Genomic DNA, 57,671 nt, shown 5'->3' on the forward strand with positions numbered 1-57,671 from the left:
TGCTGAGCCAGCCCTGGCCGGAGGGCGCCCGATGACAAAACTCCACGGCTCTCTTGAGACTTATCTCCTGACAAAGCGAGCGCTGGGCTTCAAACTAAATGATGAAGGCAAACTCCGCAACTTCGTCGCTTTCATGGATAGGCGGGGAGCGACGGTCGTCACAGGCAAACTGGCAATAGAATGGGCTGGAAGCTCGGCTGGCCCGGCAACGTGGGCGATCCGGCTCTCGGCGGTTCGAACATTCGCCCGGTATCTCGCCGACACCGCGCCACTCACCGAGATCCCCCCAACCGGGGTGTTTCCGCAGCATCACCGGCCACAACCTCACATTTATACCGCGGAGGAGATCGAAGCCCTTCTCTCGGAGATAAAGCGATGGCGCTCCAGGAATGGCTTCGGGCAATGGACCTTCCATTGCTGCATTGGTCTGCTGGCAGTGACCGGAATGCGGCTTGGAGAAGCTATCCGTCTCAAGCGTTCAGATGTAGATCTCGATGCCGGCGTTATTTCCGTCGAAGAGTCGAAGTTCGGCAAATCGCGGATCGTTCCGGTCCATCAGACGACCGTCGCGGTGCTTCGGGATTATTGTGAACGGCGGGATGCCAGCCCGCCAAGGCGGCTGAGCGATCACTTTTTCGTCGGCGAACGTGGCAAAGGACTGCATATCCAGCGCGTCGAGTTGGTCTTCATAACGAGTATTCGGCGCGCCGGCCTTCGCGGAGCTGTCGGGACACGCGGCCCGAGGATCCACGACCTTCGGCACACCTATGCCGTCAACACACTGTTGCGATGGTACGAGTCCGGGGACGACGTCGACCGGATGCTTCCGGTCTTGTCCACCTATCTCGGACACACCCACACCCGCGACACGTATTGGTATCTATCGGCGTGCCCGGAACTGATGCGCCATGCCGCCGATCGTTTGGAAAGAAGATGGGGGGCGACGCCATGACTCTGACGATCCTTCCGTCCTTGATCGAGCGTTTCTTCACTCAGCGGCTGATGCAACAGCGGAATGTCAGCGCCAACACGATTGCCTCCTATAGGGATACGTTTCGGCTGCTTCTTCGTTTCGCGTCGAAGCAAGTTGGTCGACTGCCGTCACAGCTGGACCTCGCCGACCTGGACGCCCCGCTGATCGCCGGCTTCCTTGAGCACTTGGAGGTTGAGCGGAGCATCGGAGCACGGTCACGCAATCTGCGGCTGACGTCCATCAGGACGTTCTTTCGTTTCGTTGCGTTCGAAGAACCGGCATATAGCTTGCAGATTCAACGTGTCCTCGCGATCCCTCCAAAACGCGTTGCGCGTCGAGAAGTCGAATTCCTCGGACGAACCGAGATAGAGGCAATTCTCGCCGTTCCCGATAAGATGACCTGGGCTGGCCGCCGCGACTACACGCTGTTGCTCGTGGCGGTACAGACCGGCTTGAGACTCTCCGAGATTACTGGCCTTAATCGCGATGCCATTCAGCTCGGCGCTGGCGCGCATATTCGATGCGTCGGAAAGGGGCGAAAGGAGAGAAGTACCCCGCTAACCAAACTGGCACGGGAGGCCGTCAAGAAGTGGCTCACTGAACCACCGCGTCACCGATCGACAGCGCTTTTTCCAACCGTCCATGGAGATCGCATGAGTGCCGACGCGGTACAGTTCATGCTGTCTAAATACGTGAGCGTCGCAGCGGAGACCTGTCGCTCCCTGAGGGCAAAACGCGTATCACCGCACACGCTTCGGCACAGCGCCGCCATGGAGCTGCTATTGGCCGGTGTCGATCTGACGGTGATTGCGCTATGGCTTGGTCACGAGTCGAGTCAAACAACGCTGACCTATCTCCATGCGCATATCGCGCTCAAGGAGGCCGCTTTGGCGAGGGTGACGCCGCTGGAGGGACGGAAAGCGAGCCGTTTCGTACCGGATGATAAGCTGCTGTCATTCTTGAACGCGCTCTAATCAGCCGAAGCGAGCGCCGGCCATTGGTCGCCCGGCGCTCGCAACTACCGCTGGCTGTTTTCGCCCGAACAGCGCTCTGCATGCGCTGCTCGGGGTTGCCGTCGCCGATGAGATCTTGCTTGCTTGTCTTCCTACCCAAACTATGCCGAGCCGATGCGGCGTTTCTTACCGGAAATCCCGAGGCTTAGGCAGCCTGATCGGCATAGTCTCGGGCTCGGGATAAGATCCCTTATGCCGAACTCGGCATAAGGGATCGACGATATCCCGCGCCCGTGGCCCCTTCGGAAACCCGCGCGGATCCGGCACCGGCGACCCATGATGAAACTCATCCCCTCGCCCATGCGGCAGCGGAAAGACAGCATCACGATCCCCAACACTTGCCAGCTCCGCCGACAGATCACTCAGCCGATGTGCCACAAGATGCACAACCTCCCCTTCCCGCTGAATGCGGCCATAAACACCGATCATGCCGGCGCCCAGCACGACACGGCGGTATTTCTCGAAGGTCTTTAGCCAGACAACGAGATTGGCGATGCCGCTCTCATCCTCGATGGTGATGAACATCACACCCTTGGCGGAACCCGGCCGCTGGCGAACGAGCACGAGGCCGGCGGCCTCGAGCCATGTGCCATCGCGGGCCTGCATCGCATCGCGGCAGGTGACAATACGGCGCTTCGCCAGATCGGCGCGCAGGAATGAAAGCGGATGGTTGCGCAAGGTCAATCCGACATGGCCGTAGTCCTCGACCACCTCGCCGCCTGATGTCATCGGCCTCAACGTGACCGTCGGCTCATCGAGCTCCGGCACGGTCTCGTTTTCGCGGGCGGATGCGGCCGCAAACAGTGGTAGCGGCTCGTCCCGCAATGCCTTGATCGCCCAGAGCGCCTCGCGCCTGGCAAGTTTCAGCGACGGCTGGAAGGCATCGGCTTCGGCGAGTTCAACCAGCGAGGCTGCCGGCACACCGGCACGGCGCCAGAGATCATCGACCGAGGCAAAAGGTTGGTCGGCCCGCGCCGCGACGATTGCCGCGGCATCGGCATTGGCAAGCCCCTTGACCATCCGCAGACCAAGCCGCACGGCAAACCGCTCTTCGTCACCCGTCGGCTCGAGCGTGCAATCCCAGCGGCTGGCGTTGACGCAGACGGGGCGCACCTCGACGCCGTGATCGCGTGCATCACGAACAATCTGGGCTGGTGCGTAAAAGCCCATCGGCTGGGCATTGAGGAGAGCGGCGCAGAAGACGTCGGGATGCCAGCATTTCAGCCAGGAGGAGGCATAGGCGATCAGGGCGAAGGAGGCCGCATGGCTTTCCGGAAAACCGTAGCTGCCAAACCCTTCGAGCTGCTTGAAGGTCTTTTCGGCAAACCCCTGCTCGTAGCCATTCTCCACCATGCCGGAGATGAGTTTTTGGCCGAACTTGGAAACGCCGCCAGTATGCTTGAACGTTGCCATGGCGCGGCGCAGCTGATCGGCCTCGCCCGGCGTAAAACCGGCGCATTCGATCGCCACCCGCATCGCCTGCTCCTGGAACAGCGGCACGCCGAGCGTCTTGCCGAGCACCTTCTCCAGCTCGGGCTTCGGATAGACGACCTTCTCCTTACCCTCCCGGCGCCTGAGATAGGGATGCACCATGTCGCCCTGGATCGGGCCGGGTCGGACGATCGCCACCTCGATGACGAGATCATAGAAGGTGCGCGGCTTGATGCGCGGCAGCATCGACATCTGCGCCCGGCTTTCGATCTGGAAGGTGCCAAGCGTGTCGGCCTTCCTGATCATCGCATAGGTACGCGGATCCTCGGGCGGGATGGTGGCAAGATCGAGAGTAATGCCCTTGTGCTGGCCAAGAAGATCAAAGCCCCGCTTCATGCAGGAGAGCATGCCGAGCGCCAGGCAATCGACCTTCATGAACTTCAGGATGTCGATATCGTCCTTGTCCCACTCGATCACCTGCCGCTCAGTCATGGCCGCCGGCTCGATCGGCACAAGCTCGTCGAGACGGTCACGGGTGAGCACAAAGCCGCCGGGGTGTTGGGAGAGATGGCGCGGGGCGCCCATCAGCTGCCGGGCAAGTTTTAGCGTCAGGCGTAGGCGCCGATCGCCCAGATTGAGATTGAGCTCCTTGGCGTGCTGTTCGCCAACGTCCTCGCCCCAGCCCCAGACATTGGAGGAAAGCATCTTGGTCATGTCCTCCGGCAGGCCGAGCGCCTTGCCGACATCGCGCACTGCTCCCTTGGAGCGATAGCGAATGACGGTCGAGCATAGTGCTGCGTGATCGCGACCATAGGTCTCGAACACCCATTGCATGACAATCTCGCGCCGCTCGTGCTCGAAATCGACATCGATATCCGGCGGCTCGCGACGCTCCTCGGAAACGAAACGCTCGAACAGCAGGTCGTTGATATCAGGGTCGATCGAAGTGATGCCGAGCACATAGCAGACAGAAGAATTGGCAGCCGATCCCCTGCCCTGACAGAGAATGTCCTTGGATCGGGCAAAGCGGACGATCGAGTTCACCGTCAGGAAGTATGGCGCATATTGCAGCCTCTCGATCAGCCGCAACTCGTGCTCGAGGTTCTTGCGCACCTTGTCCGGCAATCCCTCCGGATAGCGCCAGGTGGCACCCTCCCACGTCAATTGCTCCAATGTCTGCTGCGGCGTCAGTTCCGGATGGGCGCGCTCCTCCGGATATTGATAGGCAAGCTCATCGAGCGAGAAGCGACAGCGCTCCATGATTTCGACGGTGCGAGCAAGCGCTTCCGGATAGCGAGAAAACAGCCGCGCCATTTCTTCCGGCGGCTTCAGATAGCGATCGGCATGCCGTTCCCGCCGAAAACCGGCATCGTCGATGGTGACGGTGTGGCGAATGCAGGTGACGACGTCCTGCAGGATGCGCCGCTCCGGCACATGAAACAGCACGTCGTTGGTGACGACAGTGGCAACACCCATGGCCACCGCCATATTCGACAATTCGTGCAGGCGCATCTGGTCGTTCGGCCGGCGGCGCAGCGTCAGCGCCAGATAGGCGCGGTCGCCAAAAGCCTCGCGCAGGCGACGCAGGTTGAGAGCACAGGTGTCATCTGCCTGGTCGGGGAGGAAGACCGCAATCAGTCCCTCGCCATAGGCAACGAGATCGGTCCAATCGAGCCGGCATTTCGCCTTGCCGCCGCGCTTCTTGCCAAGCGACAGCAGCCGGCAAAGCCTGGCATAGGCGGGCCGGTCCGTGGGATAGACGAGTACGGACATGCCATCCGTCAGATCAAGACGACAGCCGACGATCAGCCGGACGCCGGTGTCCCTGGCGGCCTGATGGGCGCGCACGATGCCGGCGAGACTGTTACGATCGACGATCGCCAAAGCCTCGATGCCAAGCTCGGCTGCTTGCGCGAACAGTTCCTCGCAGGACGAAGCGCCGCGCAGGAAGGAAAAATGCGAGGTCACCTGCAGCTCGGTATATCTCGGGCATGTCATCCGAATATCCCATGCAGGAACCATTGATGATTGCCGGTCTCGCCATGTTCGCCGTCACCAGACCGAAAGATCCAGTAGCGCTCACCGGCATCATCCTCGACCTGAAAATAGTCGCGCACGGCTGCGAGCTCCGCGTCGCGTTTCCACCATTCGCCAAAAACCCGCTCAGGGCCATCGGCGCGCCTCACCCGTCGGCGAATGCCGCGCCAGGTGAAGCTGACAGGTGGATGATCAGGCAACAGCGCCATGGTCTCGATCCGTTCGGGATGCGGCAGCAGCCGCGTCGGCCTTGGCCAATCATCCGGCCAGGTCTCGTCATTATCAGGCGTCATCGGCGCAACGCGGGTGACCGAGCGCTCCGGCACGTCGCTCGCAACAGGCGCGAGACGGTAGAGCCGGCGCTCGCCGATGCGGTTGCCGAGACTATCGATCAGGCCGGAGACGTCGGCTTGCGGTTCCCCGACCAGCGAGGAGATCACCTGGCGTTCGATCAGCGGCTCGGCATGGGTTGCTGTCAGCGACATGATCTCGATGCCAAAGCCGGGATCGATGGTTTCGATCCGATCCGTGAGCAGCCTCGTCAAGCGCTTGAGGTCCCGAACAGGTGTCGCGGTCCCGGCACGGATCGCCTGGTATGAGCTGTCGACACGGTGAAACAGCAGATCGACGCGGCGGGCGCCCAGACCTTTTTCTTCCAGCGCGCGACAGAGCTGGACCACCAGCTTGGCGGTATAGCGCGCAATCGTCTCAGGTGCGGCGATCGGCTCGCCGAAGGAACGACGGACTTCGACCAGTTCCGGCGTGCGGACCGGATCGATCGGCTCGGCGACCTGCCCCATCACTTGGTCGAGACGGCGGCCGAGCTCCGGCCCAAAGCGCAGGGTGAGCGGCGCACGCGGCTGGCTTGCCAGTTCGCCGATCGTGTTGAACCCGAGAACACGGAGACCAGCGACGATAGCGGGATCGAGCCGAAGTGCCGCGATCGGCAGACCGAGGATAGCGTCAGCCTGAGCACCCGTGGGAATGACAAGCGTCGGATCTGCCAGAAACCGGGCGCAGGCATGGGCCGCACCCCAGCTGTCGGCAACCGCTGCCCGCGCGAAAATGCCGGAGGCGAAGAACCGGTTGACCATTCCCGACAGCATCAGCGCCTCGCCGCCATGCAGATGATCGGCGCCGGTCGAGTCGATCACCAGACCATCGGGCGGATCGGCGGCAACGATCGGCGCGTAGCGCTGCAAGGCCCAGAGCGCCAGGCGCTCAAGCGCCTCGGCGTCGGCAGCCGGATCGGCATCCATGACGACGAGGCCGGTCACGAGTGCCTGCGCCTTGGTCGCCGGCATGCCAATGCGCAAGCCGGCTGAAATCGCGGCCGCGTTCGCCGCCAGGACGACGCGCCGGCGCTGCTCGCGGCCGATCAGGACGAGTGGCGTCTCAGGCGGAGGTGCGGCGTCGCCCAGTTTCCGTCTGAGGCGATCCGTGGACCAACTCGGAAGGAAGAGCGATACGACCCTTGGCATCGGGGGCCTCCACTTCAAAATCGGCACTGTCTCCGGCGCGACATCGGATGAGCTCGAGCAGCCAGCGCGGCCGACCGACGCCTGGAACCGGCAAGGGGGAGGATGGCAAGACAGAAACACGCCAGCGGGTGACGGAGGCCGTCGGCTGCCCGAAATCGGATGCCTCGGTCTGTCGGCGCCAGCGGCGAACGGCAATGCCGATGGTGCCGGAACGTTCGGCGGCAAGCTGCAGCCGGCGCGAGGCGGTCATAGACAGTCGCGCCAGCTCGCCGACGACGACACCCAGCCCTCCGTGTCGCAGGCCCTCCTCCATGCAGGAGAGCAATGCCTTTTCGTCGCCGGCCTCGACGTAGATGACACGGCCCGGCAGCAGACCCACCTGGGCCAGCGCCGGCGCGAACAGGTCCGGCCGTGTGACGCACCAGAGCACCTGGCCCTTCGAGCGGGCAGCGATCGCGGCAGTGAACAGGGCTGCGGCAGCACCGTCGATGGCGCCATTGCCACCGCCGGCGACTTCATGCAGGGCTGCAAGCGCCAGCCCTCCCCCGGCAGCCGGCTGTCGATATCCGCTAGCCCAAATGGCAAGACCTCTCGTACACGGCCGCTCGGACCTTCGAGCCGTTGGATGCGGTCTCGAAGCTCGGCGACGACGGAACTGACGGCAGGTTCGGGCATTTTGAACAGCTGGGCTCCTCAAGGCTTTGCAATATTGCTCTTGGCTGATATGTTCTGTATTTGTTCCTTCTTGGGTCATGAGTCAATCGGACTCAAAAAAGAGTGGTCGATGACGGCGATCGGAGAGCGGGCAAGGTTGATGGGAAACCGGCCGCAGAACTAATCGGCAGCATGAAAAGTCAGAGCTTTACGGCAACCTCTGGTCGAACTAAGATAAACACTAGTAGCGAAGTATGATGGTATCCCTATTTTATGGCCGATCAGCGCATTACAACTGGATCTCCGGAGCTGGCACCGCCTACGATGCCCGCAATCCAGCGAACAAACGTTGCACACCGCACCATTCGGAAAGCGGACTGGCGAAATTCTGAGCTTCTCGATTTGAACGCTCTTAAGACGGTATTTGAGGACTGTGATTTTAGCTATTCCGTAGTTGAGAACGGTTATTTTAGAGACGCCGTTTTTAGAAACTGTCGATTTGTGGGTGCCAAATTTTTTGACTGCAACTTCAAAAGCGCGAATTTCTACAAGTGTGACTTCAAGTTTGCCTTGTTTCACAAGTGCCTGCTTGAGGTCCCTGAAATTCTAGCAACTTTACCAGCCGAGCCCAATATTCGGCGTGAGGCTCTCCAGAACCTTAAGGCAAATGCAACGGAGACTGGAGATTTCGCAAGCCTAGGCCTCCTGACCCTCCAGGAAATCGACGCAGCGCGCCGGCATTTCAGCTATGCTCTTCGAGGATACGATACCTATTACAAGAACAAGTATTCCAGTTTTTTTGCGAAGGCGCGAGCTGGAGGAAATCTGTTTGGCTTGTGGCTCGGTGGAGTCATATGGGGCCACGGAGAGAGACCTTGGCGGCTTCTGACGAGCTGCTTTGTGACGCTTTGCGCGTTGGCCCTTCTCAACTTCTGGAGCGTCATGCCAAGGATTGGTTGGGAGCAGGCCGAAAGAGGAGCCAAATCGTTTGAGTACATTATCCGCCTCTTTTTGGATCTATTCCCCGATCAAAAGTTCGCCGGATTCGTCTTCGTCGACTACATCGTAGTTTTAATGCGTTACATTTATATCGGCCTCTTTATTTCCGTCCTATATAAGTCGATATCCCGCAGATGAACGGTGGCGAGCTTATTGGGGCGTACATCTTCGGCTCGGTCGCGCGTGGCAAACAAGACCACCTTAGTGATCTAGACATTTTAGTCGTTGTTAGAAACGGCATGGGCAAAGTTAGCGACGGGGAAGTCTTGTCCAGAGTACCCGAGAAACTCCGCTCGCTCAGGCCGTCAATCTCGTGGTACGGAGCTAACCGAATCGAACAAATGTTCCGCAATGGTGAGCTTTTTGCGTGGCATCTCTTCCAAGAAAACCTTCCGATATTCGATCCAAACAATTTCTTGAAGAATGTCGGGAAGCCTGCCGGTTACCGGGATGCTTTGCTGGATGTTGCGTCTTTCAGGAAGGTGTTGCAGGCAATTCCGCAAGAGGTGAGAGCAAACGAAGGCAATGCTATATATGAGGCAGGGCTTGTCTACGTATGTCTCCGGAATATCGCCATGTCTTCGTCATGGTCGTTATGCAGCCGCCCTGACTTCTCGCGATACTCGGTTTTTAATCTGGAGGGCATTGCTGAATGCCCGATGTCAATAAGCGAATTTGAAAAGACAATGCTCTGCCGAATGGCAGGTCAGAGAGGGACCGAGCCACCAGAGGGCGTTGATAAGGACTTCGTCCTGCGCCTTCATGCGCGCTTGACTCCGTGGTTGGAGGCGTTGCAGGCAACACTTGAGGAGCTGGAAAAACGTGGATAACAAGACGCGCAGAACTCGGTTCGAGACGAGGATAATGTTAGAACGCGAGTTCCTTGCAAAAGTAAATTCGGTCTTCGGGTCTGCCCATCCACTCACGGGAATGACGATGGCTGCGATACGAGAATGGCGAGAGAAACTGCATAGGATTTTTCCAGAGCTCTTTATTCTGGATATCGAGCAGCTTTTGATGGAGGCTTCCGCGCGAGCTGACCTCATGGCAGATGATAGCAAAGAGGTTTTCCAACCTGACCGACGCGAGCTCGACTCCCTTTTTGAGGTAAGATTACTTCTTGACCAGAAGTTGGAGGCGGCATTGCAGAGCCGTGATCGGATACGACTATCCTTGGGCTGCACGACGAGGCGCTGTTAAGTCTGTCTAAAACTCCGCTCGCCGGAAGACTTCTCCTCGGGCTCACCGAAGACACCGCGAGCACAGATCTCGCTCGCATCTTTGGCCGCTTCAAACGGCTTCACGCAAGCGTTGCGGTCCGAACCAAAGTGCGCATGAGCTTGGTTCTCCGCGCCATGCTGGAGCGCGGAGAACTTGATGCCGCAATCGTCCAGGTCTTTAACCCAGGAGCGCCATTGCTCTACATTGGTCGGTGTAGCACTCACATCGGAAATTAATTGCGAATAGTCAGAGACTTGTCCTGGCAATGTAGATTGCGGACGCAAGCCAAAAACAGTGGTCTTGATGGGAATCGAACCACCGACCAGTTAATTCGGATTTCGATTTAGGCTCCATGAAGCACGTTTAGTGCAAAAGAGACATCGAGACGTGCATATTCCAATGCGAAAACACAGCAGACGATGCAGGGATTTTGTTCGCCAGGCAGGTGGCAGCACTTTCTATTCATATTCTGGTCAGTCCGAAATCTGCTCATTTTGCCTCACCCGAAATGTTTAGCCATGGCTATCCATCTGTATCACTTCAGGGCAACACCCAATAGACGCGATTGATAGCTGATGCGATCCCTTGCTTCAGCTAGCTGCCCAAAATCTTTCGGGATGGATCTGGCCCGGTAGCAATTTTGAGGCCACGTCAATGGAATCAAAATGAGCCAATCACAACCACCCAAAACCATCGCGAGACGATCGAGAGGAGCCCGACCACGACGCATATGAACGTGGATACGCGAGTGCGGGCGACGATGACAATTTCACAGAAATAAAAAATAGCTAGTATTTCCGGGCATCAGGTAGTATACAACCACTTGCAACTGATCGGCCCTTCTATTTGGTTGAATCAGAAACTTAGCCAACTTAAGAAATATAAAAAATTTAATGTTGGCGCATGAGATCCATATTTAAGGATTGGATATTTAGTAGTTGTAGACCTACTGAATATACGTTCAACGACATAACATCATTCTGAAATGTAAGCCCTTCTCTCGTTAAGCGATGAGGTCCGGCATGACTGACGATGTCTGGTCAGCGTTAACCCGAGGTGTCCTTGGCTTCGCACATTCGCGCGCAGGCGACCTCACCGGTTCCTCCTTCAAGGACACAGGCTCGCTTCTTGCCTCGCTCTTCGACAATTCTCCAGCCGGCACCACCAAGGCGCGGCTAGGCACGCTCAAGCAGGACATTAACAACCTCAGCCCGCTGGTCCAACAGGTTGCCGATGCGATCAAAAGCAAGGTCGACGACGCCAAGACGGCCGTGACCAACATGGCCAACGAGCTCGGCACCGACCCATTCACCATCGAGGCTGCCGGCCGCGCCGCCACTGAACTTGCCTACGTGCTGATCGCCTTCGACCAGGCACTCGATCTCATAGCAGACAAGCTCGCCGAGCAGGAACCAGCGGGGCCAAACCATGATGCCAATGTCACGGACATCAAGGCCGCGATCAAAGGCATCGACGAGCCCTGGCGGAAACCCTTCCGCAATCTGGCGGGCGATCTCACCAAGACCTTCGATGCCTTGTGTCAAGCGGTGCTCGGTATCGACAAGGCAGGCTCAAAAATCGCGACCCAGATTGCCTGGAGCCGGCCCGACAAGCGCCTTGCCTTCACGCTGCAGAGTACGAGTGCGCGCCAGATCGGCCCGCTCGGCTTCGATGGCGCGTCGGTGGAGGCCTTCTTCGCCTATAAGACCGACGCAACGCTCGGCCTTGCCCTGCGTGCGAAGCTTCAGGCCGGTCTCCGCAACGACAAGCTCCTGGAAAAGATCATACCGGGCGAGGCGAAGACAGCGGACACCAATGCCGTCGCCATCAATCTCGATACGCATGACGGCCTCACCTTCGGTGAAGGCAAAGATAAACGGCTTGTGCTGCCGGTGCGCTTTAACTTCCCCGGCATCGAATTGCGCGAATTCGCCATCGCCCGCCCCCAAGGCAAAGACGAGAACAGCGGCCGCATCGATTTGATGACCACGATCGCCGGTAAGATTGGCGATGTCTTTGGCGTGGTGACCGAAGGCGGCGGTGTCACGATCACCTGGACAGGCGGCGACAGCGCCATCGACGTCAAGCCAAAGCCGCCGCCATCCACCGGCGTGCGCATCAACACCGGCGTTGTCCGCGGCGGCGGTTTCCTGCGCTACAAGGAAGATACCAAAGAATATGGCGGCGTGCTCGACCTGCAATTCATGCGGTTCGGCATCACCGCGATCGGCCTGATCGGCACGGACCCGTTTTCCTTTGTCGTCGTGATAGGCGTGCATTTCCTGCCAAAGATCGAGCTCAGCTTCGGCTTCACCCTCAACGGCCTCGGCGGAATCCTTGCCATCGAGCGAACGCTTGATAGCGACGCCCTGGCAAAGGGCCTTAAGGATGGCGCGGTTGGCCAACTGCTTTTCCCCGAAAATCCTATCGACGCAGCACCCCAGATCCTCGATCGCCTGGCGCAGGTTTTCCCACCGCGCTCGGGCGGTTTCGTCGTAGGGCCGATCGCCGAGCTCGGCTGGGGTTCGCAGGCTGGCTTCCTCAAGGCGCGGCTCGGCATCGTGCTGTCGTTGCCCGACCCCAAGATCGTCATCCTCGGCGCCGTACAGATCGGCGTGCCCTCCGCCGACGTCGACCCGAAGCTACGCGTCGTCGATATCCACGCCGAGTTGCTGGGCGAAATCACCCCCGACTTCTTCCTCATCAGGGTCTCGCTCGCGCCCTCGAAACTGGCCGGGCTGACGCTCAGCGGCGACCTCGGCATTTTGATCCAGTGGTCGGGCGAAGCAGCCTTTGCCATCTCCGTCGGCGGCTTTTTCCCAAAATATACGCCGCCACCGCAGCTCGCCGACCTCAGGCGTGTCGCCATCGAGCTGTCGCCGCCTGTCAAATGGCTGACCGTCCACGCCGAAGCCTATGTGGCGGTGACCTCGAACACCATCCAGTTCGGCGGCAAGATCGTCGTCAGTGCCGATCTCGACGTGGCATCCGCCAAGGCCTGGATCGGACTCGATGCGCTGTTCCAATGGTCGCCGCGCTTTTATTTCATCTTCATCGTCGATGTCGGCATCGAGGTTAAGGCGCTGGGGCATACCATCGCCGGCGTCGCCTTCCACGGCGAACTGCAGGGCACAAAGCCATGGCGGCTAGAGGGCAAGGCCAGTGTCGACATTCTGTTCTGGACCATCGATGTCCCCATCGGACCCGAAGAATGGGGCGAGAAGGACGCTACTGTCGCCGAGACTGTCAATCCGCTGGAAATCGCCCTGGCCGCGTTGACGGCAGATTCGGCATGGACGCCGCAATTGCCGGCGGGTAGCGACATGCTGGTGCGCTTTACCGAGTCGGACCTACCACTTCTCGTGCATCCGCTCGGTTCACTCGAGGTCAAGCAATTAGTGGTGCCGCTGGAAACGGATATCGATCGGATCGGATCGAGCCCGGTTTCGGTCAGACGCATCAACCTGTCTTCGCCGAAGGTTGGCGGGCACGACGCGATGGCGGTGTCGCATTCGCTCGATAATTTTCCGCCGGGTCATTTCATCCAGCAACCCGACGACCAGCAGGCGACGCGACCTGACTTCGAGGCTTTTCCCTGTGGCATGAAGCTGGCGACCACCAAGGTGCCGGACTTCGGCGGTTCGGTCGATGCCGTCTATGAGTGGAACACCGTCTTCCCGCATCAGACATTTGAGAGCAATCGTGATAAATGGATCCTGGACGCAATTGCCCGACCAGTGATGCGCACGAGCGCCGTCGCTGCCGCCCAGCGCCTCCGCGGCAACCCCTATCAGAAAGTCACACGCGCTGCCGATGACACCATCGGCATGGTCGACCCCGGCCTCTGCCAGGTCTGTCTCAAGAGTGATCTCAAACTTGTCGCGGGCCAGCCGCCGGCGATGACCACCACAGCCGCAGCCCAGTTCGTCATGGCCAATGGTGCGATGGAGCAGGCGCTGGAACTCGTCTCATTGGGAGTGGCGGCATGAGCGGCTCGCTGGCGTTTTCCAAGAACTTCGTCGCCGATGCTTTCAAGGTCGGCGCCACCACCTTTTATAAGCCTGAGGACATCGTCCTCGGCGAATACGCCTTCCTGCCGTGGGTGCGAACAGGCCTCGCCGCGGCGATCCAGTCGCCAGCCGGCGCCGATCTTCGTGGCGTGGTCGTGGTGACCGCCGATCTCGTCGCTAGTGACGGCTCACAACCGGCTGCGCCAGTCGAGAAGACGCTCATCCTGCGCGGGCCAGGGGACGTTGTCGGCATAGACCCGAGCCAGATCATCCGCCGGGAGCCGAACGCCAATATCGTCAATGCTGAAGAGACTTTCCTCGCCCATATCGAATTCGACCGGCCCGAGCTGCCTTGGCTGTTTTCCCCTTTTGCCCCGACTGGTGATACTTTGCAGCCATGGCTGGCCCTGGTGGTCTGCAAAGCCGACAAGGTGGTGCTGCTTCCCTCCGCGCCCGGTCGACCCATCCAGCTTGCCACGACGCTTGGCGAATTGCAGCCGCTCTCGGATGCCGCATCCTGGGCGCACGCCCAGGTCATTGGTCGTACGACGGCAAAGACCCCGCTTGCGGACCGGTTGAGCGATGACCATGCGCCGGCCAATCTTTCGCGGATCCTGTGCCCACGCAAGCTGGAGCCACAGACAGACTATATCGCCTGCCTGGTCCCCGCCTTCGATTGCGGCGCGCGAACCGGACTTGGCCAATCCGGCGGTACGCTGGAGCTTGCCTGGAAGCGAGCGCCCGACAATAGCGATGCGGCAACGCAGATCATCCTACCCGTCTATGACAGCTGGACGTTTTCAACCGCGCCGGCCGGAGATTTCAAGACCCTGGCCGAGAAGCTGGAAGGCATCGCCGCGCCCTGGACCATCGGCCGCCGCATCGTCGATACAAGCCGGCCGGAAGGGGGCTTTCGCCCCTGGCGCCCGGTGAGGAAGGCACTGTTCAAATACTCGAATGCGCCCTGGTCTCACCACAGTCACCACCCGCCGATGGCCCGTCCGAGACCAGCACCTGGAGCCCGGCACGACGTGATGACCTGCGCTTGAAGATCGACCAAGCCAACGAGCCAGGACATGAAGATCTGCCGCGCGTCGGCCCGCGACTTTATGCGCGCTTCCAGCGCGGGGCCTCTCAGCTCGGCAAGATCTTCGGGGATCCGCCGTCTGAGACGGTGTCTGCCGACGCCGACTGGTTCTTGCAGCTTAATACCAACCCGCTGAACCGCATCGTCGCCGGTCTCGGTACCCGTGTCGTTGTCAAAGACCAGGAGCAGCTGATGCAGGCGGCCTGGGCGCAGGTCGGCGAGGTGCGCAAGGTTAACGCTTCCCTCATCCGCCACCAACTGGGCCGTTATGTCGGCGCGTCGCTACACCGCATGCATCTATCCAATCTCGAACTGGGGCCGCTGACGCAGGTGATGCGCGGGGTGCAGGCCAAGCTCAAGCTCGATGGCGACGCGCTGACGGTCTACGGCAAGGTGGATCTTAGCCGGACGGCTCCCGTGGCAATGACCGCCGCCTATCGCCGTGCAACCCGGCTGCGGGGGCCTGTGGCCCGTTTTGCGAAGGACGCTGGCCCGGCTGCCCTCAAGGGATTGGTCGCAGGCATGGCCGGTTTCAACGATTTCCGCGTTGCCTATGCCAATCCCGATGGTGTCGGGAAACTGTCGGTAAAGGCGATCAACGCGTTGCCGGTGGACATCGTCGCGCGCAGGCTGGGTGTCGACCCTTCCGTCGCGATCCGGACGCTGACGGAGCGTCTCTCCGTCCTGGAACGCAACCCCACCATCGCCGATCAGGCGTTATCACCGGTCGGCACATGGCGCGTACCGGCCGGCAACATCGACCTCTCCGCCATTCTCGCCGACACAGTGGCAACAAAGGTGGCAACAGTCACGCCGGTTATACCAGAAAAAGATTCCGGGCGGGCTGAAGCGCTCAGCGGCCTGCTTGTCGGGTTGGCAAACTCGGGCATAGCCTCGGTTGCGACCAAAGCGGCCGGTCAAGTGCAATTGTTTGACCAGAAGATTCCTTTCAAGGCGATCAATGTCACGCCCGGTCCGGTGCTGACGCCAAGCCCAGTCACGCGTCCGCTTCTTCCCGGCACGGGAATGGTTACTCCCCTGCCCCACGGCAATGTGCGTATTCAGACGCCGTTGCGCCCACCGGTGGTCAGCCGGTCGGTTGGCAGCATCTCCGATACGGTGACCGCCGGGGCTAGCACGCGCGTTCCGACCTCCCCTGCACCGCTTGTTCGTTTCGAGACGGCGACATCGCGCGCGCTCACCAGTGATCTCAACAAATACCGCGTTACGCCGGCGATGGATATCGCCACGGCGATTTCGACACTCGCTATCGACAATGGTATGACTACGCTGCCCTTGACGCCGGATCGGCCGAGCCTGGCCGTCGCCAGGACATCGCTGCTCCAAGCCGTGACGCCTGCCACCACGATGACGCGCTATGTCACGAACCGCCTGGTCCGGATGCCCTCCTGGCTCCCGCCTGACTGGTTCGCGAACGGCCGTATCGATCCGATCATGGCTGCGCCGCATTTCGACCGGCCAATGTACGAGGCGCTCGATGCCTATGACCGCGACTGGCTCATTCCAGGCATCGGCACCGTCGGCAAAAACGATTTCGTCACCTTGCTCAACACCAATGCCGCCTTCACCGAAAGCTTCCTGATTGGCCTCTCGGACGAGATGGGGCGCGAGCTTCTGTGGCGCGGCTATCCTACCGACCAGCGCGGAACTTATTTCAAGCGCTTCTGGGATGAATCGCAAGATGAGTTGAGCTCCGACATCCATAAATTCCTCCCCAATCAGTCACTGGGAACCCATATCAGCATCGGCGGCAACAATATCGTGCTCGTGGTGCGCGGCGAGATCATCAGACGCTATCCCCATGCAATCGCAGCGGCCGTCCTTGCCCAAGATGACAATAATCAACGCCCGACTTTCGTCGATCATACCGCGCAGATCCTTTTCCAACACTATCTGCCTCCGGATTTCCTGCTCGTCGGTTTTAAACTCACGGAAGCACAGGTCCGGACCGATCCATGGTGGTTCATCATCGCGGAGCATCCGACCGCGCCGCGTTTCGGTTTTGCCACGGGAGCACCCCAGGGCTCGGCGGCGGCAATTGCTGCCGCGCGCCTGAAAGATCCGGTGCGCGCCGCCTTCCGGGGTAAGTTCCTGCTCAACCAGATTCAATCGGCCGGGGGTCCCAATGCCTGATCCCAACCTCACCGCTCTGAAGAACGTCCAGAGGACTGTCAAAGCGCAGCAAGATAAGCGCGACAAGGCCATCGCCGATCTCGCTAATGCGAATGCCGAGATCGCCAACGTGACAGCCGAGGCCGCGCGCCTTGAAGCTGCGGGCGATACCATCGGCGCGCAGCGCAAGCGCGCGGCGATTGATCCGCTGGTGACCAAGCGCCGCAATGCCAATACGGCAATCACCGATACCGTCACTGCCGTGACCGGCGCACTCGACGGCCTGCGCGACCTGGTTGATCCCTGCGATGCCGATCCAGCTTTCCCGTTGCTACTTCTTCCCGTGCGCGTCGAGACGCGCTTCAGCCCGGACGGCAAGACCCTGCGGATCCGCATCATGCCGGATGACGTCCATATCGATCAGTTAGACCATGGTCTCAGCAATGCCGAACGGGATGCTGCGACCGCCTACTGGCACGCTTTGTGGACGGCGGCTGACGATGCCCTCGATCCGCCATGGCAGATCTTAGTTAATGCTGTCGGCAAGCAGCGAGCCGCGTGGACCGCGCTGGCGATGGAACCCTCCAACCTCAACCAGCGCAAGACGGCGGCAGCGCCAGTGTTTCCGGATGTGAGCTCCAGGACCAAGCGCGCGGCCGTCGCCCGCCTGCTGCCGGACCATTTCACCGCTGTGGCTATCCAGGCCGGCAGCCAGAGCCGAAAGACCGGCGCGAGCATCCCGCCGGAGCTTGTGGTCGGCTTGTTCGCCGGCGATGGGTCAGAATACAAGGAAGTAAGCGGACTGCAATTCTTGCCCGGTGCCGAGTGGCTGGCTGACTATGCTGCCGCCGAGAAGAACGGCATGGCAATCACTCTACCGCTTGCCAGTGCTGGCCAGAAGATCGACGATCTCTTCGTTTTCGGCGTACGCCGAAGCATTGATCCCAAGCGCGCACCCGCCGAATTCGAGGATCTCCTTACAGCGCACCTGTGCACCAAGGGACTTGCCTTCGTGCCGCAGGGCGCCCCGAGCAATAACACCGAAACCGATCGCGCCGCCTGGCAGCGCCGACCCGATGTGCGCCAACCACCACGCGATGCCGTCAATCTGGACCCGGGCAGCAACGCGGCAGTATTGAGCGCGGCGCTCGGCGTCAGCACCTCACTGCTGTCCGGGCTCGATTACGCCGGTACCCGCGAACAGGCGCTCGCCAAGGCGATGAACGTCGCGCTGTGGGGGCCAAGCTGGGGCAGCTTCCTCGACCGAGCCAACAATGTCGACGCCTCGGGCTCCACCCTCACGACCGCGACGCGCGAGCAGACGCGCATCTTCCATCGCGATTTCGTGCGCGGCCGCGGACCACTGCCGACCCTGCGCGTTGGTGCCCAGCCCTATGGCGTCCTGCCCGTGTCGAGCATTGCCAGACGCTGGAAGAGCACGCGAGGCGACACATTCGAAAACAACATCGCCGGACTGCTGCAACGTCTGCGTCAGAAATGGCTCAGCTGCGTCGATGATCTGCCGCGGGTTGGCACCGGCGCGATCGACGAGGTGATCAGAAAGCTACTCGGCACCAGCCCCGTTTCGGTATCGTTGCGGGTGCGAACGGTTCTGTCCGCCGAATTGGCCCGGCTTGCCGCCAAGACGGCCGGCGCCTCGCAAGCCGATTTCGATCTCGAATCCCTCATCGAGACCGTGCTGGTCGAAGAGCTGATCGGCAACCTCAATTTCATCCATCCCATGGGCTCTCTGTCGGAGGACTCGCGGCCACTGGCGCTCCCCTATGTTGACGATGCCAGGGACGGGGCCGTTATCGGTCAGATCGTCGCCGGCCAGTCGCCGCAGATATCCAGCGTTTTGCAGGCACTGGTGGCGCTGGCCTGGGACCGCGCAAAGCGTGAAATCGACGACAATAGCGGCCAAGGCCGGCTCAACGACATCATCCAGGCGACAACATCGATGTCGCCACAGATTAAGAACGATGTCGCAACGCTTGTGGCCCGCCCCGACAGTGCCAGCGCTGATCAATATTTTGCCGTTGCCACCACCGTTCTCGCCGCCAATCGAACCGCGACCGTCCCGGATATTGCCGAAGTCCAGCCTGTCGCTGCCTATCGCTCCTCCTTCGCCCAATTGGCATTGGAAAGCACGGCTGATGTTTCGCGCGACTATTTCGGCGTAATCACAGCAGCGGCTTGGGCGTTGGCCTCCGGCCGCCTTGCCGAATTGAAGACAGCACTCACGGAGCTCTCGGCTGCCTTTTCGCCCGATGCGCTTCCCGGCGAGCGGCGGATTCTCGTCGCCGAGACGCTCGATACCGCCTCCCATCGTCTCGATGCCTGGTTGACCGGACTGGTGGAGCGGCGGCGGCAATCCCTGCGCAAGGCCAATCCGGCCGGCCTCACTATCGGCGCCTACGGCTGGGTACAGGAGATCACGCGCACCGCCGATCAAAACAGCGGCACTGGCGGTTATATTGCCGCGCCAAGCCTGGACCATGCCGCCACCGCCGGCATCCTGCGCAGCGCCTATCTCAGTCATAATCCAGATGTCGACGGCAACAACGCCTTCGCAATCGATCTGACCAGCGAGCGCGTACGCACGGCGCTGCACCTTATTGACGGCATCCGCCAGGGCCAGCCGCTCGGCGCATTGCTCGGCTACCGCCTGGAGCGCAAGATTCACGAAGCCGGGTTAGATCGACTGATCCTCTCGCTACGCTCCATCGCACCGCTTACCCAGGGCAAGCTCACCGATCGCAGTGATGATACGGAGATCCCGGCGATCGAGGTGCTGGCCGCGCCAATGTCACCGACGGCCTGCAACTCATCGAGAAATACCAGGGAAAGGTGACCGGTTGGGACCAGCAGAAGGTGTTCGATCGACTGAAAGAACCGCCAAACAACCCCTACCTCATCGGAACGTGGAAGCCGCCCAGCCCGGACGAATGGAGCGCAGTGTCGGCCATTATTTTGGATGCCGGACAAGCTGCGGATGCGGTCGCCGATCTTCTCATGGCCGAATCCGTCCATCAGATGGTCCAGGGGAACATGCCACGCGCTTCGGCGGCGCTGGATGCCGCCAGCACCGGCGACGTGCCGCCGCCCGAACCGGATGTCGTTGCCTCGCGGCTGGAGGGTATTCCACGCGTTCACCGCCTGATGCTCGTCGCCGGAGGCGATGGCGGCTGGAACTCCACCCGTCCACGCTCGGCCGCCGCTCCGCTCCTTGAGGCCTGGTCGGGTGCCCGGCTCGGACCGCCCGCAACCATCCGGATCGGCAGCGATATCCAAGGTACCGTCCTGACGGCCGCCGATACCGGTCTTTCCGCGCTCGACTTCGTCTATATAGCAACCGATCGGCCGAACTTCGAACGCGTCTTGCGCGCCAATCTGCCGGCCCTTGCCCCAGATGCCGCCCTCTTTGCCGAGCCCGCCGACGACTGGCCGGCAGGCCAGCGTGCCATCGGCAACATCTTCGACCTAGCCACTTCGCTGCGCGCGCTTCTGGTGGCCAGCCGCCCTGCAACGGCGGCAGACCTTGCCGTCCCTAACACCCCACCGGTACGCAGTGTCGCTCCGACTGAACTCGATCTGGTGAAGGCGCAGCTTCAAGCGGCAACCGGCATGTTGTCATTGCGCGCGCAGGCGGTCACGGCCCAGCTTTCAGTCAATCCTGTGGTGCACGAATTGCTTGCTTCCGCTCTTGCGGCGCTTGCCGACTTCGGGATCGTCCTTCCCCAACTCCAAGGCGATGCCATTATCAACGCCGGCCATCTTGTGTTGGCGGATGCCAACAAGCGCCTCATGGAGGCCGAACAGGCGCTAGGCGACCCTGCTTCAATCACCGCCGAAAGCCTCGCGACAATTGGCCAGGGCCTCTTCGGCGACGGCTTCTGGGTGACCCCGCGTGTCGGATCGCCTTCCGGGCCGGATGCGTGGGGACGGGCGGTCGGCGCCACGCCGCTGATTACCCAGCCTACGCACTTCGCCATCCAGCGCTACCTCACCGACATGGCTAGTGTGCGCGACAATGTCCGCCGTTATCTCGAGATCCTCATGCTGGGCAAGGCGACGGCTACGCCACCCGCACCCCGCGCTACCCAGATGGCAGGTGTCGGGGACGATCCGCCGACAACCTGGATCGGCGTCACGCTTGATCCCTCACAGCCAACATCCTCGGCCCCACTGGTCAGCACGGTGCTCGACACCGTTGCCGCCTATGATGGCAGCGGGGAGACGCTTGCGCTCATCATCGACGAGTGGACGGAGGTCGTGCCGATGCGCGAACGGCGTAGCAAGGAGCCGGGCGCGCCGGTCGATATCCGGTCGACCGCGGGCATAGCCGTCAATGCCAATGCGCCCGGAGCCCGCGCACCGCAGGCAATGTTGCTCGCCACCTCGCCCGATGGTAGCCGCTGGACGACTGACGCCATGGTTGACCTCCTTGCCGAGACTTTGGAACTGGCCAAGATCCGCGCGGTGACGTTGGAAACCACCAATGGAGCCGCACGCATCTTGCCAGCACTTTACGAGCGCAGCTGGTCGCTGCAGGGAGAAAAGGTCCTCGACCTCCGCTTTATTGCCGAGAGGGCGTACAACAAGGCTGCGGTCGCTGCCTTCGTAAAGGACAAGGGGCCATGAGCAACACGGTGAATGTCATTGCTTCCCGCCCGCTAAGTGGGATCCTCAAGGCAATAGCCTTGGAGCCGCCGGCATGGAGCCGCCTGGAACCGCAATCCGTCACCGGCGATCCCACCCCCGGCATCGAGGCACGCATCCATGATCCCTTATGGCTGATCGCTCGCCAATGGCAGTTCGGCGAGTTCCAGGGCGAGGATGCCGGCACACCTATAGCCATGCATGTCGCCATGACCAGCCGGCGGTTCAGTGCTTGGAAACCCGGTGACCAGAGCTCTGAAACTCCGGTGCGGCCGCTGAGGCCAGACCACTCGATCGAGCCCGAAGTGGAGCGCGAACCTCCACCCAGCCACGGCATCGGCTTGCGGCAACGAGCCGAGGCAGGAGCTCTACTCGTCTCGGCTTTGGCGGAGGCCGGTTTTGACGCCGGCAAGGCTTTGACGGACGCCTTTACGCTGCCCGTCGATGAAGAGCCGCCGACCGACGTGCCCGCGGCTCTCTGGCAGGCCGATCCAATGTGGCGCACGATCGCCCGTGCGAGCCCGGATGGGGAGGCGGTCGCTGCGTCCATCGAAGCGGCCGGCGCCGGCAATCCGGCCTGGCTGATCGGTGCTTCCGCTGATGCCGTTGCGGCATCACGGGAGTGGCTTGTCTGGTATCGCTCCCAGGTCTCCCGACCGGCCGGCAGCAACGATGCCTGGCTGCGCGAGCGCCTCGAGTACCAATTCGCCGTCCGAACTGGCAATCCGGAGAACCAAGCGGTCTTCCGTGCACCTGCCCATGATGGCGGTCCAGTCGACTGGTACAGCTTCGATTATCACCACGGCGAGACCCTGACGGTGGAGGGGGAAGCCGCCGAGGCCGCAGCCGAAGTCGCCAAGACGATGACAATGCTGGCAACGCCTCTACGCTATGCCGGCATGCCTGCGGACCGTCTCTGGCAATTCGAGGATGGCCTCGTCAACTTCGGCCACATAGAGGCCCAGCCGCACGACCTCGCGCGCCTGTGCTTTGTCGAATTCTCAACGATCTACGGCAATGATTGGTACACGATCCCGGTCGACCTGCCGGCCGGCAGCTTCACCCAATTCTCCGAGGTCGCCTTCACCACTACGTTCGGCGAGCGCTTCGTGGTTAACCAAGCGGACGACCGAGGGCGCAGTGGCCATTTCCGCATGTTCGAGCTTAGTGTCTCGGGCGACCCCGTCATACTGCCCGGCCTGCTGATACCGCCGGGTGGCAGGATTTCGCAGGAAGGAAAGGCGCTGGAAGACGTAGTGTTCTTGCGCGACGAAAGCGCCAACATGGCCTGGGCAGTTGAAAAGACGGTGCAAGGCAAGAGCGGCGATCCACGCAGTCGCAGCAGCGAGCCGCAGTTCGTGCCACCCAACGCGCCGCTCGCCGCTGGGGCGGACCTGCGGTATATCCTGGAGACTACGGTGCCGGCCAACTGGATACCGCTCGTGCCGGTACCAACGTCGCCGGCGCAGGGTGGTTTCGAACTGCGCAAGGGCACAATGACCGACAAGGACGAATCGCTCGGCGAAATACTCGATCCAACGCCCTTCACGCTCAAGGAGGAAGAGGTTCCGCGTGAGGGCGTGCGAGTGCGCCGCGTTCCCGCCATTTGCAGGACCGCTGACGGCCAGATGGTGCGCTGGATCGCCCGCCGGGTCAGCGTTGCCCACGGCGAGGGAGCAAGCCGTCTTGCTTTCGACGGCACAACCAATCAGCCCGGAGGATAAGCGGTGAGTATGCAGATGGGGTCTTCGCGAGCTCCATTAGTGCCGCCTGTTTGCAAAGCCGCAGACAAGTTCATCCAGCGTTTCGCTACTCATCGGTAGACTCCATAATCGACTGGCAAGTTCACGGGCAATGGTTGCGTGCCGCTCCTACTCACCTACGAGCGGCCAACATTCCCTGGCCGAAACAGGTATGGGTCGATGCAAAAGGCTTGGCGGGCATCAACTTCGTGCTGCGCACGCCCGAACTCGGTTCGCTACCCGCCAAAACAAACTGTCGAACTGCATCATACCTCAATCGCTGTCGGCTGCCTGACCTTGCGTTCCAGTGCCGCGATTTGCGCCTCATATTCGGCGATCACGCTCGCTTCGGCTTCCTCATCGCTGAGTTCGCGCGATCTGATTGCGTCAGCCACAACTGAATGAGGTTGGCCGAGACACCGTAAGTACGTTGCGCATCACGCCGTCCGATGACGCCGTGTCGAATATCCTGGCAAAGCTGCAACTTGAACGGTGTCGAGTGCCGCCGGTATGGACCTCTGGATTTCATCAGCCTTCTCCATTTAAGGCCCACAGAGCGTATCAGTTTTCTCCTGTCCCGTGGTCCAGCCCGAGGAGTTCACACCAACGCCGGGTCAGATCGTGTCGGAATTCAACATAAAGGGGACGTATTGCATGTGATCACTACGGTGCATTAAATCAACCAATTCAGCTTGGCGATGAGTACTAGTCTTTTCAAAAATTCGAGCAAGATGGGTGCGTCCAGTAGACCTCTTAATTCCTAGGTGATCAGCGGCCGACTGTATGCCGTGCCCTTTCATGAGTTCGACAGCAAACAACGCCTCTGATGCAGTCAATCCGAACTGTTTTTGTAATTGGGAATTGAACGGTTGCACGTTGCGATTGGGTTCAGTTACAAACACTGCAGCTACAGATCGTTCTATCGTAAAAAAGGGAGCTTGTTCAGAGCGAAGTGGAGCTATCAGCAATGATAACGATTTTTTTCCCGGTTCGGAATTAAGATGGAGATGTCCACCTGCTGGACGATCGTTGCCGGGTGGCACGGCACGGGCAATCAGAGAATATAGTAGCCCTGAATTTGCAATCGTATCGGCAAGAAGTCTTCCATTCGATATCCGCAGCGACCCAGATGATCCACAAATGCGTTCAGCCTGCTCATCAGCAAAAATCACTCGGGCGGCTCTGTCTACAATTAGCATACTTCGTCCAAAAGCTTTGATGGACGCTTCACTCTGTATCTGCATTTGTGCAATTTTAATATTTAACTGAACCGCTCGTTTCACATGCGGCACAAGACAACGGAAAAGCTGGATGTCCTCCGGTCCAAACTCTTCCTTTCTATGTACGGCCAGAGCGGTTTGTCGCCCATCCTCTTTCAAAACGACAGCATTGAGAATGGATCCAAGATGCTGCGGCACCAGAAAGTCGTTGTAAAACTCTGTTCGACAAAAATCACGTTTTGACATAACCATTGCGTCAGTCTGCACGGCACCAGCCTGCGAAGCGGTCATTCGATGCCAGATTGGGTTGATCTGATGGTAATGGTTGGCATAACTCTCGAAATATGTTGGATCGCATAGTGGAGCGATGCTCCAGGACTGAGCCGAACGATCGCCTTGCCGCGTCAGAACAACGGCGCGAGCACCGCAGGTTTCAGCGATGAGACGCAACGCATCCGGCCAGCGATTAAAATCCACCGCTGCATCATAGATCGCACTGATTAGGCTACCAACTATAGCTTCATTAAGCGTGTAGTTTCCCATGATTTCCCCTTGGGCACAACTAACACCGTTCTCAACCTGTTATGTATAGAAGTTGACGAGACTTTTGTGATCCTCATCAAAGGCTCTGCTCAATTCGAACTTTGAATTTTTCTAATATATTAAACAGAGAAGATATCAGTACCAACAGGGGATCTCAACGATCGTCACGGTATTATATGAGTATGTTCTTAAAAATTTGTCTGTATAGGCCGAACGGCGGATGTTTGGCATTCAAGCAAACGATACAATTCGCAGAATATGGAGATTATCCAGTTCGCATTTCTTCGCGGAGGATTGGTTATGAGCACATCCAGTACGAAGAATGCGGTTATCGTTGGTTTTATAGCGAGCCTTGGCTGCATTTTGGCTTCGGTCGTGGACAGCACCTCATTAAATGCCGCACCGAACCCGCCCGGCGGCTATCAGCAATCATGCCGTGACATTGCAGCGGATGAGACGTCAGTCGTCGCACAGTGCATGAACTTCAATGGCGATTGGGCATCCAAAACGACGTTAAACTACACCGGCTGTGGCGGTGAAATCTACAATTACGATGGTCAGCTCAAATGCGCGGGCTTACCGCCCCCGCAGGGCACGTATCAGTCGACTTGCAATGAACTCAAAACAGACTCGGATCAAGTTCTTCACGCGAGATGCGAAACGATCAACGGCGGTTGGATTACCACAAGTTTGGTGATCGTCGGGTGCCAGGGGAATATTGCCAACATCGACGGAACCCTTCATTGCAACCGCAGCCCGGTTCCCATTCCATCCGGCTCATATTTGGAGACCTGCTGGGATGTTGCGGCTGACGGCATTCACCTGAGTGCCACCTGCCGAACACTTAGCGGCGATAGCGCGGGTACATCTGCAATTGCTGACTACCCCGCTTGCGCGCGCTCCAATCAGGATATCTTGAACCGCGATGGTGTTTTGACCTGCGCGTCTGTTACCCCTGCCAACTCACCTTGTTCTTGGGGCAATCCAAATCGCGATCCACATTGCGGAGTATCTGTTAATCCGAACCCAGCACCTCCTTGGCCTCCGGGTTCGTCCACCTCGTACCCATTCTCGATGAAACGGAACGTTCCGTTGAACCCATAGGCAACGCCTATCAAACCTGTGAGGCTATCATGACAAACCCCAATGAAACTACCAATCTCGGATGGCACCACAGTGCAGCTTCATCCCTGCAAACTCAGAGAACGAGCTACATTCATGCTGTGTCTCAGCTATTTGAGCCCGGCGATCCCCACTTGAACAGTCAAGCAGCCGTTCACCGCGTCGGCGATACGGTGTCAGTAGCGGCCTCAGGAGCACTGGTTTCGCTTATTTCTCTCCAACAAGCGGTGGATGCCATTACTCAGAAAGCGGCAAGTCTCGGGCTATCCAATGCCAATGTAGAAAGCGCTGTGGAGGGTGTTACGGGTGGCTATATCGGTCGATTTTCGGATATGGATATCTACTATTCCGTCGAAACCGGAGCCCATGAAGTTCATGGCGATATCCGAGCAAAATACAATGTGCTTGGTGGTCCCGGCGGTCTTCTCGGGTTGCCCGTAACCGACGAAGAACCAACACCGGACCTAATCGGACGCTTCAATCACTTTACCGGCGGATCCATCTATTGGACGCAACATACAGGCCCCATGTCAGTTCGTGGCCAGATCAAAGATCTTTGGGCAACGATGGGTTTTGAAAAAAGCGAACTTGGTTACCCCGTCACGGATCAATATCGAATGAAGACTGCGTCACCAAATGACCCAGTCATTGAATGGTGCCAGTTTGAAAACGGAATGATTGCATCCGATCGCACCGAAGCCCGCGTCGCGCCCTTTGCTACAATCGACCCTAATACTCTTCAATCGGTCGTATGGAAGATGATTGATACCAGATTTCATGATTCACCAGATAATGTAGGCCTTCATCCCGATACGAGCATTCAAGGCGTCAGCGAATGGCACTACGGCTTTTGGGTTTCTGTCCCGCGGGCAATTGGCTTTCGTCTACACGGCTTTCGCGATAACGGCGGCGCTCCCGATACTGACTACTTCATAAATCTTTGGCTGCGATTTGAACTTGCATGGAGCACCAACAACTTTGCTGAACCTATCGACAAATCAGTTGTAGCCTCGCTGGATTGGTTGCGAGTGACCTCTGATGGTTTCGATGTGTCCGGCGGCGCTGTGATCAACGGTGTAACACAGGGCTTGCACGATGCATTCTTCTCTGCCCCAGGAAGTGGTGATCATCCTGAAGTGCTTGCCGGGTCACTGTATGTCGGCAACTTGCCGACGCACGCAGAGCCAAGGCGCGGCAATATAGATTTGATTGGAATCGGAGTATCGAAGGCAGGCGAGTTTCAGGTGTTTGTGAATCCATTGCGCCCGACTGACGCGCCAGGCATATCTGATTATGGAATACTGCGCAGCATTGGGGCTCAAACAGAGCTGAATCTTCTAGTCAGTAAACTTCTCGCTTAAATCGAAAAGTCTTTGGGTTTACGGGTGAGGAACCCGGAAAATTCACAGCATCGTCTTTAACTTACTACAGATAAGGGGGTACGTTTCTATGAAGTACAAAATTGCAATATTCATCTTCCTCTTTACAGCTTCCTTTTTTCCGGTAGAACGCGCTTATGCCGTAAACTGCACTGTACCAGCGCCTTCGGTGTCGTTTGTAGAGAATAGACCGCCTTTTGGCGGCGGCCCGATAGTGAATGGGCAGATAATCTGGCGCTATGTTGGCAGGGACACTTGCAGAGATATTTACAATTTGCGCTACGGAATAATTGGCGGCAGCGAAATCCAGATAGAAATACGGGGGCATTCTTGTAAGCCCGGCGCCCCCTGCGCCTTCAACGTATCCCTCAATCGCGACAAACCTTACGTTTTTAAAGTTCAAGCTTGCCACACGGCGTTTGCTCAAAGTTCTTCCTGTTCTCAGTGGGGCCAGACGATCTATCGCCGCTATGGCCCTGACACATGCAAAGATGGATTTGTTTGGCGCGAACTCATTCCCAACGATCATGTGTGCGTAACGCCGCAAACCCGACAGCAGGGACAAAACGATAACGCACAGGCCATGCAGCGACGCAATCCGGCGGGAGGCCCCTATGGTCCCGACACCTGCAAGCAAGGGTTCGTCTGGCGCGAATTGACACCAAATGATCACGTTTGCGTAACGCCCCAAACACGCCAGCAAGGTCGCGATGACAATGCGCAAGCCGCACAGCGGCGGGCCTGAGGCGTTTGGCAAATCGATTGCGCTAGTGTCGCTTGGCACATTGCGATGCCATTTATGGGAGGAGGCCAAGCGCGTTATTCCGATCTGGCTGTCAATCGGCGGAATGTTCCCGTTCAGTCGTATTGTTCGCTTTCGAGACCAATGTCCGAAAGGCTGATGACGGTGGCCACCCAGGATGTCGTTTTGCCTCAGTTCGGCTTGCGGGTATCCAAGACGGCCTGAGGACAAGCTCGCCGCTCAGCGGATGTCAACGAGGAAGGCTGCGACAGATCAGTTTCAATCGTGGGCTCAGGCATGAAGCTTGGCATCATCCGGTCGTCGGAAAGCCCTGCGCTAGATGCCCATACCCGACCGCGTGCCCGCCACGCGTCCAGCTCCTCCGCGTTCAGCCGATGTTCGCCTTCATCGACATAGAAAGCCACATCCCTTCCGAGGCGGTCCCTGCGTTGACTGCCTGGCCTGACCGTCAGAGCGATGGCCTGTCTGATCTGCCAGGGCCTTGAGTCAGGCAAGCCCTTCAGTTGATTTTGGATCGCTTGTTCGATCGCCAAGTGGTCCTTAGAGTTCACGTTGGTGTGCGCCGCGCGATCCTTGAAGAAGCCGTAGTCCATTTCCGTGGGCACCAGGTGATTGGAGGCGTAGGCGTCGTAAAAGGACGCGACTTTCCCACCATCCAGGCTGGCGCTTCTGTAGAGCTTGTCAAACATCTCTCTTGCAGCAGGGATAGCACCAATCTTCGAGAAGCCGATCTTCCATGCCACCCGTCTCTTCGCGTCCATCCAGACTCCACAAAGATAGGTTTCCAAGCTTCGGTCAGGATCTCGGTCCCGAAGTACGAACATGCGGCGGACCGCAGCGGCTTCAGTCCCAAAGGAATCGTCGATGCTATTGGCATCGAGTTTGTCCAGAGCCTGGAGAATGAGCCGCACCTCCTGACCGCCTCCAGCTGTCGCACCGTTCGGACCCCAGGTCAGATAAGACCTTGGATCGTTGGAGTAGCACCGCATTTGCCCATGCTTCGGGTCGTAATGCGGTTTCGACTGGCAGAAATTCCATTCCATCACGGTATAGTCAGTGGCCTCATATGTAAGCATGATCGTGTGGGCACGCTGATCCACAGAAGGTGGCGACACATCCGGCAGCAACGCTTGCCAATAGGCCACAGTCAGTGTCCCAGCGACCGCTTCGGCATCACCGGCAATTTTCGGTGCGATCTCCGGGCAAGCGCTCAGGAGCGTCAGCGCCCATCGAGTTGCTGGCCCGAATTGCCCGTCGATGGTGGGAGAAACGTTTTTTCCACAAGCCTTCAAGGCAGCCACCATTGCGGTCTGCAAATTGGCCACCGGCCCATACCTGCCGTCGTCCAATGGTGCCTCGCGATACTTGTACAGCACGTCCGCGTGGGCGCAGGCCGGCAGAAGTGACATGAAGATGATTGCAAGGAGCGGCAATACAGTCTTTGGCATGTTCCCCCGGGTAAGGTCGATCGAATACAAGTGCGCGCTGGTCAAGGCTTCGGGTGCATGTCTGAGCGAAACTGGAAGACGAAGTAAGGTGGAATGCACACGCCTCGTTTGTCATTCCTCGCCAGCCATGTCGCGTCCGGCTTCGTCTGCCCGTAGTAGTCAGATTTGCTGTAGTTGCGTCCAACCACCTCGTGAAAGAGGGAGCCGCGCGCGAGAAGCTCGGCTCGTTCATTGAACTTTGAGATCGCGCTCGGCCCGCTCTCCGCCATCGGCTTTACGCAGATATAATCGTCTCGGCAGGGCGATGCGACGTCACAGGCTCGCAGTCCTGCGAGCGACGTAAAGGTCGCGAAACATTGAGACAGGGTCGTTCTTCCTTCGCCAGAATTGGCTATTCGCGACACGCAGGTGTTGAAGCCCGTGGACGCGATCATGCCGCATGTCGCCTGATCGGGTAGACCGACACACTCCGAAAGACGAAGCATTCCGGCGGGGAAACCGCCGGTCTGCTGATCTCGAATGTCATCCCTGGATACGGGATTTCTTACACCCTCGTTGTACTCCTGATGCGCACCATAAAACGAATTGCCAGCTGGAGGATCCTTGGGCAGCACCGAAGAAGGAATGACCGTGGGCGCGCCATCGGCCAAGGGCGGCTCGATCCTTTCATAACGGTCTGTAGCAAATCTCGTCGTGACGATCCGGCCAATCTGAAGGGGATCGCCAACCTGCGTCTGCCCGGCATGGGGAACGCACGTACCGACCGCTGGCTCGTTCGTCGTCTTGAAGAGACGGCGGCACTCAAATTGCGGTTGGCAAACCCACTGCCTCTGGGTCGTCGCTAGCGCATCTGGCAATACACATGCCCCTCCCCAGCCGCCAAGAAGCTGAGTGCCTTCGAGTTCCGCGGCGAAACTGTTGAGCGGCCGGGACGAATAGCTGGCGGCGAGCTCGTATTCGGTCAGCCTTGCATCCGGCCGGGACGCCATCAGTGAAACGATCCTGCGCCGTCGCGGTTGATCGCCGTAAAACAACGGAGAACCGGCCAGCGCCACCGCATTTTCATTCGGAGTGTCGGCCCTGTCTTGTCCCGGGAAATGAAACCCGGCGATCGCTCGTGTTTGATGGCATACGGTACAGGTGCTCTCGTTCAGGCGGGTTCTGAAATCGTCGGGCGACTTTATGAAGCTCGTTTTCTGGCCCGTCGCCTTGAACGCCTCGATCGCGGCCTTTATCTCGCCGTCGCTGATGATTTCGTGAGAAGCTGAATTTGCCTTCCAGAACAGTTGGTTCTCGGAGCGAGTGTTGCCTCCGGGGGAAATCGAAGATGCCGAAAAAGCGAGATATTCACTTGGGATGTTCAGCGTCCCCTTGTCGATGGAGGAGACGACGGCCGGACGTTGAAGATAGGTTACCAGCTTTTCCCGAAGGCGCTTCTTGTCAAGACAGGCAACGGTCGCGTCATTTGTCGCGCATAGAAGGCGCGAGCGATCGATTTCGTTGGTGAGCGCAAGCGGCTCAAGGAGCTTGTCTTTGGCAACCCATTGAAACACGCGCATGAGATATTTGGCTTGTGAACCAAAGCCGTGTGCATGGTCTCCGTCACCTGCCGGAAAGCGATAAACCTGGATGTTCAATTCAAGTCGAAGAAGATCCTCACCTCTGATGAGAGCCACGGGGCCGCTTGCCGGATCCAGCAGCATGGCGGGAGTCCATCTTCGGCCTGCCGCCTCGTCTTGCACATAAGCATCCCATCGCTTCGCAACCTCCTGGCAGGTGACCTTCGAACCCGCAGCTCCGGGCAGCGCTGGAAACACCAGATTCATCGTTATCGGCAGACGGGATTTCTGGGCTCCGTTCCTCAGCGTGTAGCCAAATCTATAAATGACAGCAATCTCGCCACATCCCTGCTGAGCAGCCGATAGATCGCTTCCAGAGTCCTTTATGAATTGTCTGTCCATCCTGTTGACTACGCCGACAAGCTCGGCCTTGGAGTCCGGATGTGACAGGAACCGCAAATCCATTTGAGTCCCGTCGTTGGCACCATCGCTTTTCCGCAGTTCGTCGATCTGCTGAGACACGGACTTCAGTACCCGATCTGCGATGCCGAGATTGAATGGATTTGCGGTCTTGTCTGCATGGCCGACTGTTGCTGCCTTGGCATTCATCAGAGAGATGAAATTCAACGGGCCGTCGCAGGAAATCGCTGACTCGCCGCAATCCAGGGTCTGAACAATATCAGCTCTGAATACCGAAGGTCCAATCAGACTATCCGCAGCCGATGCTGAAAAGTCCGTGGCCCGCGCTGAGGCCGACGTTACAATGAGAAAAATTCCTAGGACACCGAGCGTGAGTCCCAACAGCGATCGTTGCTGGCCTGATGGGCGGACAAGATCACAGCACATGCGTAGACGTCGTCGAACATTTTGCACCGGCCTGCTCCCCCACCCCGCACGCAAAATTCGCGTAATGAGAGTAAACAACATCGGATCGTCGTGGTCAATCAACAGTAAATTTGATGGGCGATGCGCTTCGTTGCAATTTAATTTGTGCGTCCCTCACGGCTGGCTTATGCAATACAAAGCAAACGAGAAGGTTAGCGCAGGATTTGGTCTGGTAACAACCGAGCCGCCACTGCTAAATCTCCGAGAAGCTAGCCGGATAAATGTCGATTCCATTTTGAACGCGTAGGTGATCGGATGAGCGAGAGCGAGTTGAAGCGATCCAGGATCTTGATGCGTCCCCGATACCAAAGGTAACGCAAGGAACATACTGACAACTATTTAAACCTGAGATTGATTCTGACTACTCATAGGGGGCAGGACATGCAACTCAAAACATTCGCAGTCATGACAACAGTTTGCCTGCTCGTTGGGTTTCAGGCTCATGCGACAGGACACCGGCTGGATTAAACTTGTTGCTGGATTGCACATAGACGGATTTGAGATCGTCGAAACGGAAGTGCGGGTTCCTGCGCGTCGGAGCTGGCGGACGGACGAGGTGGAGATCGTGAGGTCGCTGAGCAAGATCTACCCCGTCGACGTACCGGCGCTCGATTTCAACGAAGCAGAAAGCGAAATCGCCCTGCTCCTTGACCGTCATTCTCTAGTGACGACCAAAGGGCATCTACGCCAGGCGATACAGAACTTCACGAACGGAAACAGGGCCGTGGTCAACAGCTAGATCCGGACTTTCTTCGAAAGCTACATGATCGAAATCGCACTTCGCATGGGGTATGGCGGAAGGCCTTACGAGACTATTCGTTGCTTCCGTCTCACAGAGCGAACTCGATCACGTTGCTCGCGCCTACGGAAAAATTCGTCTTGGTCTCTTCTTGCACGATGCAGCTGGCGGTAACTAAGGCACTGTTTTATCGTCTATTATAACTGTCGGCAACAATATTGCCGGAACCAATACCACAATGGAGTCAATTGACGAGCGCAAACTAAGCGCGCACATATACATCGCTCGCAGTAATGCATGCCACAGATACGAATTTAACACCGTTAGCGATAGGATTTACTATGCCTAGTGCTATTTCGAGAAGAGCATTCATGGCTTCGACTATTTCCGCGGCCATTGTTGGATCAAATGTCTCTGCTTCTGCAGATGATAATGGCATCGACCTCAGCGATGATCTTTCACGAGGGCAGATATTCAAAGATTTTGTTGTCTTGCCGTGGCTAGCTGAGAACGGAGGGGAAAATCAAACACTATCAATTCCCGCGGTATTTCAGTTCCCGCAAGATGTAACTTATGACTGCACCCTCGACGCACAGAAGGTCTGTAGGACGGACACATCGAAGCCTCGCACAAAGCCGATGCTGTTTGGAGTGGACATAAGCCACTACACTGCCCCCTCTTTTTCATTTAGCGAACTGAGGGACAAGAAGGTTCGGTTCGTGCAAATGAAAGCCAGCCAAGGGCTTAGGTACCGAGATGCTAACTTCGCTGCATTCTGGAAGCGAGCCGCCCAGTTCCAGGGAGACCAGGCAGTTTTCCGGGGGGCTTATCACTTTCTGACGGCAGACGGGGATGGAAAGCAGCAGGCTGAATGGTTTCTTAGCGAACTTGAACGCGCCGGGGGTACGGTAAATGGTGATATGGCGCCAGGTGTCGATCTCGAATGGGATGTCTACAAGAGCACCGGCAAGGCAGATCATTGGGAGGGAAAAGGCGCCAATTTTATCCTCGATACGGTCCATGCGTGTATGGAGCGATTGACAAAAGCCACGGGGAAAAACCCAATCTTGTACACTGGGAAATCCTGGTTCTCCGCAAAAACGGTTCCAATTGATCGCTTCAAGGAGTTGGAAAAATATCCTCTTTGGGTTTTCGATTACAACCCGCAAAGGAAGCTTGACGAGAAACCGCTTCTGCCGGACAATTCCTCGAAGGCAGCCATCTGGCAATTTTCGGATTCAGCACGTGCCTTGGGAGCGTACGACGGAACACTCGATTCGTCGGTATTTTATGGCAGTGAGGGCGACTTCAAAAATGCCTTCGGAATCTCGTAATGAGGGCCAAGGGACACATCATCGCGTTGATAGCTGCCATTGCCCTTTTTTCCTGCTGCAAGGCGGCATGCGCGGATGACTGCTCTAATATTGCGGTGGGTGTGGCAGACCCAAGTTGGTGCCAATATTTGGGTCGCTTTCCCTTCAGTTCCCAGAACGACCCAAATCGGCACGTGGACAATCGCGTGAAGGATGCGATGGGGTTGAACGATACACAAGACTCCAAAATTAGGAGCTACGCTTTCGTTATTTCGGTATGGGATTATAATTTCTCCGATGCGATTACTTCGGAGCTAAAAGGGGTCGAAAACGAGCAATCATCGTTGCTTAGTTTTGTTAAATCTCAAGGCTTTGACGAAGCATTGGTCCTAGAGAATGGTGAGGCGAATGCCCAGACAATTCGAAAAATTTTCACCGAGTATTACCTGCCTAAATTCATATCTGCGTCCCAAAATGGCCAACAGATCCGATTTATGTTTATATTTGATGGCCACGGTTGGCAGCCTCCATCAAGCGAAGCAACTGGCGCTTTGGCGCTAAGCAAGCTAGAAGATGAAGGCGACTTGAATTATGACCACCGCTTCTCGTTAGCAGAACTACGCGGTCTTCTTGCAGACCTTTCTCCCTATACCCGATCGATGGTCGCACTGTTAGGATCATGCTACTCGGGTAGTGTGTTACGGGGACCGGGACTAGCCGACGACTACACCCCAGGACCATCGGCGTGGATCGCAGCGGCCGCGCCTAATCGAACGCAAGCATGGATCCTCCCCAAGGAAAGTGGCACCCTTTTTTTCAAGATTTGATCTCAACAGTCGACCACTGGTCAGCAGCAACTAGTCAGCTACCAGCAGATGATACCGCCTCGGCCGTTGTTAGTTTCGCACAATTCACACCCAAACTTCGCGAAATCATCGACAGAATTAATGAGGAGCATCAATCCGCTCGCAATCCAGAGAAACCTGACGAGCCTTATCCACCATTCGTAATGGATACAGTCTCTTACGAAGGGCAGAGGAAAGCCGCTTTTCGCTTCATAGTTCCGGCCAAAGTCACTGCTGCAAATGGCCTTGATATCGGGAATGTTACCTTGACTGGTAGCGCGGTAGTAGGCCGACCGAACGTCACTGTCGTCCACACGCCAGAGTATTATTCGGTACGGGGCATAGATTTATCCCATGCTTCGGGCGATGTCGATTTTCAGAAACTCAAATCCTCAGGAGTAAAGTTTGCATATCTTAAAGCTACGCAAGGAACAAAATTTAAGGATGCCCGCTTCGGCGGATATTTGAAAGATGCAACAGCAAGTGGGCTACCAGCAGGCGCTTATCACTTTTTTGACTATTGCGAGGGACCGGATCAACAATTTCAAGCAATTATAGAAAACGTACCAAAAAGTATTGATCTTCCTATTGCGGTCGATTTGGAATGGAAGGTCATAGCGGCAGGAGGCTTTGTGGAGCCAACAGACTGTAATAGCAACGAGGTGATCCGGGAAAATTTTCGTAGCCTGCTTCAGAAGCTCACGATATACTACGGAAAGATGCCGGTCATTACTACGGCCTCGGCTTTTGTAAAAGCCTATCCAATCATAGATGATAGTTTCGGAATTTATCCACTGTGGATAATGGACTACAGCAAGAGTAGAGTAGCACAAGGAACACCCTCTCTGCCCATTCATACTCCTTGGACGTTTTGGCAATACACGGACCATGGTACGTTTGATGGTATTCCCGGAAAGACATTCGATGTGAGCGTCTTCTTTGGTTCCGACCAAGAATTTCGTGACTTTGCGTCGGGAACGCAAAATGTTGCCCTCCAAGCAGCTCTACCGTCGTTCTTGCCAGCCGCGAACGCGGCAGTAAAAGCCATCACAGAGCCAGCGGCTGCCGCCATTCACGAGATATTTCACTTTTAGAGATAGCTAGACAAAACATCCGGAGACATATGGTAGTCGGACAGGCGAACCTACATCACGCGGCCATATTCGCAGCGATCCTTTTCAAAGCCCTCTACAGACCAAAGACGGGCCTCGATCGCCTTATCGGGGTCATTTGCGGGAGAGGGCGATATACTACCTTAGGGACGGCCATCGATATTCCCCGGTGAGTGTTATGTGTTCCCATCCAAGCGGTGAGACGTGTGGCAGCAAGCTTGGGTCGATCAGTTCGCCGGCGGCGATTTGCTCGGCCACGATCTCTCCGAGTTTCCAGGTGTTCCAATAGATTATTATGGCGGTCAGCAGATTAAGGTGTCAATCGGCGCGGAATGTTGACCCCTTATCGGCGTCCAATCTTCACCCCCTTATAGACGATCAGCGCTTGGCCTACACGGCAAAGGAGACCAGGCTCTTTGCTCAGCCTGTCAATCTGACACCATGCTTCACGCCGGTTGCCAGCCCGCAGTCCAACGGCGTGTCTGAAGCCTTCGTCAAAACCCTGAAGCGGCACTACATCCGCTATCACCGCTTCCGGACGCCGACACCGCGCTCCGGCAGATCGATGGATGGATCGAGGACTGCAACGAGATCCATCCACATTCCGCGCTCAAGATGGCTTCCCCTCGGCCGCTCATCAGGGCTAAATCAAACTAGCCGACTGTCCGGTGAAACGGGGAGCACTCCACCAGGGTAGCAACGGTCGACTGGAGCATGCAAGCATGAGCAAGACGAGAGAAAAAGGCATCATCGCATATGGAACCGAGGAGGATCGGCGCAATCTGGCAATCCTGGCCGACACTATCGAGTGTCCGGAATCGAGCTTCTAATTAAGATGCTCAGAGAGCGCTTCGAGCAACTTTTCGGCGAAAACGCGTTAAAATAATTACAACGCAGGCTGCCAATCCAATTAAGATCATTGTATGTAGAGGGCTCCCGTTCAGAGTCCTAATCTCAAGAACTACATCTTGAGTGTCATTGGAGAATTATATGTTGAAATATCCATTAGCATTTTTCTTCATGACGCTCTCTTTAACTTTGTCATTCTGTGTAGAGACGGCGTTTGCTCAAAATGCAGCCGATGAAAATGATCCGAAATGGGAATGCTATGCTCCTGCTCCAGGACATCCTACTGATGCTGAACGAGTGGCATTTGTAGACAAGGCGTCCAAAATCGCTGTTGATCTGGAAAAAAGCTATGGCGTTCCAGCACCGGCGATCACTGCGATGGCTGCGGTCGAATCTGGCTACGGTTGGACAAGGATAGCTGTGTTCGCCAACAACTTTTTCGGCTGGAAGGGTGAAGAGGGCGCGGGCAGCGCATATCATCTTAAATGCCAGCCGTTAGACACTGATCCCAACGCGTTTTATGTGAAGTTCAATTCTCTTGAAGCCTCAATGTCCGCCGTTGCCGAACGGTTAGCGAAGGGCAGAAATTACCAGAAAGACACCGCTCGCTATCAGGCGGATCTCAAGGAAGGGATCGATCCGGCTCTCGCAGCCAGACTTTGGATTGACGCAATAGCGCCACGTTACAACGGCAAGCCTTGGCTGTATCGCAGCACGCTTAAACGGGTCATGAATGATCCAATTTCGCCTGCGGATTTCATCAATCCTAAGCTTAACTTGTATCGGCTCGCACCCCCGCCGGTGAAGGGCGAGAATCGTTATGCACATATAGTCGACAGTATCGCGTATAAAACAGTAATTAAACTTGCCAAACGGGATCTTGCTCCTGGCGCGCGCACTATGGACAATTGCATTGATGGTGGTGGAAGCATTCAGAAAGACTACCCCGAGTATGAAGGCTATCCGGTCAAGCGGTGTATTTACCAGATCACAAGCCCCAACGTGCTGAAAGGCCTTGTATACACCCTCCATCCTACGGCAGAACAGGTTGCAGCATGGACAGCTTTTGCATGTATTCGGGCCGATGCTTCAGATCAGTCCGCGTGTGCCACGCGACTTTTTCGAACCGGGAGCTCTGAAACTGAAGGGCTTTATGAAAGTAACAACGCTCAGTTTCCTGTTTCGGGGAACGTGATTGAGATTGGTAGCGCGGGGGGCTGCACCAAAGCGACAGTGAACAACAACATTTTTTTCAGGCATGGTGTTACAGTTAAGCTGAAAGCGCTGCCCTCGGTCTGTTCAACTCAAGCGTTTTCTATTTCTGATCAGGAGCAGTACTCAAAATCGGCGGTGGAAAGATACAGATTCGTCGCACGGGTATCCGCTTTAAAGCTACAAGAATATAGCGATTTCACCGGCAAGTCTCCCACGGGTGATGAATGGGCACGGATCAACCAATTATCTTATCTCACTGGCCTGGACGACGGTGTCAACGCATTGCTCAACATTCAAGCAGAGCGGCTTTTCGGGAGTAAGCGTTGACGTTCTGGTAGCTGGCCACGCAGGCTAGCTACCAGTTCCATAGTAGAACCTTTATCTGTGATGGCAGTGTAGCGGCTATTTAGTAATGCGACAGTCGAGTGACCATGATGCTGACCGAATCGCCCGATTTAGACTTATAGAGAAAGCAGTCCATTCAGATACGTCTCGCGATCAATATTCTCCGCTTGGCTTGACGCAAGATCGACCAAAGCCAAGACAACCGAGCGGGCTAGCCGGCGTGCGCGACGTCGGTCTTCACTCGATATTGGCGCCATCGATCGGCCATGGACATAAGCGCTTCTTAGATCGAAGAGCGATTCATATTCGCCCCGGATTTGGGATCGGCTAGCAGGTTTTGCACTCTCGTCCGCATCACCTGCGTAACTGACATCGCTTTCCGGGGATCGGTCTTCAGCTTTTTCCCATAGTCGGAGTGCAGGCTGTTGATTTCCACTGAGAAGTGACCCGGCGGCACAGGATATTTCCATCGAGAATTGGCTCTGACGCGCTTTTTGCTGATGTTCATCCCCTACGACGCGCCGATCAAACGCGCCTGCAGCAGATCGAGTTTTGCTCTCCCGTACATCTGGCGTTTGATGAGCTTCAGTCGCGTAATCTGACCCTCCGTCTGTCCGTTCGACCAAGGTGAGATGATTGCGTTTCTTACGGCATTGAGGTCTTTTTCAACCCCACCAGCAAACGATCCGACCAGGCTGTTTTTAGCTGCTTCAAGCCATTCATCGAGCTTTCGTGTCGTCTTGGAGCGGATCATGGATTGGAAGTCGCCAATGGTCGTGCGGGCAACGATTAGTTCCGGAACGTTCACTTCGATTGCCGCCACCAGGATAGCCTCGGATTTTGCCAAGTCATCGCGTGCGGTTGTCATCAACCGGGCGATGGCCCGCGCTGACGGTGTTCGCGCAAGCCCGCTCTGGTTGGCCTTCTCCGCAAGACGTCGACGCTGAGCCCATTGCGAGACGACCCCGCTTTGCCCCGGAAAGCCCTTCGCTTTCATCTCGCGCCAGAGTAGGCGTTTCGTGCGCCCTCCTCCCAGCGGCTGTTGAGCCACGGTAACCAGCTATCCAGTGAGCTGGGCCGTGTTCGAAACATATCGAGGCGTTGGCCCCTCAAAACGTCGCGGACAATCTTCCGGCTATGACCGGTTTGCCGAACGATCTGTCGAATTGAGGTTCCTTTCTTCGACAGCTCCCGGATCGCCTCGTTTGTTTCCTGACGGCGCAGATATCCCTCGTACTGCAGTTTCTCAGCGTAGGTCAAAAGCTTGGGATCAATGACATTGCTGCCGACCGCCTGCCTGATCTGGCGCATCGACTTGCCGACAGCATCGAGGAACGCTCGGCTGGAATTCTCCATCAGATGCCAGCGGTCGGCAACCTGCTCAGCATCAGGTAAGGCCTTTGCGATAGCCTCACCATAGCCGCCACCCCGATCGCGAGCGACGATGGAGATCGACTGATGCTCGGCAAGCCACGCTCGAGACGTATCCAATGCTCGATCCGGTAACAGGGTGACGGGCTTCCGCCGCTCCAGATCGCAGACGATCGTCCCATAGGTTTGGCCCCGCCTGAAGGCAAAATCATCAATGCCTATGACGGTGAGTTCATTGTTTTGATCGGCAATACGGCGGCGAACCACCCGCAACAGTGTGTCGTTGCTCACTGGCACCATCAGACGATTGGCAAAGGCCGCCGGTCTGCCGCCGAGTGCCAAGCCAAGGTGGTGGACGATGGTCTCCAACCGCTGGGTGCGCCGACCGTAACGTGCCAACACGCCATTATCGAACTGTTCGCAAAAGATGCGCCGTCCGCATAGCACGGCATCGCACCAGAACCGACGCGCCACGATTGCCAGCTCGACTCGCCGACCGCTGATGGGCAGGTCAGCGGGCCGGCGCAGATATCGGCTTTGAACTCGTCGGCTCTGTCGCCCGCAGGCTGGGCAAATTCCTGATGGAGCGCGCGATCGCAGCCGAACTTGAACGCACTCTGCAACAACCGCCACTTCATCGACTGCAAATCCGGACGGCGCGAGGCTCGCGCGTTGAAATCGTCGTTGCATAGCTGATCCTCCGATGAATCAGCAAAAGCATCATCCGTAACAGCAGCAAATGATGGTGTGGAACGGCCCTTCGCACCGGCATCGAGGATGCCTACTGTGGTGACGCCAATCGCCACAAGATAGAAGGAACCGTTCCATGGAGAAGATTACCACAATCGGACTGGATCTGGCTAAGTCAGTCTTTCAGGTTCATGCCATTACGGAAGATGGACATGTCGCTGTCCGACGTGCTTTGCGGCGATCACAATTGTTGGAGTTCTTCCGCAACACCGAACCATGTCTTGTCGGAATGGAAGCATGCGGGAGTGCCCACTACTGGGCCAACGCGATTGGTGAATTCGGTCATACGGTGCGATTGATGCCTCCGGCCTATGTGAAGCCCTACGTCAAGCGAAACAAGACCGACGCAGCTGATGCTGAGGCAATCTGCGAGGCGGTCACGCGCCCTACAATGCGCTTTGTTCCCGTCAAGTCACCAGAGGAGCAAGCTGCCGGGATAGTTTTGAAGACCCGAGAGTTACTGGTGCGTCAGCGAAGCCAGACGGCCAATGCCATGCGGGGCCACATGGCCGAGCTCGGGATCATCGCTGCAACTGGAATGACAAGCATTGCCAAGCTCATCACCATTTTGCGTGACGATGGAGATGATCGTCTGCCGAACTCGGCTCGGGCCGCGCTGTCAGAGATGGCCGATCAGATCGAAAGGCTCACAGAAAGGGTTGAGGTGCTCGACGGCAAGATTATCGCAGCAGTGAAAGCTGATGATACCGCTCGTCGGCTGACGACGATCCCCGGCGTCGGCCCTATTATTGCAGCAACTGTTCGCGCCGCCGTTCAAGATCCGGCAGCCTTCCGAACCGGGCGGGATCTGGCCGCCTGGATCGGCATCACGCCGAAAGGGGGCAGAACAAGATTAGTGCGAAATCGTACGTTAATCAAATTCGTCCATATTTTCCGTAGTTTGTCGCCTGTACTGAATATGAAGTTTTAGGGTGAAATGCTTTTAGGGCCCAGTTTTGGGAACGAATATCGATCTCGAGCATCACTTCCTCGGCTAAACGTACGATTTCGCACTAATCTTGTTCTGACCCCAAGGAGGATGGCGCAGGATAAGACGCGCCGGCTCCGACGACGAATAGCACGTCACCACGGTCCCGGGCCAGAAGCAGATCCTCGGGTAGGGGCGGAAGTCCCGCCTCGAGATATACTTCAGTCGACATGCTGCCCCAAGCCCCGTCTCATTAGTTGCACACCCTATACACGATACGACTTGCGAACGTAAACATCCCAAACGTGCATCATCGCCTCCAAACCGAGGGAATCTACTCAGCTAATGCCTGCACCAATCCAGGCCTTTGCTCGCGCGGGTCATTATGCAAGCATGACCTTTGATGTGGACGGCGCCATTGCTCAGCGCTTCCGCACTCGATACGGATACCGCTCTCAATTTCGAACTACGAGTTCCGCCACAAATTGCCGTGTCTTTCGCCTTGCTGCTGACCAGGTCGGAATTGAGACAGGGCAATGAAAAATATTGCTTTTCATGCCGGGCGATCGGCTCCGGTAGAATGGCAACCTCGGTGAATTTTGCACGAGATTCAGCTTCCTTTTACCCTTCCAGGGGTGTCCGCCGATGTTCAGCGCGCAAGTTGCAGCGTATATAGCTGTTTGAAAGCGTCGATCTGTTAATCCTGCAGAGATTGGATGTGAGCTGAGGTATGAACCACCAAACGATCCAAACTACAGCCGCCGTTGTATCTTTGATTGTTACCATCTTTGCCGTCGTCATCTCGACGACATTCCAGTCTAGCGGAACTAATATTCCAAAGAAAGTTGAGGTTGAATATACCGGTCCAACCGATCCGCTATCGGACCTGAAAGAGACAAAAGTTGATCTCAATGTCTCGGTGAGCAGCGAAGGGCAAAATGTCGATCGGCTTATTTTCTACCAAACGTCGATTACCAACAGTAGCAACGTTCCGATCCTGCCTTCAGACTTTTTCGGGAACATGAAACTAGTCTCAAAGCAACCTTGGCAAATCGTCGCGATCGGTCGTTCAAAATACGAACTCGCGCATGGTGTCGTGGCTTCATGGGCAAGGCAAAGCGATAACGAGTTCGACTCGCCGCCAATTTTGTTGAATCCAGGCGAAGCTTTGAACGTAACCGTCTATCTGACGGCACCGGAAGCGATAATTTCTGCCCAAAAATTTGACGACCCGGCACCAATCGCCTGGGATATGCACATCGCCAATCTCGCATCTTTGGAGGAAACACCCAATCCCGTCACTCGCTTTAGGACAAGCGTTGGCAACATTCTTGTGACGATTTGGGGTTGGGGAATCTGGACAGTGCTCGGTCTATTCATTTTTCTGCTCGGAACACATCTTCTGCTGCTAACCTGGTCGGGTCTTGTAAATCGTCTTAACCCGCTAGGTGGTGCCCTTGTCGTTTATGTTGCGCTACTAAGTCTCATCGCCGCTGAAACGATTAACACCATGATTTTCGGTGTATCACCGCTTTTCTACGTCCCAGGTGACCTCAGCTCGAGGTTGCCCATCTGCATCTTGAATTTCGTTGTCCTGGCAGCAACTTCCATCTTGAGCTATCGAAGCCGACGCAGACGTGGCAAGGTCCAACGGTCATCCGAATTATAGTCGGCGCCGCTTTTGGAATGTTCTATATTCGTGCGCCCCTCCACTATTTGGTTGGAGGATAATCGCAATTCTCGGGGGGCTGACCTTGCCTGTTGATTATCGCACGAATTTGACCCACTTTTTCGTTTCAGACGAATCCGCCCACACTGCGAGAAAATGTTTTCGATCAACACCATAAATGCAATTGGGTGGTACAACGCAAAATGAAAAATTGGCGCAAATCTAGCTGAAACTCAACAGACATCAGTCTCGATGAAGTTGCGCGCCTTTTCATCTGAAAGGGCTTGTGCGCATCAAGGCGCACGTAGAAATATTTTCCTACGCCTCTTTACTTTACAGCCAAAAGAGAGTATAATGGCAAAATCGACGTCTGTCTATTTGACGGCGTCGTTACCATGGCATCCTGTGCCGAAGCGAGTTAATTCCTAAGCAGTCTTCAACTCGCATATCGGGGCAGTGTTGTCAACACAAAATGTCAACATAAGGAAACCTGACATGGAAGCACGTAATGCCCAGTAATGCCCTCTCGATTGAGTGGGGTGAAGATGCCCTGAATGACGTCAATGAAATGGTGAATTTCATTAGTGAATTTAATCCGCCGGCTGCGAAGGCTCTGGTTGATCAAATTGAGAAAAGCGTCGATCGCCTGCCGACTTTCCCTTTCAGCTACAGGACCGGTCGTGTCGCCGGGACCCGTGAAATGCCGGTTGGGAAGCATATTGTAATCTATTCTGTGAGCGAGACTGAAGTCCTTGTTCTTCGGGTACTGCACTCCGCTCAGCAGTGGCCCTAAAGGTTCAGCTCTGGCGCGTGATCAACGCGCCAGAGCTTTTTTATTTTGTTTTTTCTTCGAGATTGGCTCTGATCGCTGCCATAGCCTTAGCGTGTGGTACTCTTGGACGAGTATCCCCCATGGCTTCTCTGACTTTGCTGCGAAACCACTCATCATAAGCTTCAGGATCGGTCGTTAGGCCTACAGGAAGAGCGCCTTCCTTCTCAATTCGGGTAAGAAGAATCCTTACAGCGTCTGAGATTGTGAGGCCAAAGTTTGCCAGGACCTCTGAAGCATTTTGCTTTAGCCGATCGTCGATACGAACGTGCAGCATTGAAGTTTGAGTGCTCATTTGGTTCTCCTATGACGGCTCTTGTATCTCAAATGAGATACAAGAGCAAGGAGAAAGTGAAATAGCGCCCAAAGGTTCCGGATTAATTCCCGTCGACCTTTCTAAATTGATGCCCGCAAGTTTCCCTATTTCCCTTTTAGCCGGAACGGCAAGACCCTTGCTGAAGAAGAGGTATCATTAAACTCAGTGCTTTCACGCAGCTTGAGCCCAATGACCTCTGCATTCCTGGAAAACCACCCTGGGGGCAGCGCAGTAAGGTTTTCAATGTCACCCTCGTATAAAAGGAAATGGTCGGCGTGCTCACCCTACTATTTTCTAAAATTAAAGATGCGAATTTCATTCGTAAAGAAGGTCAGCTTCGAAGAGGAAATGATTGAGCGCGACTCCAACCAGCGCACAAACTCCTGATTTTCTGTAGTGTTTCCTATTCTCGGCTGCCGCCATCCTGGTTCGATCTCAGAAAATGGCTTCGGTAACTCGTGAAGTGCCGCTTTGACCTGCTCGTCGGACATCAGATTCTGGCATCTATTGAACAATGAGATTTGAACGGTGACTGGTTCGGCATTTATGACCACCGCGTGGGCGGCTTCTGGCGTCAGGTGACTTAAGTCCGCGTTGGAGCGATGGAATACCCGGCCGACAATCGAAGCACGATGTGATAAGCTCGCCAGCGACATCAGGTCCATCTTATCTATGATTTTGAGCTTCTGATCGTCGTTAATGTTTGACGCTAGAAGCTTCTCACGAAAGTTGTCGTCGACCGAGAATTTGTCTTCACTAGCGAGATAGTTGTCAATATTCTTCGCTACGAACAGAACCTGCAGCTCATCGTTGCCCGCCAAAAACGAAAATGCCTTTTCGGAGAACGTGATCGTCGCCACTTCAACAAGCATACGTAATTTGTCCGTGCCCAAATTTTCAGGAAACTGAACGAACTGCTTAGGCAAGGTGCAGAGATAGGCTCGATAGGTATCGGCGTCGAAATCACTGTTGTTGATCAGGAATTGACGCAGCGGAACCGCTTCCTTTCGATCGTCGATAGTGACAGCCGAGAGCACGGACTGCGCTTCAGGATGTTGAAGGTAGGCTGTGAGTGTTTGCGCATCGAAATCGTCACTCGATATGAATGTCAGGCAATTTTCCCACGATGGTTCGATCTTGCGCAATCGAAACACTGTCGATCGAAGCCGAACCGGAACCTGCTCAAGCGCAGGCAGCTCCACTCTTTGCTGCTCCAGGAACTGTTCTAGATATTCTGCCTCGATCTCTTCGTGGTTGAGAACGTTAATGACCGCGGAAACATCCTCCTCAGTGTTGCTCGCTTGGAGGAGAACGTTTTTGAGGTAGCGATCAAAATCGTTATGAACCTTGTCGACCAACGGCGCGTAGTCCGTTCGCAAAACGGTTGAGTAGTGCTTGGTTTGCAGATTCGCTTCGGTGCTGGAGCCCAACACCTCGCGAAATATGAAATCCAAGTTCTCGACGGTGATCTTGTACAGACCGTGATCGCTAAGCAGTCGGGCAACAGCCGGGTAAGGCCCTATCCTGTTCAGGTCTTCCGTCTCGAACTGAAATACGGCCAATCGGCTAGGTTCGAAATCGATCTGAAGAGCCAAAATCTGCGCAAGGTTCACGGCCAAAAAATCGAATAATCCAGGGGCCTTGCGAGGCAGCGATTCAAGCTCCTTCTCAGGTAGATGTGCGATTATCCGCGCGATATTGGTCTGCCCCCTGAAAAATGATCCTTTTTGAAGTATGGCTTGCGAGCCGAAGGAGGATATTGAAATGGCAGGGAGAAGACATAAGGCGGAAGAGATCGTCACGAAGCTTCGTCAGGTCGACGTGCTGACTGGGCAGGGCAAATCAATGGTGGAGGCGATTCGAGCGATAGGTGTAACGGAAGTTACATATTATCGCTGGCGGGCCGAATACGGTGGTCTGAAAGGCGATCAGGTGAAACGCCTGAAGGAGCTGGAGGCTGAGAATAGCCGGCTTCGACGAGCGGTTTCCGATTTGACGCTGGATAAGATAATTTTGGTGGGTGAAGCGAACCAGCAATCGATCCGGTGGATCGATTGCCGCTGAACGCCAAGGGAAACTTCTAAGCCCCGCTCGTCGTCGCGCTTGTGTGGATCATGTCATCGAGGAACTGGGCGTGTCCGAACGACGGGCTTGCCGGGTTCTCGGCCAGCATCGTTCCACCCAACGCAAGATCGCCAAAACACCCGATGATGAGGCAGCCTTGACCGCCGACATCACGGCACTCGCACTCCAGTATGGCCGATATGGCTATCGCCGCATCGCGGCGCTGCTACACCAGGCAGGCTGGATCGTAAACGTAAAGCGAGTTGAGCGGATATGGCGGCGTGAGGGGCTAAAGGTTCCCTATAAGCAACCCAAGCGTGGGCGGCTCTGGCTGAACGACAGCTCATGCATTCGGCTCCGGCCGGAATATCCCAACCATGTCTGGTCCTACGATTTCGTCGAGGACCGAACGCATAATGGAAGGAAATTTCGCATGCTAAACGTGATCGACGAGTTCACACGAGAATGCATCGCTATCAGGGTCGAGAGGAAACTAAAGGCGGTGGATGTCATCGATGTCCTCTCCGATCTGTTTATCCTGCGCGGCATCCCGACTCACATCCGTTCAGACAACGGGCCGGAATTCATCGCCACGGCGTTGCGGGATTGGATCACGATGGTCGGCGCCAAGACGGCTTATATCATGCCGGGCAGTCCTTGGGAGAACGGATACTGCGAAAGCTTCAACTCGAAACTCAGGGACGAACTGCTTAACGGAGAAATCTTCTACACATTGCAGGAGGCAAGGATCATCATCGAAGCGTGGCGGCGGCATTACAACACTGTCCGTCCGCACTCGTCTCTAAACTACAAGCCTCCAGCCCCCGAGGCCACTGTCGGGCCTAAAGGAAGCGGACCGGCGTCAACACCAACAGTGGCGGCCAAGCCCAGTATGCACTAACATTAAACATGGGGTAATCGCGGCGCGATCGCCCTGGGCCATTTTATGAGAGTGATGGCTGGAATGGGCGGTTGCCCCCGATAAGATGGAAGAACGGGCTCACGATTGGCACCGGGCCCAAACATCGAATGGAGGCAACCGTGGACCAATATATAGGGCTTGATGTTTCATTGAAAGATACCGCAATCTCGATCCGCCAGGAGGGGAAGCGGATCTGGCGGGGGAAGTGTCCTTCGGATCCAAAACTTCTTGCAGAGATGATCCGCAAGCACGCGCCATACGCCAGGCGTGTCGTATTCGAGACGGGGCCGTTGTCGACGTGGTTCTATCATGCGCTGACGGCCGAGGGGGTGCCCGCTATCTGCATCGAAGCGCGGCACGCGCAAAAGGTATTGGGCGAGACGCTCAACAAGACCGATGCCAATGATGCGGATGGCTTGGCCCAACTGGCCGAAGCCGGCTTCTACAAGGCGGTCCGAGTAAAGTCGTTCGACAACATGCTGACGCGCACGCTGGTGGGGGCTCGCAATCAGCTGCTGAGCATCTCAACCCAGCTTAACAATCAGATTCGCGGCCTGATGAAGACGTTCGGTCTCATTGTCCCCAAAGGGAAAGGTCGGGTGTTTGATGACAATGTGAGGGAACTCATAGATGGGAACGACGGGTTGGCAAGGATCATATTGCCTCTGCTTGAGGCGTGGGGCGGCATACGCAAGCGCGCGGCCGATCTCGATCACCAGTTGCTCGCAGTGGCACGGGAGAGCCAGGCTACGAAGCTGTTGATGACGATCCCAGGCATCGGCGCCGTCACGGCTGTTTCCTACGTCGCGGCGATTGAAGATCCAGACAACTTCCGAACATCGCGCTCGGTTGGCGCCTGGCTCGGGCTGACAACACGGCGCTACCAGTCAGGCGAGGTCGACTATGACGGCCATATCTCTCGAAGAGGCGACAACCATCTACGGGGACTGCTCTATGAGGCGGCGACGGTGATCCTCACGAGGGCCAGTACCAAGAACGAGAGCAGTCTCAAAAGCTGGGGCCTCAAGCTGCGTGAGCGGTTGGGCTTCAAGCGCGCCGCGGTGGCGGTCGCCCGAAAGCTTGCGGTTATCATGCACAGCATGCTCAAGACAGGAGAAGTGTTCAATGCATCGGCCGGCGCCACCGCGTAAGCGAAGTGCCAGTCTCCTTCCCTCAGCGCGTCAAAATTGATTTGAGGCACTGAGCGTCCCTGCTGCGGACGTGGGTTGGATCATTCCGTTTACACGGGCTGCAGTTCGTTGAGACTGCGCATTAAACATAGGAAGATCCTGCCTGCGAAAACCCATCATGCGGCGACATTTGTCGACCGCGGAGACAACCCTGCTCCCGGCACAGGACAACTCAGAAGAAAGCATGGCTACTGAGGCTCGACACAACCAATCAACTCACACCGCGTTGCCAGTCGCGCAACACGGCGAAGATACTCAATTGCCACGCCGTCTTGACTAACGGAACGCTATTAGACAACCCGGATCATCCTGCGGGGGCATGCCACAAGCACCAGCCAAGATCCGAACCGGCGCAATCAACGTGCTCGCCCAATGGCTCGTGATCGACAAGGAGGGACCTGAGAAGGCTTGGACATCGATGATCGTGCCATTCTTCAATCGGATCTGGCCAATGGAAAAGCGGTTCTTGGACAACGCCCATACGGTGCACTTAATCCGGCTCGCAGTCGGCGCGGGCGATCATTTCCCGTCCGCGATCGAGTTGCTGCGACCTTATATGCAGCCCTTCGCTCGCAGCGCTAGCTTGCATATGTTGACGGGTAGCGGCATCCCAAGCAAATTTCCGCATTCGACGTTGGACCTACTTTGGATAGTGCTTAGATCCTCGGAAGCAACGTCTTTCGAACTTGCCGATATTCTCGACGAAATCGTTGCCGCCTTTCCCGAGATCGAAATCGATCGCCGGTTTCAGTTTCTAGCACAGAAGGCCACGCGCTATCGGTAAGTGGGGCAGATTGGGTGGCAAACGACCGCAGATCAAACTGATATCCGCAATCAGCCTCTATTTTGTTGGAGACGAAGTACAATAGGCTGCACGTGATGACCAGAACATGGGAAATGCAAAAATGATCATAGACAAAGCCCACGCGAAGCGAATTATAGACCTCGTGGTTTCACTAGATCCCATCCTCAATAAGCTCGCCGAAGAAGTCACATCGATTGAGAACACCGAGCGTTCGAGGGAGCTAAGGGGAGCTCTCGCTGAAATCATGGGGCAGGCCATGATGGGTATCATTGTCCCGCTTGAGAAACTTTTTCCCGAGCTGAATCCCGATAAGGCCTGACGATAATCGTTGTTATGAAAAACGCTCGTCGTGCGACCTACGCCGCTGCGTACCGCTGGCTCTGTTGGTCGCATTCCCAATCAAATGCAGAGCGCCACCCATTCTGCTCCACGTACCCCCATTTGGTACGTGGGGCAAAATCGGTGGCAGGGTCTCAGCGTCGCCGGATAGAAAGTGTGCATAACCGGGCGCGTTGAATCCTGTTGGTCGGCGCTGGGATTCCTAAGACGGGGCAAATCATGATTCGATCCAGGTATGGCAAAGAGACGCCTCCCCTCCCCCGAGCATGCCGACACGCTTTCACTGAATGCGTTGCGCAGTCTGGTGACGGGTTTGTTGCAGCGGTCGCAACAGGCGGAAGCGCGGCTTGATAGGCTCGAGGCCGAGACTATTCAGCTTCGCGACGAAAACGCAGCCCTTCGCTTGGAAAACACCCGGTTAAAAGTCGAGAACCAGCTGCTGCGCGACGAGATTGCGCGATTGAAAAATCTGCCGCCGCGACCGCCGTTTCGCTCCTCCGGAATGGAGAAGGTGGCGGATGCCACATCCGACGACAAATCGGTACCGAAGAAGAAACCCCGCGGCCCAAAGCTGGATGTGAAGCGGGTGAGCCGGCAGGAGATCCTGCGCGTCGATGCTCCTGATGGATCGCGCTTCAAGGGATACAGAAGCTTCTACGTTCGCGACCTGGTGCTCAAGGCGGAGCTCGTGCATTACCGTCGTGAATGCTGGGTGACCCCGAATGGAAAGACGGTGCTGGCAGCCTTGCCAGCGGGGATTACGGGTGGCTATGGCGCCAACCTCAGACGGCTTTGCCTGATGCTCCACGCACATGGACAAGTGACGACCGCCCGACTGACGACATTGCTGAACGATATCGGTCTCGATATCTCCAAGCGTCAGATAGTGCGGCTTTTGACAAAAGAGTTCGATGGCTTTGTTGCCGAGGACTCGGCGGTGCTGCATGCCGGTCTTGTATCGTCGCCTTATGTGACGGTTGACGACACTGGCGCGCGGCATTCCCATAATAACTATTACACCACACATATCGGCGGCCCGAATTTTACCGTCTTCCGAACGACAAAATCGAAGTCTCGGCTGAATTTCCTGTCGCTGCTGCGCGGCAATTACCAGGATTATGTGCTCAACGATGCCGCATTCGATTATCTGCAAGAGCGCCGTGGCGATCCAGTCATGGTCGCCGGACTTAGGACGTTTGAACCGCAGCGCTTCTGCAACCAGGTGCCGTTCATGACGCATCTGGCCGAAAAGGGCGTCGATATCTTCGATCGGCAGGACATTGGCACACTCGCTGAAGCCGGCCTTTGGGGCGCCATCCGTCACCACGGTCTGATGGGCAACATGGTGATCGTGTCCGACGACGCCGGCCAGTTCCGCGTCGGCAATCACGCGCTGTGTTGGGTCCATGCAGAACGCCTTCTGCAAAAGCTCATGCCGGCCACCGCCAAGGAAGAGCGGCGGCTCACGATGGTTCGCGATCTGGTCTGGCGTTTCTACAAGATGCTAAAAGCTTACAAGCAGAAACCTTCACCGCAGGCTGCCCCTGCCTTCCGACGACGGTTCGACCGGATCTTCGCCTTGCGCACCGGTTATGAGGCACTCGACAAGCTGCTTGAGCGGCTGCATCGAAGGAAGAACGAGTTGCTGAAGGTGCTCGAGCATCCCGGCATCCCGCTGCACACCAACGCATCGGAAAATGACCTGCGGACTTTCGTCACGAAACGAAAAATCTCCGGCGGTACGATGAGCCGCGACGGCCGGGTCGCGCGAGACATCATGCTCGGTCTGATGAAGACCTGCCAGAAGCTCGGGCTTTCTTTCTACCGCTATCTGGGAGACCGGCTTGGCCTGGGTAATGGAGATCGTCCCATCCCGCCTCTCTCGGCCACCATCCTCGCTCGGGCTTGAATGCTGTAACCGCCAGGGCTCACCAGCATTCAACGCTTTTGCCTGTCAAACCGGCAACGCCACCGAATGTGCCCCACTTACCCGCCCCACGTACCGAGATTCTCAGGTTTCTGTTTCATTAACCATATGAATTAACGTAATACTTTTCCGCATAGGAAGCAAAATTGCCCATAACTTCCATCATGCATAGCATTTCTTCTGACGCCTATCACTATCGATAAGTATCAAGTATCGATGGTGATATGACCTACTACTTGACCAACTTCGTTTTTGCGCCTATCGTCGCGCAGAATGTCGATTTGCAGGCTCTGATGCGGTCTGCGCGACGCGAGAGTGAATTCCAGTTCCCCGGAGAAACAAACCATCATGAGCGTCACCGTCAAGGTCGCAGAGGCCAAGGCCCATCTTTCCGAATTGCTGGCTCGCGTCGAGGCCGGTGAAGAGGTCATCATTTCCCGCGGCAACGATCCGATCGCCGTATTATCGCGCATTCGCAAGGAGAACGATATCGACAAAACGATTGCCGAGATCCGAGCGATGCGTCAGATGGCCAAGCCGGTTACCCAAGAGGAAATCCGCGCCTGGCGCGATGAGGGCCGCGCGTAATCATGTCTTTCGTCGTGGACGCCTCTATCGCCGCCAGCTGGTTTCTTCCCGATGAGCAGAGCGAAACCGCCGAGCGCCTGATTGGCGCACTCGCCGTCACACCAGGCCTGGTTCCATCGCTGTTCTGGTTCGAGGCCCGCAATCTGTTTGTCATGGCCGAGCGCCGTGGTCGATTGCCGGCCGGGGCAGCGCTGACTGCGACATTGAAGCTGCGCAGTCTGCCACTCGACGACCGCGGCTCGGGCAATGATGTCGCCATCGTCGATCTCGCTATCCGGCATGGCCTCTCGGGTTATGACGCCAGCTACGTTGCGCTTGCGAAATCTGCCAATGCGCCGTTGGCAACCGCCGACCGGAAGATGGCAAGCGCAGCCAGAAGCGAAGGCATTGCGATCGTGGGACCACTTGAGCATGAGCACTGATCGGTATCCAGCGGATTTACCGGTTCTGAAGCGCGCCGAAGAACTCGATGCGCTCGACGCCATTCTTCCCTTCGATCGCCGCGACCAGCTGGCAACGCTGCTGACTGACGACGATGTCGCCACTTTAAAACACCTGGCGCAAGAGGGCATGGGCGACAATACGCTACGGGCGCTTGCCTCAGACCTTGGCTATCTCGAGGCCTGGTGCCAGCTTGCCACCGGCGCTCCCCTCCCCTGGCCGGCGCCCGAAAGCTTGGCTCTCAAATTCGTCGCCCATCACCTCTGGGATCCGGTCGAGCGCGCCGAGGATCCAAACCACGGCATGCCGGCCGAGGTCGAGGCGGCATTGCGCGCTGAAGGTTTTCTACGGGTCGACGGCCCGCATGCACCAGACACCGTGCGGCGGCGTCTGACCTCCTGGTCGATCCTGACGCGCTGGCGTGGCCTGACGGGATCCTTCACCGCTCCGTCCCTGAAGACTGCCCTGCGGCTGGCCGTTCGCGCTGCGCCGCGGCAACGCCGCCGCAAGAGCAAAAAGGCCGCGACCGGCGACATCCTGGCGAAACTCCTGGCAACCTGCGCCGGTGATCGTCTGGTCGATCGCCGCGATCGCGCGCTGCTGCTCCTCGCCTTCGCCTCCGGTGGCCGTAGGCGTTCGGAAGTGGCGGGCTTGCGGTTCGAGGACCTGATCGACGAGGAGCCAGTGCGTGCTGATCCGACCGACGCAAACTCCCCTCCCCTCCCCTGCCTGACGATCAGCCTCGGCCGCACCAAGACGACGACGGCCGATGATGACGAACACGTCGTGTTGATCGGCCGGCCGGTAATCGCCTTGAAACATTGGCTAGCGGAGGCCAAGATCGACACCGGCCCGGTGTTTCGACGCATCGATCAGTGGGGCAATATCGATCGGCGGGCATTGACGCCGCAATCGGTCAACTTCATCCTCAAGGCACGCGTCAAGCAGGCCGGCCTAGACCCGGAGATGTTCTCGGCGCATGGGCTGCGATCGGGCTATCTCACCGAGGCCGCCAATCGTGGCATCCCCCTCCCCGAGGCCATGCAGCAGTCGCAGCACAAGTCGGTGACGCAGGCGGCGAGCTACTACAACAATGCCGAACGCAAAAATGGACGAGCTGCCAGGCTGGTGATCTAGCGAGGCGTCTCGGCCAGTTGGTTCATGCGCGAAGACAGCCGACTCGCCCCCCGGTCGAACACATGGTTCCGGCTGGATCTGGAGGTCGCTCCATTTTTTTCGATGCCACCTGAAATTGTCAGCTTGATACCGGTAAAGGCAGTAGATAGCCTGATGATGTTAGGTCTAACTCTGGCATGCCAGAGGTCTGGATATTTAGCAGCCCGAAGGGGGGAACCTTGAAACCTTTAGTCATTGCACCTGTATTATTCGCACTAATGTCTTTAAGTGCCTGTGAAACCTCGTCCCCATCCAACTCAGCATCAAGATCAACCTCTGATGCCTGCGGTGCCTCTCGATATCAAAAGTTGGTAGGAGGTCCATCTTCCGCGACAACGGGGCTAAAAATACCCGGAGATTCACGACACTACGGAAGCGAAGAACGGGTCGCTACCGATACCCCTACGCGCTTGAATTTCGTCCACAGCGGCACTGCGTTCCAATCCGTGACTAATCCGAAATCTAAGGTGATACGCGTGTTTTGCGGATGAAAGCCCAGTAAAGCCAGATCAAAGTGGCATCTGCGAATAAGCAGGGTGAAATAATCCCTGTCGCGCCCGCAAAAACATACGTTTAGCGCACGTATCGCCGCCGCAACCCGGTGCCGGATCACAATCATACCCATCTAGGAATTTGCAATGCGATTTTCACTGCCCTTGATCGCTGGGCTTGCTCTGATGACTGCTCTCTCCAGCTGTGTGACGACGCCGCACGTAGCCTCCCCTCCCCCAGCAGGTTGGAAGCGTTTCCATGCCTCTAAAGGTGGCTGTGCCATTGCTGTTCCGGATTGGATGAAAATAGCCGATGGTGCGGCAGGCGCCGCTCAGACCCAGCCTGGCAACGCGAGCCGAATTACGGTTGTGTTCTTCTTGCCCGAACTCGGCGACTATCAGCGCACTACCAGGGTCATGTCGATGGTCGATCCAAGCATGAAAGTCATGAGCCAATCAGGGCGCGGGACCATCGGCGTAGTCAACACATCTGCGGGCAGCCTGTGGACGATTATTAGCAACACCACGCCTGCTTGCAGCGTTAAGATTACCAGTTACGCGCCGCCTACCGGTGGGATTCCGGTTGTTATTTCGACAATGGCCGCGCAATTGGGGCCGGAATAGGCCCCTGCTACCCAGACCCGATTACACCCGGCCCACCCAGAGGGCACAGCGTTGGTTTCCCGCTGCACAACGCTGTCCCTCAATAGGTGTCGTCGCCCAGCTTTTTTGAAGGGAGTTGCGAAGCTGCGGCCGCCCTGGATCGGACGGGCACTATCGGCCAGATTCGGGTTCTGCGGCGCAAAACGATCGTGTATCATTCTCGAGCTCAACGGGAGAGATCGATTGGGTAACTACGTTGTCCGCTTTCTCGATACTCGGCGCACAATCATTGTGCTGACCAATCACCGTGGCGTTCCAGCCCCGCGCATCCGGGCGCACCAGGTTGGGCAAATCCTTTTCAGCGAATGAGATATCCCGCACGGGATCGAGAAGTGCAATCTATACCTCTGCGGTTGGTGACAGCACGTCGCCTTTTCCGGAGACTTCCTGTGGGATTGCGCGGCGAAAGCGACCGCTTCACAATGACGGCAGAAGAGCTTGGCGCCGGCGGGCACCGATCGAAACTGTTCGATCGGCGAGCCATCAGAAGGATCGGAAAACCGATTATCTGGCTATGGCATTCAACGATCCAACAAAAGCCGCTCGAGCCTGCCGGGTGGATTCTCCGAAAATAAATCTTTGAATAATTTTGAAACAACACGTGGGCGCAAACCAGCACTTTCATCGATCAGCACCAGCGAGAACTTTTTGATCTCGATGGTGATTGTGCGTGCATCGTCGATGCGACGATACCTTCGCGAATCGAGCGAATTGAAGCCATTCTGTGTTGCCCATGCAGCTATAGTCTGCGCCGTCATGACGTGTCCCATTGCGGAGACGAAGACGGCGACCACGCGCGTTCAAATCATTCCGCTGCTCAGTGAATAGCTTGGGTGAATCGAAGAGATCCAGAGCCAAATTGACTAGACCGAAAATTGTCTGAGGGCTGTTGCAAGTTAGACTCACGCCTCAAGGCGCGTGGCAGGCCTGCCAGGCAATCTTGGGCCTCGGGAATGTCGGCTGGCCGTGGCCGCGCCTATCTGGACGAACTGATTGTGTCGGCACTTACATATGAAAGACGTCGAAAGGGTCGTTGACGCGATCCTGGTGCCTACCCATTTGGGCGGTCTATACGCGTGACGATGGTGGTTGTATCGTTGAGGCGTTCACTACCCGGTGGACTTTACTTCGCCAGGCGTCCACGCCCCCAACCAAAAGACGCCTGGCGGCCCCTTCAAACCGCAAGCCGACCAAGTGCAAAGCCCCGTCTAGGCGCTCTTGGAGCCGTGTCTTGATCGCTCCGCGATGCTGGAGAGATCAACCTTTTTGCCGGCAACGTCAGCAACGATCTTCAGCGTTCCACCGAGTGATTCAGCATAATCCCGGAGCTTCGATAGTTTCATGTCGGCACGCTTCTCCAACCTGGATATATTGGTCTGCTTGAAGCCGGTTCCGGCGGAAACGTCCTCTTGCGTCCGACCAGCAAGCGCGCAGTTCCCTGAGGTTGCGGGCGGTGATCAGTTCGTCCGCACGCTTCGCAATGGCTCGCTGTTCGTCAACGGGAAGGTCGTTTATCAGCTTGTCCAGATCGTCCATGTGTCTTCTCCAGCTCTGCCAGATGTTCATCGTATCGTCAGCCACCCGACTTAGCACTGCCATCTCTACGATTGCTGTGCGCCGGGGCGGTATGCGATCCACCTCTGATTTGCAATGCGTTTGGGCCAGGAGTCAGGTGATATCGAGCAAGAGTTAGCTGGTTCTCGCCTGTCGAGACCAATGCCAGAGCCAAGAGTTGCCAGGTGGCAACTTGTATCTCCAAAGGTCGAGATAGGGACGCATATGCTGACAGCCTGTGTATGTTAAGCTTTCGTTAACCCTTATTTCCTTGCCAAGAATCGCGACTCGCGGCATCTTCCCTACGAAATATTCGTCCACTTGGGAGAATTATCGTAGTTATGGCGAAGGCTCGTAGTCAACTAACAGAGACACTCGCACCAAAGCGCCCGATAACCGAAGTTATCGCGAGTGATGGCGCGGCGTTATCCGAGGAACTGCAAGCCATGCGGCAGGTGCTTTTCCCGCCAATTGCGCAGAAGGTATTGCGTTCATTTTCGTCGGTCGAATCGGCAAAACTGATCGGTATCGCTGATGCGTATCTTCGGCAGCTTTCGCTTAATGGCAAGGGACCGCAGCCGACAATTAACTCCGGTGGTCGCCGCTCATACACGCTCGACCAGATCAATGAGATTCGAGCTGTTCTTGATGAAAATTCGAAGGGCAAGCGTTACGTTCCCCGTCGTCGGGGTGACGAGCACTGCCAAGTCATGGCTGTTGTGAATTTTAAGGGCGGTAGTGGTAAGACGACGACCGCAGCACATCTGGCACAGTATCTCGCGTTACAAGGATATAGGGTTCTTGCGGTTGATTTGGATCCGCAAGCGTCTCTCACTGCTCTGCATGGCTATCAACCGGAATATGATAT

Annotated in this window: 39 protein-coding genes and 7 pseudogenes (2 of these 46 running past the window's edge); 34 read left to right on the top strand and 12 right to left on the bottom strand. The window is 56.8% G+C overall.

Going from position 1 to position 57,671, the window contains the following annotated elements:
* The 3 genes in view from HB780_RS02260 to HB780_RS02270 are tightly spaced (each overlapping or abutting the next) and all read left to right on the top strand, a layout consistent with a single transcriptional unit that may run on beyond the window.
* On the top strand, positions 1–35 hold the end of the coding sequence (locus tag HB780_RS02260; protein ID WP_183686459.1) for a tyrosine-type recombinase/integrase. 1,198 nt of this gene lie to the left of the window's left edge; the window shows 35 of its 1,233 coding nt (coding positions 1,199–1,233); the start codon falls outside the window, past its left edge; the stop codon is at positions 33–35.
* Positions 32–952 carry a tyrosine-type recombinase/integrase gene (locus tag HB780_RS02265; RefSeq protein ID WP_183686461.1) on the top strand — a complete coding sequence of 307 codons (921 nt, stop codon included), beginning with the start codon at positions 32–34 and terminating at the stop codon, positions 950–952. Before HB780_RS02260 ends, HB780_RS02265 begins: the two co-directional genes overlap by 4 nt.
* Positions 949–1,947, top strand: a complete 999-nt coding sequence (locus HB780_RS02270) for a tyrosine-type recombinase/integrase (RefSeq protein WP_183686462.1) — start codon at positions 949–951, stop codon at positions 1,945–1,947. Before HB780_RS02265 ends, HB780_RS02270 begins: the two co-directional genes overlap by 4 nt.
* A 165-nt stretch (positions 1,948–2,112) precedes the next feature.
* Here HB780_RS02270 and HB780_RS02275 read toward each other — a convergent pair whose 3' ends face one another.
* From HB780_RS02275 to HB780_RS02285, 3 genes and pseudogenes are all read right to left on the bottom strand, one after another.
* On the bottom strand, positions 2,113–5,415 hold the full coding sequence (locus HB780_RS02275; RefSeq protein WP_183686464.1) for an error-prone DNA polymerase: 3,303 nt from the start codon (positions 5,413–5,415) through the stop codon (positions 2,113–2,115).
* A complete protein-coding gene (locus HB780_RS02280) occupies positions 5,412–6,935 on the bottom strand; it encodes a Y-family DNA polymerase (RefSeq protein ID WP_183686466.1) in 1,524 nt (507 codons plus the stop codon). The genes HB780_RS02275 and HB780_RS02280 overlap by 4 nt, the downstream gene beginning before the upstream one ends.
* Positions 6,850–7,610: pseudogene (locus HB780_RS02285) on the bottom strand (ImuA family protein). The gene HB780_RS02280 and the pseudogene HB780_RS02285 overlap by 86 nt, the downstream one beginning before the upstream one ends.
* 252 nt (positions 7,611–7,862) lie before the next feature.
* Here HB780_RS02285 and HB780_RS02290 point away from each other — a divergent pair.
* The 9 genes and pseudogenes from HB780_RS02290 (at position 7,863) to HB780_RS02330 (ending at position 23,425) form a co-directional block, all read left to right on the top strand.
* On the top strand, positions 7,863–8,726 hold the full coding sequence (locus HB780_RS02290; protein WP_183686468.1) for a pentapeptide repeat-containing protein: 864 nt from the start codon (positions 7,863–7,865) through the stop codon (positions 8,724–8,726).
* Positions 8,723–9,418 (top strand): nucleotidyltransferase domain-containing protein, encoded by a 696-nt coding sequence (locus HB780_RS02295; protein WP_183686470.1) that lies wholly within the window; start codon positions 8,723–8,725, stop codon positions 9,416–9,418. Before HB780_RS02290 ends, HB780_RS02295 begins: the two co-directional genes overlap by 4 nt.
* Before the next feature lie 339 nt (positions 9,419–9,757).
* Positions 9,758–9,988 (top strand): annotated as a pseudogene (locus tag HB780_RS02300) (LysR substrate-binding domain-containing protein); the annotation flags it as partial.
* 843 nt (positions 9,989–10,831) lie between these two features.
* Complete coding sequence (locus tag HB780_RS02305; protein ID WP_183686472.1) at positions 10,832–13,798, top strand: DUF6603 domain-containing protein; 2,967 nt, start codon at positions 10,832–10,834, stop codon at positions 13,796–13,798.
* Positions 13,795–14,868, top strand: a complete 1,074-nt coding sequence (locus HB780_RS02310) for a hypothetical protein (RefSeq protein ID WP_183686474.1) — start codon at positions 13,795–13,797, stop codon at positions 14,866–14,868. The genes HB780_RS02305 and HB780_RS02310 overlap by 4 nt, the downstream gene beginning before the upstream one ends.
* Complete coding sequence (locus HB780_RS02315; RefSeq protein WP_183686476.1) at positions 14,865–17,060, top strand: hypothetical protein; 2,196 nt, start codon at positions 14,865–14,867, stop codon at positions 17,058–17,060. The genes HB780_RS02310 and HB780_RS02315 overlap by 4 nt, the downstream gene beginning before the upstream one ends.
* Positions 17,053–19,893 carry a hypothetical protein gene (locus HB780_RS02320; RefSeq protein WP_183686478.1) on the top strand — a complete coding sequence of 947 codons (2,841 nt, stop codon included), beginning with the start codon at positions 17,053–17,055 and terminating at the stop codon, positions 19,891–19,893. The genes HB780_RS02315 and HB780_RS02320 overlap by 8 nt, the downstream gene beginning before the upstream one ends.
* Positions 19,890–21,683 (top strand): hypothetical protein, encoded by a 1,794-nt coding sequence (locus HB780_RS02325; RefSeq protein WP_183686480.1) that lies wholly within the window; start codon positions 19,890–19,892, stop codon positions 21,681–21,683. Before HB780_RS02320 ends, HB780_RS02325 begins: the two co-directional genes overlap by 4 nt.
* Positions 21,680–23,425 (top strand): hypothetical protein, encoded by a 1,746-nt coding sequence (locus tag HB780_RS02330; protein WP_183686482.1) that lies wholly within the window; start codon positions 21,680–21,682, stop codon positions 23,423–23,425. The genes HB780_RS02325 and HB780_RS02330 overlap by 4 nt, the downstream gene beginning before the upstream one ends.
* 632 nt (positions 23,426–24,057) lie before the next feature.
* On the opposite strand, the gene HB780_RS02335 is transcribed toward HB780_RS02330, so the two are convergent.
* Positions 24,058–25,206: a helix-turn-helix transcriptional regulator gene (locus HB780_RS02335; protein WP_183686484.1), complete on the bottom strand. Its 1,149-nt coding sequence runs from the start codon at positions 25,204–25,206 to the stop codon at positions 24,058–24,060.
* A 300-nt stretch (positions 25,207–25,506) separates the two neighbouring features.
* On the opposite strand from HB780_RS02335, the gene HB780_RS02340 reads away from it, so the two are divergent.
* The 3 genes from HB780_RS02340 to HB780_RS02350 all read left to right on the top strand — a co-directional run bounded on the left by HB780_RS02340 (position 25,507) and on the right by HB780_RS02350 (position 28,452).
* Complete coding sequence (locus HB780_RS02340; protein WP_183686486.1) at positions 25,507–26,310, top strand: CVNH domain-containing protein; 804 nt, start codon at positions 25,507–25,509, stop codon at positions 26,308–26,310.
* Between the two features lie 29 nt (positions 26,311–26,339).
* Entirely contained in the window at positions 26,340–27,689 is a 1,350-nt protein-coding gene (locus tag HB780_RS02345; RefSeq protein WP_286202846.1) for an LGFP repeat-containing protein, read from the top strand.
* 88 nt (positions 27,690–27,777) lie between these two features.
* Positions 27,778–28,452, top strand: coding sequence for a hypothetical protein (locus tag HB780_RS02350; RefSeq protein ID WP_183686488.1), 675 nt, complete (start codon positions 27,778–27,780; stop codon positions 28,450–28,452).
* Positions 28,453–28,640: 188 nt separating this feature from the next.
* Here the strand turns inward: HB780_RS02350 and HB780_RS02355 are convergent, their stop codons facing one another.
* Complete coding sequence (locus tag HB780_RS02355) at positions 28,641–29,918, bottom strand: hypothetical protein (protein ID WP_183686490.1); 1,278 nt, start codon at positions 29,916–29,918, stop codon at positions 28,641–28,643.
* Between the two features lie 41 nt (positions 29,919–29,959).
* Positions 29,960–32,278: a hypothetical protein gene (locus tag HB780_RS02360; RefSeq protein WP_183686492.1), complete on the bottom strand. Its 2,319-nt coding sequence runs from the start codon at positions 32,276–32,278 to the stop codon at positions 29,960–29,962.
* Positions 32,279–32,804: 526 nt separating this feature from the next.
* Here HB780_RS02360 and HB780_RS02365 point away from each other — a divergent pair.
* The 4 genes from HB780_RS02365 to HB780_RS02380 all read left to right on the top strand — a co-directional run bounded on the left by HB780_RS02365 (position 32,805) and on the right by HB780_RS02380 (position 36,353).
* Entirely contained in the window at positions 32,805–33,101 is a 297-nt protein-coding gene (locus tag HB780_RS02365; RefSeq protein ID WP_183686493.1) for a hypothetical protein, read from the top strand.
* Between the two features lie 371 nt (positions 33,102–33,472).
* Entirely contained in the window at positions 33,473–34,435 is a 963-nt protein-coding gene (locus tag HB780_RS02370) for a GH25 family lysozyme (RefSeq protein WP_183686495.1), read from the top strand.
* 185 nt (positions 34,436–34,620) lie between these two features.
* Positions 34,621–35,241 carry a hypothetical protein gene (locus HB780_RS02375; protein ID WP_183686497.1) on the top strand — a complete coding sequence of 207 codons (621 nt, stop codon included), beginning with the start codon at positions 34,621–34,623 and terminating at the stop codon, positions 35,239–35,241.
* A complete protein-coding gene (locus HB780_RS02380) occupies positions 35,196–36,353 on the top strand; it encodes a glycoside hydrolase family 25 protein (RefSeq protein ID WP_183686499.1) in 1,158 nt (385 codons plus the stop codon). The genes HB780_RS02375 and HB780_RS02380 overlap by 46 nt, the downstream gene beginning before the upstream one ends.
* Before the next feature lie 156 nt (positions 36,354–36,509).
* Here HB780_RS02380 and HB780_RS02385 read toward each other — a convergent pair.
* A pseudogene (locus HB780_RS02385) lies at positions 36,510–36,686 on the bottom strand (Tn3 family transposase); the annotation flags it as partial.
* A 67-nt stretch (positions 36,687–36,753) separates the two neighbouring features.
* On the opposite strand from HB780_RS02385, the pseudogene HB780_RS02390 reads away from it, so the two are divergent.
* Positions 36,754–37,028 (top strand): annotated as a pseudogene (locus tag HB780_RS02390) (integrase core domain-containing protein); the annotation flags it as partial.
* A gap of 333 nt (positions 37,029–37,361) precedes the next feature.
* Entirely contained in the window at positions 37,362–38,762 is a 1,401-nt protein-coding gene (locus tag HB780_RS02395; protein ID WP_183686501.1) for a glucosaminidase domain-containing protein, read from the top strand.
* A gap of 529 nt (positions 38,763–39,291) precedes the next feature.
* Here HB780_RS02395 and HB780_RS02400 read toward each other — a convergent pair.
* Positions 39,292–40,841: pseudogene (locus HB780_RS02400) on the bottom strand (ISL3 family transposase).
* Positions 40,842–40,977: 136 nt separating this feature from the next.
* On the opposite strand from HB780_RS02400, the pseudogene HB780_RS02405 reads away from it, so the two are divergent.
* The 3 genes and pseudogenes from HB780_RS02405 to HB780_RS02415 form a co-directional block, all read left to right on the top strand.
* Positions 40,978–41,763 (top strand): annotated as a pseudogene (locus HB780_RS02405) (IS110 family transposase); the annotation flags it as partial.
* Positions 41,764–42,559: 796 nt separating this feature from the next.
* Positions 42,560–43,498 carry a hypothetical protein gene (locus HB780_RS02410; RefSeq protein ID WP_183686503.1) on the top strand — a complete coding sequence of 313 codons (939 nt, stop codon included), beginning with the start codon at positions 42,560–42,562 and terminating at the stop codon, positions 43,496–43,498.
* Positions 43,499–44,006: 508 nt separating this feature from the next.
* The gene (locus tag HB780_RS02415) at positions 44,007–44,291 is read left to right on the top strand and encodes a type II toxin-antitoxin system RelE/ParE family toxin (protein WP_183686505.1); all 285 of its coding nucleotides are present in this window, start codon (positions 44,007–44,009) and stop codon (positions 44,289–44,291) included.
* 40 nt (positions 44,292–44,331) lie between these two features.
* On the opposite strand, the gene HB780_RS02420 is transcribed toward HB780_RS02415, so the two are convergent.
* Together HB780_RS02420 and HB780_RS02425 are read right to left on the bottom strand one after the other, a co-directional pair.
* A complete protein-coding gene (locus HB780_RS02420) occupies positions 44,332–44,622 on the bottom strand; it encodes a type II toxin-antitoxin system RelB/DinJ family antitoxin (protein WP_183686507.1) in 291 nt (96 codons plus the stop codon).
* 308 nt (positions 44,623–44,930) lie between these two features.
* On the bottom strand, positions 44,931–46,445 hold the full coding sequence (locus HB780_RS02425) for a hypothetical protein (RefSeq protein WP_183686509.1): 1,515 nt from the start codon (positions 46,443–46,445) through the stop codon (positions 44,931–44,933).
* Between HB780_RS02425 and HB780_RS02430 the strand changes: the two are divergent.
* The 9 genes and pseudogenes from HB780_RS02430 (at position 46,408) to HB780_RS02470 (ending at position 55,210) form a co-directional block, all read left to right on the top strand.
* Positions 46,408–47,608 (top strand): annotated as a pseudogene (locus tag HB780_RS02430) (IS3 family transposase). The gene HB780_RS02425 and the pseudogene HB780_RS02430 sit on opposite strands and share 38 nt — an antisense overlap.
* A gap of 140 nt (positions 47,609–47,748) precedes the next feature.
* Positions 47,749–48,780 (top strand): IS110 family RNA-guided transposase, encoded by a 1,032-nt coding sequence (locus tag HB780_RS02435; protein ID WP_183686511.1) that lies wholly within the window; start codon positions 47,749–47,751, stop codon positions 48,778–48,780.
* Positions 48,781–49,138: 358 nt separating this feature from the next.
* Entirely contained in the window at positions 49,139–49,603 is a 465-nt protein-coding gene (locus HB780_RS02440) for a hypothetical protein (RefSeq protein ID WP_183686512.1), read from the top strand.
* A 121-nt stretch (positions 49,604–49,724) separates the two neighbouring features.
* The gene (locus tag HB780_RS02445) at positions 49,725–49,943 is read left to right on the top strand and encodes a hypothetical protein (RefSeq protein WP_183686514.1); all 219 of its coding nucleotides are present in this window, start codon (positions 49,725–49,727) and stop codon (positions 49,941–49,943) included.
* Between the two features lie 255 nt (positions 49,944–50,198).
* Positions 50,199–51,872 carry an IS66 family transposase gene (locus tag HB780_RS02450; RefSeq protein ID WP_183686516.1) on the top strand — a complete coding sequence of 558 codons (1,674 nt, stop codon included), beginning with the start codon at positions 50,199–50,201 and terminating at the stop codon, positions 51,870–51,872.
* 366 nt (positions 51,873–52,238) lie between these two features.
* Positions 52,239–52,478, top strand: coding sequence for a type II toxin-antitoxin system Phd/YefM family antitoxin (locus HB780_RS02455; protein WP_113349381.1), 240 nt, complete (start codon positions 52,239–52,241; stop codon positions 52,476–52,478).
* A gap of 2 nt (positions 52,479–52,480) precedes the next feature.
* A complete protein-coding gene (locus HB780_RS02460; RefSeq protein WP_174014864.1) occupies positions 52,481–52,900 on the top strand; it encodes a type II toxin-antitoxin system VapC family toxin in 420 nt (139 codons plus the stop codon).
* A complete protein-coding gene (locus HB780_RS02465) occupies positions 52,890–54,056 on the top strand; it encodes a site-specific integrase (RefSeq protein WP_183686519.1) in 1,167 nt (388 codons plus the stop codon). Before HB780_RS02460 ends, HB780_RS02465 begins: the two co-directional genes overlap by 11 nt.
* 677 nt (positions 54,057–54,733) lie before the next feature.
* The gene (locus HB780_RS02470) at positions 54,734–55,210 is read left to right on the top strand and encodes a hypothetical protein (protein WP_183686521.1); all 477 of its coding nucleotides are present in this window, start codon (positions 54,734–54,736) and stop codon (positions 55,208–55,210) included.
* Between the two features lie 560 nt (positions 55,211–55,770).
* On the opposite strand, the gene HB780_RS02475 is transcribed toward HB780_RS02470, so the two are convergent.
* Both HB780_RS02475 and HB780_RS02480 read right to left on the bottom strand, forming a co-directional pair.
* Positions 55,771–56,007, bottom strand: a complete 237-nt coding sequence (locus HB780_RS02475; protein ID WP_183686523.1) for a hypothetical protein — start codon at positions 56,005–56,007, stop codon at positions 55,771–55,773.
* A gap of 553 nt (positions 56,008–56,560) precedes the next feature.
* Positions 56,561–56,785: a hypothetical protein gene (locus HB780_RS02480; protein WP_286202848.1), complete on the bottom strand. Its 225-nt coding sequence runs from the start codon at positions 56,783–56,785 to the stop codon at positions 56,561–56,563.
* Positions 56,786–57,144: 359 nt separating this feature from the next.
* On the opposite strand from HB780_RS02480, the gene repA reads away from it, so the two are divergent.
* Positions 57,145–57,671, top strand: partial view of a plasmid partitioning protein RepA gene (gene repA, locus HB780_RS02485; protein WP_142889578.1) — the 5' portion only. Its footprint extends 688 nt past the window's final position; only the first 527 of its 1,215 coding nucleotides appear in the window; its start codon is at positions 57,145–57,147; the stop codon falls past the right edge of the window.

It is taken from the genome of Rhizobium lusitanum (assembly GCF_014189535.1).
GTDB lineage: Bacteria > Pseudomonadota > Alphaproteobacteria > Rhizobiales > Rhizobiaceae > Rhizobium > Rhizobium lusitanum_C.

What these genes read in the sequence shown, in the direction of transcription:
- HB780_RS02480 (WP_286202848.1), bottom strand. Translation starts at nt 56,785, where the DNA reads ATGGACGATCTGGACAAGCTGATAAACGACCTTCCCGTTGACGAACAG.
- HB780_RS02420 (WP_183686507.1), bottom strand. Translation starts at nt 44,622, where the DNA reads ATGAGCACTCAAACTTCAATGCTGCACGTTCGTATCGACGATCGGCTA.
- HB780_RS02410 (WP_183686503.1), top strand. Translation starts at nt 42,560, where the DNA reads ATGAACCACCAAACGATCCAAACTACAGCCGCCGTTGTATCTTTGATT.
- HB780_RS02395 (WP_183686501.1), top strand. Translation starts at nt 37,362, where the DNA reads ATGTTGAAATATCCATTAGCATTTTTCTTCATGACGCTCTCTTTAACT.
- HB780_RS02415 (WP_183686505.1), top strand. Translation starts at nt 44,007, where the DNA reads ATGCCCAGTAATGCCCTCTCGATTGAGTGGGGTGAAGATGCCCTGAAT.
- HB780_RS02465 (WP_183686519.1), top strand. Translation starts at nt 52,890, where the DNA reads ATGAGCACTGATCGGTATCCAGCGGATTTACCGGTTCTGAAGCGCGCC.
- HB780_RS02270 (WP_183686462.1), top strand. Translation starts at nt 949, where the DNA reads ATGACTCTGACGATCCTTCCGTCCTTGATCGAGCGTTTCTTCACTCAG.
- HB780_RS02310 (WP_183686474.1), top strand. Translation starts at nt 13,795, where the DNA reads ATGAGCGGCTCGCTGGCGTTTTCCAAGAACTTCGTCGCCGATGCTTTC.
- HB780_RS02380 (WP_183686499.1), top strand. Translation starts at nt 35,196, where the DNA reads ATGGATCCTCCCCAAGGAAAGTGGCACCCTTTTTTTCAAGATTTGATC.
- HB780_RS02365 (WP_183686493.1), top strand. Translation starts at nt 32,805, where the DNA reads ATGCGACAGGACACCGGCTGGATTAAACTTGTTGCTGGATTGCACATA.
- HB780_RS02455 (WP_113349381.1), top strand. Translation starts at nt 52,239, where the DNA reads ATGAGCGTCACCGTCAAGGTCGCAGAGGCCAAGGCCCATCTTTCCGAA.
- HB780_RS02370 (WP_183686495.1), top strand. Translation starts at nt 33,473, where the DNA reads ATGGCTTCGACTATTTCCGCGGCCATTGTTGGATCAAATGTCTCTGCT.
- HB780_RS02335 (WP_183686484.1), bottom strand. Translation starts at nt 25,206, where the DNA reads ATGGGAAACTACACGCTTAATGAAGCTATAGTTGGTAGCCTAATCAGT.
- HB780_RS02475 (WP_183686523.1), bottom strand. Translation starts at nt 56,007, where the DNA reads ATGACGGCGCAGACTATAGCTGCATGGGCAACACAGAATGGCTTCAAT.
- HB780_RS02340 (WP_183686486.1), top strand. Translation starts at nt 25,507, where the DNA reads ATGAGCACATCCAGTACGAAGAATGCGGTTATCGTTGGTTTTATAGCG.
- HB780_RS02450 (WP_183686516.1), top strand. Translation starts at nt 50,199, where the DNA reads ATGGCAAAGAGACGCCTCCCCTCCCCCGAGCATGCCGACACGCTTTCA.
- HB780_RS02445 (WP_183686514.1), top strand. Translation starts at nt 49,725, where the DNA reads ATGATCATAGACAAAGCCCACGCGAAGCGAATTATAGACCTCGTGGTT.
- HB780_RS02470 (WP_183686521.1), top strand. Translation starts at nt 54,734, where the DNA reads ATGCGATTTTCACTGCCCTTGATCGCTGGGCTTGCTCTGATGACTGCT.
- HB780_RS02440 (WP_183686512.1), top strand. Translation starts at nt 49,139, where the DNA reads ATGCCACAAGCACCAGCCAAGATCCGAACCGGCGCAATCAACGTGCTC.
- HB780_RS02290 (WP_183686468.1), top strand. Translation starts at nt 7,863, where the DNA reads ATGGCCGATCAGCGCATTACAACTGGATCTCCGGAGCTGGCACCGCCT.
- HB780_RS02275 (WP_183686464.1), bottom strand. Translation starts at nt 5,415, where the DNA reads ATGACATGCCCGAGATATACCGAGCTGCAGGTGACCTCGCATTTTTCC.
- HB780_RS02265 (WP_183686461.1), top strand. Translation starts at nt 32, where the DNA reads ATGACAAAACTCCACGGCTCTCTTGAGACTTATCTCCTGACAAAGCGA.
- HB780_RS02355 (WP_183686490.1), bottom strand. Translation starts at nt 29,918, where the DNA reads ATGCCAAAGACTGTATTGCCGCTCCTTGCAATCATCTTCATGTCACTT.
- HB780_RS02280 (WP_183686466.1), bottom strand. Translation starts at nt 6,935, where the DNA reads ATGCCAAGGGTCGTATCGCTCTTCCTTCCGAGTTGGTCCACGGATCGC.
- HB780_RS02460 (WP_174014864.1), top strand. Translation starts at nt 52,481, where the DNA reads ATGTCTTTCGTCGTGGACGCCTCTATCGCCGCCAGCTGGTTTCTTCCC.
- HB780_RS02345 (WP_286202846.1), top strand. Translation starts at nt 26,340, where the DNA reads ATGACAAACCCCAATGAAACTACCAATCTCGGATGGCACCACAGTGCA.
- HB780_RS02305 (WP_183686472.1), top strand. Translation starts at nt 10,832, where the DNA reads ATGACTGACGATGTCTGGTCAGCGTTAACCCGAGGTGTCCTTGGCTTC.
- HB780_RS02330 (WP_183686482.1), top strand. Translation starts at nt 21,680, where the DNA reads ATGAGCAACACGGTGAATGTCATTGCTTCCCGCCCGCTAAGTGGGATC.
- HB780_RS02350 (WP_183686488.1), top strand. Translation starts at nt 27,778, where the DNA reads ATGAAGTACAAAATTGCAATATTCATCTTCCTCTTTACAGCTTCCTTT.
- HB780_RS02295 (WP_183686470.1), top strand. Translation starts at nt 8,723, where the DNA reads ATGAACGGTGGCGAGCTTATTGGGGCGTACATCTTCGGCTCGGTCGCG.
- HB780_RS02320 (WP_183686478.1), top strand. Translation starts at nt 17,053, where the DNA reads ATGCCTGATCCCAACCTCACCGCTCTGAAGAACGTCCAGAGGACTGTC.